Raw genomic sequence first — 57,277 nt, forward strand, 5'->3', positions numbered from 1 at the left:
AGTTGGTGTTCCCTGCAACAAATGGTTTGTTGTTCGGGAACCACATAGTGGACGCAAGCAGTCTTGTTATCTTTTTACCAACCCTGGTGTGGAACCGCTTTTGAACCGGTTTCACGGGTGTGGTGTGTGGTGTAAGTTATCGGCCTATTAGTACCGGTCAGCTTCACGAGTCGTTAGTCCTCGCTTCCACATCCGGCCTATCAACCCAGTGGTCTGGCTGGGGGCCTCTCACACACGAGGTGTATGGAAATCTCATCTTGAAGCGAGCTTCCCGCTTAGATGCTTTCAGCGGTTATCCCATCCGAACGTAGCTAATCAGCGGTGCACTTGGCAGTACAACTGACACACCAGAGGTTCGTCCGTCCCGGTCCTCTCGTACTAAGGACAGCCCTTCTCAAATTTCCTGCGCGCGCAGCGGATAGGGACCGAACTGTCTCACGACGTTCTAAACCCAGCTCGCGTACCGCTTTAATGGGCGAACAGCCCAACCCTTGGGACCTACTCCAGCCCCAGGATGCGACGAGCCGACATCGAGGTGCCAAACCATGCCGTCGATATGGACTCTTGGGCAAGATCAGCCTGTTATCCCCGAGGTACCTTTTATCCGTTGAGCGACGGCCATTCCACAATGTACCGCCGGATCACTAGTCCCGACTTTCGTCCCTGCTCGAGATGTCTCTCTCACAGTCAAGCTCCCTTGTGCACTTACACTCGACACCTGATTGCCAACCAGGCTGAGGGAACCTTTGGGCGCCTCCGTTACTTTTTAGGAGGCAACCGCCCCAGTTAAACTACCCATCAGGCACTGTCCCTGACCCGGATTACGGGCCGAAGTTAGATGTCCAAAGTGACCAGAGTGGTATTTCAACGATGACTCCACCCGAACTGGCGTCCGGGCTTCAACGTCTCCCACCTATCCTACACAAGCCACTCCGAACACCAATACCAAACTATAGTAAAGGTCTCGGGGTCTTTCCGTCCTGCTGCGCGTAACGAGCATCTTTACTCGTACTGCAATTTCGCCGAGTTTATGGTTGAGACAGCGGGGAAGTCGTTACTCCATTCGTGCAGGTCGGAACTTACCCGACAAGGAATTTCGCTACCTTAGGATGGTTATAGTTACCACCGCCGTTTACTGGGGCTTAAATTCTCAGCTTCGCCTTGCGGCTAACCGGTCCTCTTAACCTTCCAGCACCGGGCAGGAGTCAGTCCGTATACATCGTCTTGCGACTTCGCACGGACCTGTGTTTTTAGTAAACAGTCGCTTCCCCCTGGTCTCTGCGGCCCCGATCCCCTCCCACCAGCAAGTGGTGTTCAAGGTTGGGGCCCCCCTTCTCCCGAAGTTACGGGGGCATTTTGCCGAGTTCCTTAACCATAATTCTCTCGATCGCCTTAGTATTCTCTACCTGATCACCTGTGTCGGTTTGGGGTACGGGCGGCTAAAACCTCGCGTCGATGCTTTTCTCGGCAGCATAGGATCACCGAATCCCCCCAAACGGGGGTCCCATCAGATCTCAGGCATCATGAACAGCGGATTTGCCTACCGTTCGCCCTACATCCTTAGACCGGGACAACCATCGCCCGGCTCGGCTACCTTCCTGCGTCACACCTGTTAATACGCTTGCCTCCCAGGATCAGGTCCTGCGCTCCACCAAAACCCTTCACCCACAAGGGGTGTCAGGCAGGTCTCGGGCAGTTAGTATCCCCTGTTCAGCATGGGCGGTTTTTCGCCGGTACGGGAATATCAACCCGTTGTCCATCGACTACGCCTGTCGGCCTCGCCTTAGGTCCCGACTTACCCAGGGCAGATTAGCTTGACCCTGGAACCCTTGATCATTCGGCGGACGGGTTTCTCACCCGTCTTTCGCTACTCATGCCTGCATTCTCACTCGTGTAGGCTCCACCGCTGGTTTACACCGCGACTTCACCGCCCACACGACGCTCCCCTACCCATCCAAACGCCTGAACCACAAGGGCTTAGCTAATATTTGAATGCCACAACTTCGGCGGTGTACTTGAGCCCCGCTACATTGTCGGCGCGGAATCACTTGACCAGTGAGCTATTACGCACTCTTTTAAGGATGGCTGCTTCTAAGCCAACCTCCTGGTTGTCTTCGCAACTCCACATCCTTTCCCACTTAGCACACGCTTAGGGGCCTTAGTTGGTGGTCTGGGCTGTTTCCCTCTCGACTATGAAGCTTATCCCCCACAGTCTCACTGCTGCGCTCTCACTTACCGGCATTCGGAGTTTGGCTGACGTCAGTAACCTTGTAGGGCCCATTAGCCATCCAGTAGCTCTACCTCCAGCAAGAAACACGCAACGCTGCACCTAAATGCATTTCGGGGAGAACCAGCTATCACGAAGTTTGATTGGCCTTTCACCCCTACCCACAGCTCATCCCCTCCATTTTCAACTGAAGTGGGTTCGGTCCTCCACGACGTCTTACCGTCGCTTCAACCTGGCCATGGGTAGATCACTTCGCTTCGGGTCTAGATCACGCCACTGCAACGCCCTATTCAGACTCGCTTTCGCTACGGCTGCCCCACACGGGTTAACCTCGCGACGTAACACTAACTCGCAGGCTCATTCTTCAAAAGGCACGCCGTCACCAGAATCAGACTGGCTCCGACGGATTGTAAGCACACGGTTTCAGGTACTGTTTCACTCCCCTCCCGGGGTACTTTTCACCTTTCCCTCACGGTACTGGTCCGCTATCGGTCATTAGGGAGTATTTAGGCTTATCAGGTGGTCCTGACAGATTCGCACGGGATTTCTCGGGCCCCGTACTACTTGGGATACTCTCACAGGCGGTACACAACATTACGGTTACGGGGCTAACACCCTCTCTGGCCGGCCTTTCAAGACCGTTCACCTATGCCTGCACATCACACCCCACCAGCCCGGCAGAACTGGTATGGAAAGTCCCACAACCCCGACCATGCAACGCCCGCCGGCTATCACACATGGAACGGTTTAGCCTGATCCGCGTTCGCTCGCCACTACTAACGGAATCACTATTGTTTTCTCTTCCTGCGGGTACTGAGATGTTTCACTTCCCCGCGTTCCCTCCACGCACCCTATGTGTTCAGATGCGGGTCACCGAGTCACTCGCGCGCTCGGCGGGGTTTCCCCATTCGGACACCCTGGGATCACAGTCCGGTTATCGACTCCCCCAGGCTTATCGCAGATTCCTACGTCCTTCTTCGGCTCCTAATGCCAAGGCATCCACCGTGTGCTCTTAAAAACTTGACCACAAAAGATCAAAAACGCTAATTTTCGAGAGAACCACGAAAACCACTGCACCATCCCGAAAGACAGCACAACAGATCCAGGTTCATATTCTTGGAAATTGCTTCTTATAAAAGATGCTCGCGTCCACTATGTAGTTCTCAAACAACAACCCCAAACCACACACCCCACACACACAACATGCATGATCGGTGCAGCCAGGAAACCAGAAACAAACAAACCCGCAACCCCGCCCCACACGGGACGGAACCACGGCCCTGTTGCCTCAGGACCCAACAGTGTGCCAAACACGAAACCACCCGCACCCACCAGCACCCTTCCAGGAACCCCCGCAAAGAGGAACCGTACTAAGCACCGGAAAGAACCGGCAGCCGCTATTCGTTGATATTCCACCCTTGAGCACCCGCCGCAGAACTTGCGTCTGCGCAACGGGCTGTACTCCTGACAAACCCCCGCACCGCATACACGGCACGAACAATCTGTAGGTGCTCCTTAGAAAGGAGGTGATCCAGCCGCACCTTCCGGTACGGCTACCTTGTTACGACTTAGTCCCAATCGCCAGTCCCACCTTCGACAGCTCCCTCCCACAAGGGGTTAGGCCACCGGCTTCGGGTGTTACCAACTTTCGTGACTTGACGGGCGGTGTGTACAAGGCCCGGGAACGTATTCACCGCAGCGTTGCTGATCTGCGATTACTAGCGACTCCGACTTCATGGGGTCGAGTTGCAGACCCCAATCCGAACTGAGACCGGCTTTTTGGGATTAGCTCCACCTCACAGTATCGCAACCCTTTGTACCGGCCATTGTAGCATGCGTGAAGCCCAAGACATAAGGGGCATGATGATTTGACGTCGTCCCCACCTTCCTCCGAGTTGACCCCGGCAGTCTCCTATGAGTCCCCACCATCACGTGCTGGCAACATAGAACGAGGGTTGCGCTCGTTGCGGGACTTAACCCAACATCTCACGACACGAGCTGACGACAACCATGCACCACCTGTAAACCGACCGCAAGCGGGGCACCTGTCTCCAGGTATTACCGGTTCATGTCAAGCCTTGGTAAGGTTCTTCGCGTTGCATCGAATTAATCCGCATGCTCCGCCGCTTGTGCGGGCCCCCGTCAATTCCTTTGAGTTTTAGCCTTGCGGCCGTACTCCCCAGGCGGGGCACTTAATGCGTTAGCTACGGCGCGGAAAACGTGGAATGTCCCCCACACCTAGTGCCCAACGTTTACGGCATGGACTACCAGGGTATCTAATCCTGTTCGCTCCCCATGCTTTCGCTCCTCAGCGTCAGTTAATGCCCAGAGACCTGCCTTCGCCATCGGTGTTCCTCCTGATATCTGCGCATTTCACCGCTACACCAGGAATTCCAGTCTCCCCTACATCACTCTAGTCTGCCCGTACCCACCGCAGATCCGGAGTTGAGCCCCGGACTTTCACGGCAGACGCGACAAACCGCCTACGAGCTCTTTACGCCCAATAATTCCGGATAACGCTTGCGCCCTACGTATTACCGCGGCTGCTGGCACGTAGTTAGCCGGCGCTTCTTCTGCAGGTACCGTCACTTTCGCTTCTTCCCTACTGAAAGAGGTTTACAACCCGAAGGCCGTCATCCCTCACGCGGCGTCGCTGCATCAGGCTTGCGCCCATTGTGCAATATTCCCCACTGCTGCCTCCCGTAGGAGTCTGGGCCGTGTCTCAGTCCCAGTGTGGCCGGTCACCCTCTCAGGCCGGCTACCCGTCGTCGCCTTGGTAAGCCATTACCTCACCAACAAGCTGATAGGCCGCGAGTCCATCCAAAACCACAAAAAGCTTTCCACCCCCCACCATGCGATGAGGAGTCATATCCGGTATTAGACCCAGTTTCCCAGGCTTATCCCAGAGTTAAGGGCAGGTTACTCACGTGTTACTCACCCGTTCGCCACTAATCCCCCCACAAGTGAGGTTCATCGTTCGACTTGCATGTGTTAAGCACGCCGCCAGCGTTCATCCTGAGCCAGGATCAAACTCTCCGTTGAAGTAAAACAGACACAACCCCCAGCCCCGGGAAAACGGGACAAAAAGGCTGCACAAAATTTGAAACCAGCTGTAAAAACCAGACCACCCACAGGGGCGGACAGCCCGGTCAATTCAACCAATCACTAAAACAATTGGTATCAACAAACTTGGCACACTATTGAGTTCTCAAACAACAGACACACCCGGCACCACCACCAGCAAAAAACCACCGTGGATCGCTCCGGAGCAACTTTTCAAACTTACCCGCTGGCTTCTCACTTGTCAAACCGGCGTCCGCGACTCTCTTCAGCCAAAAGCTTGAGTGTCGGTTTTTCCGTCTGACTCCGTGGAGCAGCGCGGAAATAAACTCTACCACCACTTTTTCCAGATCGCCAACCGGGCCGCAGAGGGCCTTCCGCGCCCCGTACTGGAGACAGGAAAAGGCCCGGAACCACGCGGATTCCGGGCCTTCCCCGCTCATCGGGGACCGGCTGCTAGCCGGCCGCCGGAGCTCCCGGCTTGAAGTAGGCGGCCCCCAGCGGCGGGAGGGTGACGCTCAGCGTTGCCGGCTGGCCGTCCTGTCCCTGGTCCGTTGCCTTCAGCGCACCGGAATTGAGGACACCGGATCCGCCGTAAGTGGTGGCGTCCGTGTTCAGCACTTCGGTCCATGCACCGGCCTCCGGAACCCCCAGGGTGTAGCCGACGTGCGGCGATCCGGAGAAGTTGATGGCGCAAACCAGCGGGTTGTTCTCCTTGTCCCAACGGATGAAGGACAGGACGTTCCGGTCCGCGTCTCCCCCGTTGATCCACTGGAAGCCCCCGGGCTCGTTGTCCCTGGTGTACAGCGCCGGCGTGGAACTGTAGAGCTCGTTGAGGTCCTTGGTGAGCAGTTGCACGCCGTTGTGTGCTGGGATGTCGGCAAGCCACCAGTCGAGCCCATGCTGTTCGGACCATTCCGCTTCCTGGCCAAACTCGGTGCCCATGAAGATCAGCTGCTTGCCGGGGTGCGCCCACTGGTAGGCGAGGAAAGCGCGCAGGTTTGCGAGCTGCTGCCAGCGGTCGCCAGGCATTTTGCGGAGCATGGAGCCCTTGCCGTGGACTACCTCATCGTGGCTGATGGGAAGCAGGAAGTTTTCCGTAAAGGCGTAGACCATGGAAAACGTGACGGTGCCGTGGTGCCATTTGCGGTTGATCGGCTCCTCGGAAATGTACTTGAGCGAATCGTGCATCCATCCCATGTTCCACTTCAGGCCGAAGCCGAGGCCGCCATGGCTGGTGGGAGCGGTGACGCCCGGAAACGCGGTGGACTCTTCGGCGATCATCACAGCGCCCGGGTGCGTCTTGTAGACCGTGGCGTTGACTTCCTGGAGGAAGGAAATCGCTTCCAGGTTTTCCCTGCCGCCGAACCTGTTGGGCTGCCACTGCCCGTCCTGCCGCGAGTAGTCGAGGTAGAGCATGGAAGCCACGGCGTCCACGCGCAGGCCGTCAATGTGGAATTCGTCCAGCCAGTACAGGGCGTTGGCCACCAGGAAGTTCCGGACTTCGGTTCGGCCGAAGTCAAAGATCAGGGTGCCCCAGTCAGGGTGCTCGCCCAGGTTCGGGTCTGCGTGCTCGTACAGGGGCTCGCCGTCGAACTGCGCAAGCGCCCAGGCGTCCTTGGGGAAGTGGGCCGGGACCCAGTCCAGCAGCACGCCGATCCCCGCCTGGTGGAGGGTGTCCACCAGGTAGCGGAACTCATCCGGGTGGCCGAAACGGGAGGTGGGGGCGAAGTAGGAGGTGACCTGGTAGCCCCAGGACCCGCCGAAGGGGTGCTCTGCCACGGGCATGAACTCCACATGCGTGAATCCGAGCCACTTGACGTAGTCAACCAGTTCCTTGGCGAGCTCCCGGTAGCTGAGGCCCAGGCGCCAGGAACCGAGGTGTACCTCGTAGACGCTCATCGCCGAGTTGTGGGGATCCCGCTGGGCGCGCGCCTCCATCCATTCGTCGTCCTTGAAGGCGTACGAAGGCTCAACCACCCGGGAAGCGGTCAGCGGGGGCACTTCGGTACCGAAAGCCAGGGGGTCTGCCTTCTCCACCCAGTGGCCGGCCTTGGTCCTGATTTCGAATTTGTAGCACGCCCCTGCCAAAACGCCCGGCACAAAGAGTTCCCATACCCCCGAGGAGCCCAGCGAACGGAGGGAGTTCTCGCGGCCGTCCCAGGCGTTGAAGTCACCCTTGACGCGGACCGCCTGCGCGTTGGGTGCCCAGACGGCAAACGAAACACCGTCTACGTCCCCCATGGCGGACTTGTAGTGCTGGACGTGGGCGCCGAGCACCTCCCAGAGCTTTTCGTGCCGGCCCTCACCGATAAGGTGCAGGTCCACTTCGCCCACGGTGGGCAGGTAGCGGTAGGGCTCGTCCATGGTGACCGGTTCGGCACCCGGGTAGGTGACCGACAGCCTGTAGTCGGGGACGTGCCCGTGCTGCAGCGGTTCAAGGACTGCCACCCAAACGCCATGGGCTTCATGTTCCATCGGCACTTCGCCCGTCGGCGTAATCACGGTCACTGCTTCCGCGAGGTGCTTCACCGTACGGATAGTCACGTGGCCGTAATCGTCAAGGTGCGCGCCTAGGACAGAGTGGGGTGCGTGGTGTTCACCGTTCGCAATCTTGCCCAGGGTGCCCTCGTCCACATGGAGCGGCGCTCCCGGCCGGTCAGTTCGTGCTGAGCCTGTCATTTCGTTACCTTCCGATGCTGCGCCGGCGTGATCGCCGGCGCCGTTACCGCCCAGGAGCCGCCGGGAGGCGTTCACGGGGATCGCCAACCAGTCGGGCCTGTTACGCAATTCATAAACTACTTCGTACAGTGCCTTGTCCAGCCACAATGCCACAAAGAGGGGCGACTCCCTGTCCACGGTCCCGGGCGTCACCGCCGCGTACCCTGCCAGGAAGGCCTCCGCGCAGTCGTCAACCCAGTTGGCCGGGACCTGCGCCCCTTCCTGTTCGCGCTGGGCTGCTCCGGCCGCGTAATCGAAAGACCGCAGCATTCCGACGACGTCCCTCAGGGGAACGTCCGGGACGTTGCGTTCTGCGACGGGCCGCAGCGGTTCGCCTTCAAAATCGAGGATGGCCCACCGCGCAGGGCTTCCCGCGTGCCCCGGGACCTGGAGGATCTGGCCCAGGTGGAGGTCCCCGTGGATGCGCTGCAGCGGGCCGGCCGGTGCGTGGTCCAGCTGGTCGAGCAGTGCGGTCAGGGCGTCGTCGTAAGGGCCGACGGCGCTTCCGGCTTCCGCCCATGCCTGGCGGACGCGCTGGGCTACTGCGGGAGCGATGACCTGGCCCGGCTGGCGCTCCGCTGACTGGCCCAGCGCTTCGGCCAGCCGCTGGTGGACGGTGGCGGTGGCCGCACCGAGCGCGCGGGCTTCTGCCGTGAAGTCAGTGCCGGACCGGGCGGCGTCAACGGCCAGCAGCCATGCGTCCCGGCCGCCCGCCAGGAACTCGTGCGCCACAGCCAGTTCGCCCTGGACATACCGCGGGCCCGCGCCGTTGGCTGCCGCTCCGTTTGCCGCCTGGGCCAGCCATTCGCCGCGCACCCAGCCAAGGGTGGCGGGAACTTCCAACGTGCCGGCAGCCGTCAGGGCAGCACCCACTTCAACTTCCGGATTGGTGCCGTCGGACAGCACCCGGAACACCTTCAGGATGGCGGCAGACTCGCCGTCGTCCACAATGACTGAACTGTTGGATTGCTCACCTGACAGCACCTTCACAACGCCGCGGCTGGTGGGCAGCCGCCGCTCCCCCTCGACACGAAAGCCGGCCGCGGCTCCGTTTGGCGCCTTTTCCCTGTTCCGGATGAGCTCCAGCAAGCTGCCCACGAAGTCGGGATCGTGGACGGCGTCATAGACCCAGGTCCGGGATGGATCCATGCCGGCGGCCTGCCCCACAAGGGCACGTTCCATTCCGGCAGCCGGCGCCTGCCGGAAGCTCAAGGGAACCTGGACAACGGCCGTCCGCCTGCCGCCGTCGGGCGTCTTCGTGGTGACGCTCAGGAGGAAGACGGCCAGCCCGGCGTGGCCCGAGGGATCCTCAAGCCCCAGGCTGCCGGCCTGGGACATCTCGAAGTCGGGTGTCTTGACCGGGAACCAGCGCTGCCGTGGCAGCCATTCCTGGAGGAGGGCAGTGAGGGCGGGGGTGAGGATTGGCTGGTTCATATCTCAGTTCTCAATCGAGAGGATCGGAATTGCCTGCGTGTACGGAGACGACGGGTTGGATGCAGCGGACCGGATCCGCAACCAGAAGAAGTCGTGGCTGCCAAGGGTCAGGGTCAGGTTTCCGTCCTCGTTGATGCCGGGGAACGGCTGGCCGCCGAAGACATCGCGCAACCCCCGTCCGGCGAACTGCGGGATCTTCAACTGGGCCGCGACCGGATGCTGCGAGAGGTTGAAGGTGCACAGGATGGTCTCCGCGACGGCGCCCGCCGAGTTGCCGTCCGGAAGTTCGCGGAGGTAGGCCAGTACGGCGTCGTGGTCGGCCTCGACGTGCTTGAACCCGCCGAGGCCGAAAGCGGGGTGGTTCTTGCGTACGCTGAGGATCTGACGGGTCCAGCGCAGCAGCGAACCGGAATGGGCCGCCTCAGCCTCCACATTGGCCATGCTGTAGTTGTACACCAGGGACTGAATGGGCGGCAGGTAGAGCTTGCCCGGATCCGCGTTGGAGAAGCCGGCATTCCGGTCCGGGTTCCACTGCATGGGGGTACGCACGGCATCGCGGTCTTCAAGCCAGATGTTGTCGCCCATGCCGATCTCGTCCCCGTAGTACAGGAACGGGCTTCCGGGCAGCGAAAGCAGCAGGGCGTTGATCAGCTCGATCTCAGCGCGGGAGTTGTCCAGGAGGGGCGCGAGCCTGCGTCGGATGCCGATATTGGCACGCATGCGGGGGTCCGGCGCGTACCAGCCCAGCATGGCCGCCCGCTCATCCGCGGTGACCATTTCCAGGGTCAGTTCGTCATGGTTCCGCAGGAAGGTGCCCCACTGTGCCCCGTCCGGTATTTCGGGGGTGTCATGCATGGTCTCGATGATCGGGGCGGCCTTCTGGTCCCGGAGCGCGTAGTACAGCCGCGGCATGATCGGGAAGTGGAAGGCCATGTGGCATTCGGGCTCTTCTTCCGTCCCGAAGTATTCCACCACTTCATTCGGCGGCTGGTTGGCCTCGGCGATGATGACCCGCCCGGGATAGCTTTCGTCCACCATGGTGCGGAGCTTGCGGAGGAACTCGTGGGTGGCCGGAAGGTTCTCGCAGTTGGTCCCCTCCTCTTCGTACAGGTAGGGGATGGCATCGGCCCGGAAACCGTCGATTCCCTGGTCCAGCCAGAACCGGACCACATCGAACAATGCCTCGATGACCTTCGGGTTTTCGAAGTTCAGGTCGGGCTGGTGGCTGAAGAACCGATGCCAGAAGAACTGGCGGCGGATGGGATCGAAGGTCCAGTTGGATTCCTCCGTATCAACGAAGATGATGCGCGCGTCCTGGTACTTCTCGTCAGTGTCGCTCCAGACGTAGAAGTCCCCGTAGGGGCCATCCGGGTCCTTGCGTGACTCCTGGAACCACGGGTGCTGGTCCGACGTGTGGTTCAGGGGCAGGTCGATGATGACCCGGACACCCCGGGCGTGGGCCTCGGCAACCAGCCGCTTGAAGTCACTGATTGTTCCAAACTCGTCCAGGACCGAGTTGTAGTCGGAGATGTCATAGCCGCCGTCGCGCAGCGGTGACTGGAAGAACGGTGGCAGCCAGAGGCAGTCCACGCCCAGCCACTGCAGGTAGTCAAGCCTGTCAATGAGGCCGGAGAAGTCGCCGGAACCGTCACCGTTGGCATCCGCAAAGGCCCTGACCAGTACTTCGTAGAACACGGCCTTCCGGTACCACAGCGGATCATGCTGAAGGCCCGGGGCATTTAGCTCGAACGTGCTCTTGGGAGTGAAATGCTGGCCGGAACTTTGCGGATTGAAATTCACTGATGCATTCTCCTCACGCGCAGGATGTGCGCGGGCTCCACGTGCGGGTCGAGGCGGACGTAGTTGTACTCGCCCCACTCCCAGCTTTCACCGGAGATGAGGTCATCCACGTGGAAGCCGCCGTTATGCGTCAGGTCCCGGGCGTCGAGTTCAAGGGCCGCCAGGTCCAGCGAGACCGTGGATTCCCTGGTCCCGTGCGGATCTACATTGACCACCACGATCAGGGTGTCCTTGGACCCGTCAGGAAGGGTCTTGTGCTTGGAGTAGACCACCGTGGCGTCGTCCGTGCTGTGGTGGACGGTCAGGTTCTGCAGGTCCTGCAGCGCGGGGTGGGCATGCCTGATCTCGTTGAGCCTGGTGATGTACGGGGCGAGGGTCCGTCCGGATTGCGCCGCGGCGTCCCAGTCGCGTTCCTTGTACTCGAACTTTTCGTTGTCGATGTACTCCTCCGCGCCGGGCCTGGCCACATGCTCGAACAGCTCGTAGCCCGCGTAGACGCCCCACAACGGACTGGCCGTCGCTGCCAGGGCGGCCCTGATCCTGAACGCCGCCGGCCCGCCGAACTGCAGGTATTCAGTGAGGATGTCCGGGGTGTTGACGAAGAAGTTGGGGCGGAAGAAGGCCGCTGACTCGTGGCTCACCTCGGTGAAGTAAGACTCGATCTCCTTCTTGGTGTTCCGCCAGGTGAAGTACGTGTAGGACTGCTGGAACCCCGCGCGGCCAAGCGCATGCATCATGGCTGGGCGCGTGAACGCCTCGGCCAGGAACACCACGCCGGAAACCTCTTTGTTTACCTGCGCAATAAGCCATTCCCAGAACCACACCGGCTTGGTGTGCGGGTTATCCACGCGGAAAATCTTTACGCCGTGGCTCACCCACAGCAGCACAATCCGCAGAATTTCGTTTGAAAGCCCCTCGGGATCATTATCGAAATTGAGCGGATAAATGTCCTGGTACTTCTTCGGCGGATTCTCGGCATAGGCAATGCTGCCGTCCACGCGGGTGGTGAACCACTCCGGATGCGACTGTACCCAGGGATGGTCCGGAGCCGCCTGGAGCGCGAGGTCCAGGGCAACTTCCAGGCCCAGTTCGTTTGCCCGCGCCACGAAGGCGTCGAAGTCCTCGAAGGTGCCGAGGTCCGGATGGATGGCATCGTGGCCGCCTTCGGCCGCGCCGATTGCCCAGGGCGAGCCGGGATCGTTCGGGCCGGCGATCAAGGTGTTGTTGGGGCCCTTGCGGTGCTGCACGCCGATGGGGTGGATGGGCGGCATGTAGATAACATCGAAGCCCATGGCGGCGACGGCATCAAGCCGCCTGGCGGCGGTGCGGAAGTTTCCGGAGGTCCAGGTGCCTGTGGTGTGATCCTTGACGGCCCCTTCGGAGCGGGGAAAGAACTCGTACCAGGCGCCCCGTCCGGCACGGTCGCGTTCAACGTTCAGCGGGAACTTTTCGGAGACGGTCACCAGTTCGCGGATGGGCTGGTGCGCCACAACGCCGGCCACGTCGTGGCCGAAGCCGGCCCCGAGGCGCTCCTCCGTGCTCAGCGACGTGTCGGCGAGCCTGTCGGCTGCCGCACGGAGAACGCCCCTGTCCCAGTCGCTGCGGGAGTCGTCTTCGGATGCTTCACCGAGCAGCGCGGATCCTTCGGCCAGCATCAGCTCCACGTCGATTTCGGCGGCCACCTTCACCTCGGCGTTGTGGTGCCACGTGCCGTAGCGGTCGTGCCAGGCCTCGATGGCAAAGGACCAGTTCCCCTCTTCCGACGGCGTGAGCACGCCTTCCCAGCGGTCCGTTCCCATGCCGCGTTCCCCGCGCGGCGGCGCGAGCCTGACCCTCTGGCGCTCATTGCCTTCGGGGTCGAAGAGCACGGCACTGACGCCGAGTTGGTCATGCCCTTCGCGGAAAGCGGTGGCGCCCACCACGATTCCCTCGCCGGGCAAGGCCTTGGCCGGAAATTTTCCATCCTCCACAACGGGCTGCACGGCGGTGATCGGGAATCGTCCGAACCGCAGCCCATCAGTGATGGAGCCGGTCGACATTTTCATTGATACGGCGCTGGTTCCTGAGTTAGTCGTCACAGGCTCGACGTTAGCGAGAAAAGAGCAAGATTGCTAAGCCTGCGCACCAGTTTCTGCGCGTCCCCCGTCATTTACCCAAAAGAAACCCGGCGCTGGTTCCGGCCGCCCATGTTGTCGGTTAGTGTGACGCAGGTGAAGGCAATCCGCAGATTTACCGTCCGTACCGTCCTCCCCGAACCCATCCGGCCGCTGGCCCGCCTGGCGAGCAACCTGCGCTGGTCCTGGCACCGCCCTACGCGGGAACTTTTCGCGGGGCTGAATCCCCGCCTTTGGGAGGAAAGCGGCCAGGACCCGGTGGGTTTCCTGGGGATGGTTAGCCGCGAAGAATTCCAGCAGCTTGCCGCGAACCGCGCGGTGGTGGAACGCGTGCGGGCCGCTGAGGAGGACCTTGACCGGTACCTCGAGGAGCCGCGCTGGTACCAGGGCCTCGGCCCGGATGCCCCTGCATCGATTGCCTATTTCTCGCCCGAATTCGGCATCACCGAGGTGCTCCCCCAGTATTCAGGCGGCCTGGGAATCCTGGCCGGCGACCACCTGAAGGCGGCCTCGGACCTTGGAGTGCCGCTGATCGGTGTCGGCCTGCTGTACCAGGCCGGCTACTTCAAGCAGTCGCTGTCCAGGGATGCCTGGCAACAGGAGACGTACCCGGTCCTGGACCCGGACGGGCTGCCGCTCACGCTGCTTCGCGAGCCTTCGCCGGACGGCATCGGACGCCCCCTGCAGATCTCGCTCCCCCTGCCCAACGGCCGGCGCCTGCTGGCACACATCTGGCGGGCCGACGTCGGACGCGTCCCCCTCCTCCTCCTGGACTCCAACGTCCCCGGCAATGACGACGCCGCCCGCAGCATCACCGACCGCCTCTACGGCGGCGGCGGAGACCACCGCCTGCAGCAGGAACTGCTGCTGGGCATGGGCGGGGTCAAGGCCCTGCGCGCCTTCCAGCAGCTCACCGGCACTACGGCCCCGGAGGTGTTCCACACCAATGAGGGCCACGCCGGTTTCCTTGGCATCGAACGCATCCAGGAACTCATGGCCGGAGAGCAGGCGCTGACGTTTGACGAGGCCCTTGCAGCCGGCAGGGCGTCCACTGTTTTCACGACGCACACCCCCGTCCCGGCAGGCATCGACAGGTTCGAGATCGCCCAGATCCACCACTTCTTCCAGGCCGGCCTGGCACCCGCCGTTCCCACGGACAGGATCCTGGAACTCGGCCGCGAGAACTACGCTGACGGGAACCCGTCCGTGTTCAACATGGCCATCATGGGCCTGCGCCTCGCGCAGCGCGCCAACGGCGTCGCAAAGCTGCACGGGGAAGTTTCCCGCGGGATGTTCTCCGCCCTGTGGCCGGGCTTCGACCACTCCGAGGTGCCCATCACGTCCGTGACGAACGGCGTGCACGTGCCCACGTGGGTGGACAGCCGCATTTCGCAGCTTGCCCGTGACCAGTTCGGCAGCGAAGCCGAAGCCAACGGCCGGTGGGACCTCGCCTACAACGTCAGCGACGCAGATGTGTGGGCGCTGCGGCGCGAGATGCGGGCGGCCCTGGTGGAGGACGTCCGCCGCCGCCTGCGGGCTTCCTGGAAGAAGCGCGGGGCCGCTGATGCGGAGCTGGGCTGGACGGACAATGTCCTGGACCCGGACATCCTGACCATCGGTTTTGCCCGCCGCGTTCCCACCTACAAGCGGCTCACCCTGATGCTGCGCGAGCCTGAGCGCCTGAAGGCACTGCTCCTGCACAAGGAGCATCCCATCCAGCTGGTCATTGCCGGCAAGTCGCACCCCGCTGACGACGCCGGCAAGAAGATGATCCAGGACCTGGTCAGGTTCACCGACGACCCCGAAGTGCGCCACCGCATCGCCTTCCTGCCCAACTACGACATCGCGATGGCCCGGACGCTGTTCCCCGGCTGCGACGTCTGGCTCAACAACCCGCTCCGGCCGCTGGAGGCCTGCGGAACATCGGGCATGAAAGCCGCGCTCAACGGGTCGCTGAACCTCTCCGTGCTGGACGGCTGGTGGGATGAAATGTACGACGGCGAAAACGGCTGGGCGATTCCCACCGCCAACAACGGCGCATCACCGGAGGAACGCGACGACATAGAGGCAGCAGCTTTGTACGAGCTGCTGGAAACCCAGGTGGCCCCGCGCTTCTACGGCAGCACGGTATCAGCCGGCGCCGGCGCCGCAGGCCCTTCAACGTCGGGGGCCGAGAAGGTGCCCACGCACTGGGTCTCCATGATCAAGCACACGCTCTCGCACCTGGGTCCGGCCGTCTCCGCCGAACGCATGCTCCGCGACTACGTGAACATCCTCTACCGCCCCGCCGCGGAGGCGGGGCGGAACGCCTCTGCCAACTCCTACTCTCAGGCCCGCACCCTGGCGGCCTGGACCGCAAAGGTACGTTCGGCATGGCCGCTGGTGCACGTGGAGCACGTGGACTCCGTGGGCGTCTCCGAGGATCCCCAGATCGGCGACACGCTCCAGGTCAACGCCTACGTGGCGCTGCACAGCCTCACCCCGGAGGACGTATCCGTGGAAGTAGCCTATGGAAGGGCCGAGGAAAGCGACACCCTCACCGACATCACCGTGATGGAGCTGAAGGTACAGGAGGACCTCGGCAGCGGACGCCACCTGTTCAGCGGCTCGCTGGTGATCGACCGGTCGGGACCGTTCGGGTACACCGTCCGGGTCCTGCCGCGGCATGACGCCCTCGCTTCGAAGGCCGAGCTGGGACTGATCGTCAACGCCTGAGGCACCTGCTCCCGAACCCTCCGAGAGGAACCCATGGCCGAACGCACTGTATCCGACGTGATCGTGGAACGCCTCAGTGTTTGGGGGGTGGACCGCGTCTTCGGCTACAGCGGCGACGGGATCAACGGTTTCATGGGCGCACTGCGCCGCGCCGAAGGCCGGGTCGAGTTCGTCCAGGCCCGTCATGAGGAGACGGCTGCCTTCATGGCGGTGGGCCACGCCAAGTACACCGGCGGGGTGGGGGTGGTCACCTCCACCCAGGGCCCCGGCGCCGTCCACCTGCTGAACGGGCTCTACGACGCCAAGCTCGACGGCGTTCCGGTAGTGGCGATCGTAGGGCAACAAAGCCGCACGGTGCTGGGGTCCGCCTATATGCAGGAGATCGAGCTTACGGTCCTGTTCAAGGACGTGGCCGCCCAGTTCGTGCAGCAGGTCAGCGCACCGGAGCAGGTCCCCATGGTCCTGGACCGGGCCTTCCGCACCGCCAGGGCCACCTCCTCGCCCTGCGTGGTCATCGTCCCGCATGACATCCAGTCGGCACCGGCGCCCGAGCTGGAACAGGAACACGGCATTGTGGTCACCGCGCCCTCGTGGAGCACAGCGACCAGGACGCCCCGGGATCAGGATCTGGAGGCTGCGGCAGCGCTCCTGAACTCCTCGGAACGGGTCGCGCTGCTCGTGGGCCAGGGGGCGCGGCACGCCGCCGGAGAGGTGCTGGCGGTGGCCGAAAAGCTTGGCGCCGGAATCGCCACAAGCCTGCTTGGCAAGCCCTACATGGATGAGACCCTGCCGTTTGCGGCGGGCACCATGGGACACCTGGGAACCACCGCCAGCGCGCACCTGCTGGGCAACTGCGATGCGCTGCTGATTGTGGGCTCCAATGATCCCTGGACGGAGTTCTATCCTCCGCCCGGCGCGGCCCGGGCTGTCCAGATCGACATCGACGAAAGGAAAATCGGCAACCGCTACCCGGTTGAGGTGGGTTTGGCGGGCGACGCCGCTGTGGCGCTGCAGGCACTGGGGGAAAGGCTGCAACCGCGCGCCCCCGGGCAATGGCGGACCGACGTGGAGCGGGAAGTCTCCCGGTGGCGGGCATTGGCCGTGGAAAGGGCTGCCGTCCCGGCGAGCCCCGTGAATCCCGAGCGGGTGGTCCGGGAACTGAACGGCCGGCTGCCCGGGAACGCTTTGGTGAGCATCGACGTCGGCAGTTGCGTTTACTGGTATGCCCGGCAACTGGTCCTTCCGCCGGGCGTCCCGGCGCACCTTTCCGGAACCTTGGCCAGCATGGGGTGTTCCCTCCCCTACGGCATTGCCGCGAAACTGGCGCAGCCGGACCGGCCGGTTGTGGCCCTGGCCGGTGACGGCGCCATGCAGATGATCGGCATCGCCGAACTGGTGACTGTCGCCCACCGTTGGCGCCAGTGGGCCGATCCGCGGTTCGTGGTCTGCGTGTTCAACAACAGGGAACTCACCGAGGTGACGTGGGAGCAGCGGGAGTCCGAGGGCGAGCCGCGGTTCGCCGCAAGCCAGGAACTGCCGGACTTTCCGTTCGCGGGCTACGCGGACCTATTGGGTTTGAAAGGCATCCGGGTGGAGGACCCAGAGCTTCTTGGCGATGCCTGGGAGCAGGCGTTCGCGGCAGACCGGCCAGTGGTGATCGAGGTGCTGACAGATCCTGAAATCCCCCTCCTGCCGCCGTTCCCGGCCGGCAGGGAGAAGGCGGACAGCATGCGCAAGGGACTGGCTGCAGAGGACGACGGCGGCAGGGCCCTGGATCTCCTTGCGACCTACACGGGCCACGAAGAACGCACCTAAAGCAGGACGGCGGTGACCGCCAGGTCCTTGCCCGCATAGCGCTCGGCGTCCTGGAGGATCTCGCAGATGATCCCGAATGCCCTGTCACTGCGAAAGGGGGCAGCCACCTGCCACAGGACCGTGACCGGAGCGTTGCCGTTATCCGTGATGCTGTCCGCGAAGTCATGCAGTGAATCGTTGAGCGCGTCGAGGTTGACGCCGTAGTGCTCGGGAAAGTTAAGGACCTCGCCGAAGGTTTCCAGGACAGCCTTCTTGCTGTCGGCTGCGGGAACCACCAGGCTGCGGCGTCCGGCGTCGGCCACCTGCTCCTGCAGCTCCTCAAGGGTCCAGGTGTCGCCGGAGTAGATCTTCATGGCTTTGCTCAGCTGCCTTCCGCTATGTATCTGAATGACTCGTAGTGATCGTCCGTGTAGTACTTCTCGCCGTCGGCGCCGGCCACGATGCGGCGCGCTCCCCTGTCCGATTCCCCGGGCGTTGGCACTGTGTACTCGCGGTAATAGCCCCTGTCCCGCCGTGGCAGGAGGCGCTCGAAGTTACCGAAGGCCTGGCCGTCCTGGCTGTAGCGGTACGGTCCGCCCGCGCGGATGAGTTCGAGAACCCTGCGGCCCTCCACCGGGAGCGCGGACTCACGAACCTCCGGCAGCCCCGAAGGGTTGTCCTGTCCAGGGGCGCTGGTCCCGGGCCCGGCGCCGGGCGCAGGCATGGCACTGGAGGTGCCCTCCGGCGTCGTAGTTTCCGTCAGCTGGCCGAGGAAGCCCGTGCCGCCGAAGGCCAGGAATGCAAGCACCATCAGGCCCGCCAGCAACAGGGGCAGGACGGAACGGTTGCGCATTCTGGAAATCCCGGGTGCCTAGCTGCGGTAGATGCTGATGGAATAGGCCTCCACGAGGTCCTTCTCCCCCGAGGCAACCTGCCCGCCCTGGCGTGCCTCATGCAATGGCGAGGTAGTCAGCCGGAGCTCGAACATCCGCGGGGCCGTGGTCCCGGCCGGAACGCGCGGCAGCGTGACCTGCAGGTCCGAAGCGCTGCCGTTCACCACCATCAACCCCGCAAAGCCGCCGTTGTCCGAGCCCAGGAGGAGTTGCAGGACGCGGTTGTGAGGATCGTTCCAGCGCTCCATGGACATCGGGTGGCCGTTCTGGTCGAACCAGTACAGGTAGGACTGCTCGTCCCGGACAGGGAAGTCGTGGGGCTGGGCCGCGAGGAACTCCTTGCGCAGGCGGATGAAGCGCTTGGTGCTGCGGAGCATTTCGTGGGACTCGGGAGTAAGGGTCCAGTCCAGCCATGCGAGCGGGTTGTCCTGGCAGTAGGCATTGTTGTTTCCCTGCTGGGTCCGCGCCAGTTCGTCGCCGGCGGTGATCATGGGAACGCCCAGGGAAACCAGCATGGACGCCATCAAGTTGCGGCGGGCCTGGGCACGCTTGGCGAGGATCGCGCCGTCCTCGGTGGGACCTTCCACGCCGTGGTTGTAGCTCCGGTTATCCCCGTGCCCGTCCCTGTTCTCCTCGCCATTTGCCTCGTTGTGCTTGCGGTCAAAGGAGACCAGGTCATTGAGGGTGAAGCCGTCGTGGGAGGTGATGAAGTTGACTGACGCCAGGCGGGAACGTCCGGAAGGCTGGAAGAGGGCGGCGGAACCGGACAGCGAGTCCGCGAGTTTGGCCATGGGCCCGCCGTGCCCGCCAGCATCCAGGGCGGCGCGGTCAGTGAGCCAGAAGGAACGGACCGCGTCCCGGAAATGGTCGTTCCAGTCGACCCAGCCGACAGGAAAACGCCCGGTCTGCCAGCCGCCGTGGCCCACGTCCCAGGGTTCGGCAATCAGCTTCACGTCGGACAGGACGGGATCGGCGGCGACGGCAACCAGGAACGGGTGCCGCGGGTCAAACTCGTTGGCCGCGTTCCGGCAGAGGGTGACGGCGAGGTCAAAGCGGAAGCCGTCAATGTGGAACTCATCCACCCAGTACCGGAGGGAGTCCAGGACCATCTGGACCACGCGGGACTCACCGAAGTTCAGGCTGTTTCCGCAGCCCGTGGTGTCCACGTATCTCCCGTGCCCGTCAGTGCGGTAGTACGCCTGCTCGCCCAGTCCGCGGAAGCTCAGGGTCTGGCCGTCGGGGCCGCCCTCGGCCGTGTGGTTGTAGACGACGTCCAAAATGACTTCCAGCCCGGCGGCATGGAAGCGTTTAACCATTGACTTGAACTCGTCTTGGACAGCCTGCGGCCCGGCCTTCTGGGCGGCACGCGTTGCGTAGCCGGGGTGCAGGGCGAAGAAAGCCGCTGTGTTGTAACCCCAGTAATTAGTCATCCCCAGGTCCTGCAGGTGCGGCTCGTCCAGGTGGAAGTGCACGGGCAGCAGCTGCACCGAGGTGACGCCCAGGCTTGTGAGGTGCTCGATGATGGCAGGGTGGGCCATGCCGGCGTAGGTTCCGCGGAGTTCTTCGGGGACGTCGGGGTGGAGCATGCTTTGTCCCCGGACGTGGGCTTCATAGATGATCGTGTTGCGCCACGGCAGCCGCAGCCGCTCGTCGGTTCCCCAGTCGTAGTCGCCTGCCATCCGCACGCTGGCCAGGAAGCCGGCCTGCTGGTCCACGGCGCGCCCGTAGGGATCGAGCAGCAGCGGCTGGCCGGCGTCGTCCTCAATTTCGCTGGTGGGCGCGGCAAAGGGCAGGGACTGCTCGCCGGACGCAGGCCGGAAACCATAACGGGATCCGTACGGCAGGTCCTCGACGATGCCGTGGTGGACGCCGTGGGTGACGTTGGGCAGTGCCTGGGTCCGCCACTCCCCGCCCGGGGCGGCGTAGACGATCTCCAGGCTGGATACGCCCGGCGCATAGCACGCCACGTTGGCCCGCCCTGCGTGGTGGCTGCCTGTCCCGTCCACGTCGGCGCGCGGAACACTGACACCGAGCGGAACCGCCGTGGAGGCGTCCATGGTGGAAGCAGTGTCGAAAAGCGGCATGACCATGACCCGGCGCCTACTTTGCGGCGCGCTGCCGGGAGACCTCATACAGGGAGATGCCCACGGCCATGGAGGCGTTGAGTGACTCCATTGCGGAATCGATGGGGATGGAGACGATCTGGTCGCAGTTCTCGCGGACCAGGCGGCTGAGCCCCTTTCCTTCCGAACCCACCACAATGCACACCGGTTCGGTTGCGAGGGTGAGGTCCGGCAAGGAGACGTCGCCGTCGCCGTCCAGGCCCAGGACGAAGATTCCCATGGACTTGAACTGCTTCAGGGCGTTGTTGAGGTTTGAGGCCCGCGCCACGGGCACGCGGACAGCGGCTCCGGCGCTGGTCTTCCAGGCCGAGGCGGTAACGCCCACCGAGCGGCGTTCCGGGACAATGACGCCGTGGCCGCTGAAAGCGGAGACCGAGCGGATGATGGCGCCAAGGTTGCGGGGATCGGTAATGCCGTCCAAGGCAACGAAGAGCGGGGCGTTGGGGACGTGGCCCTTCTTCCATTTCCCAACCGTCTCCTCTGCCAGTTCGTACGCGTCCTGGTAGTCGTACGGCGGGATCTGCAGCACCAGCCCCTGGTGGACGGCGTCGTCGGTCATCCGGTCCAGTTCAGGCTTTCCGGTTTCGAGCAGCGGAATGCCCCGCTCGGCGGCAAGCTTCAGGGACTCCTTGACGCGGTCGTCCATTTCGATGCGGATGGCCACATGCAGTGCCTTGGCAGGAATGCCGGCGCGGAGCGCCTCGACCACCGAGTTGCGCCCGGTAACGACTTCTTCGGTGGCACGGCCCTTGGGGCCGGATTTGGCCGCTCCGGCGCTGCGGGCACCCGGATTGCGCTTGGCCGCGGACCGCTCGGAGAGCTGCTTGGCCTTGTGCGCCTTGTGGTACGGGCGGTCCTCCGCCTTGGGCGTGGGGCCCTTGCCTTCCAGGGCCTTGCGGCCATGGCCACCGGTCCCGATGGTTGGGCCCTTCTTCGCTTTAACCGATCGGCGACCATTGTTGGCCATTGTGTTCCACCCTTGATTGTGTTGACTGAGTCTGCCTACCAGTCTACTGATCGAAGAAAAATCGGCTGCTAAGGGGGACGGCCGCTTCGGGAAACGCGCCGGTCAGTCGCGCTTCAGGCTCCAGGTTGCCCCGTCCGGGCCGTCCTCCACCAGGATGCCGGCAGCGGAGAGGGTGTCACGGATGGCATCCGAGGCCGCCCAGTTCTTCTCCGCCCTTGCCGCGGCACGGGCTTCCAGCTGGGCCTGCACCAGGACGTCCAGGGCGGCCTTGTCCTTGGTGTTGCCGGCATCGGCACCTGCCACGGCATTCAGCCCGAGGACGTCGGTCATGACTGCCACCGTGTTCAACGCGAGACGGGCCGCGGGGTCATCGCCTTCGGCAAGGGCAGTGTTGCCGGTCCGGACCGTCTCATGCAGGGCGGCCAGCGCACGCGGGACGTTCAGGTCGTCGTCCATGGCTTCGGTGAAGGTGCGCAAGGTTTCCGCGGAGGAGCTCTGGTGGCCGGCAGCTGTGCCGGAGCCGGTACCGAACCGGGCGGTCGCCTTGGCAATGAAACCATCAATGCGTTCGACGGCGGCGGCGGCCTCCTGGAGGGACGTGGGACGGTAGTCCAGCACGGAGCGGTAGTGGGCCTGGCCAAGGTAGTAGCGGACCACCCGGGGGGACGCCAGTTCCAGCATCTCGGCAGGACTGATGGTGTTGCCAATGGACTTGGACATTTTTTCGCCCTCGTAGGTGACCATGCCGTTGTGCATCCAGAAGTTGGCGAACGCGTGGCCGGCCGCCTGCGACTGGGCGAGCTCGTTTTCGTGGTGCGGGAACCGGAGGTCCAGGCCGCCGCCGTGGATATCGAATTCGGAGCCGAGGTACTTGGTGACCATGGCGGAGCATTCCAGGTGCCAGCCCGGGCGGCCCGCACCCCACGGGGAAGCCCAGCTCGCCGTCGTCGGCTCTCCTTCTTTGGACCCCTTCCACAGGGCGAAGTCGCGCGGGTCCTTCTTCCTGTTGCTGAACTGGGGTTCGACGTCCGGGGCTGCCTGCATGTCATCGATGTTCTGCCGGGTCAGTGCGCCGTACTTGCTCCAGGAACGCACGTCAAAGTAGACGTCACCGGAGTCGTCGGGGGCAGGATAGGCGTGCCCGCGGTCGATCAGCTGCTGGATAAGGGCGTGCATTTCGGGGATGTGGCCGGTGGCGCGGGGCTCGTACGTTGGCCGGGAAACGCCAAGCGTGTCGTAGGCCTTGAGGAATTCCTGCTCGTAGCGGTAAGCAAGCGCCCACCACTCTTCCTCGGGCACTTCCCCGGGTTCCGGGGTGAACCCCGGCGCGAAGGAGGCCTCGGACTTGGCCAGGATCTTGTCGTCGATGTCCGTGACGTTCCTTACCACCGTGACCCGGAACCCGCGGTAGGCCAGCCAACGGGTGAGCTGGTCAAACGCAATGGCCGAGCGGATGTGGCCAACGTGGGGCATGCCCTGCACGGTGGCCCCGCAGTAGTAGAGGCTGGCTTTGCCCTCGACGATGGGCACGAAGTTCCGGACTTCGGCGGAGGCAGTGTCATAGAAGCGCAGGGTCACCGCTCCAGATTAGCTGATGGGAAGGTGCGGCCTCGGGTAGACCAGTGCGGTGGCCACGGCGGAGATGCCTTCACCACGGCCGGTGAACCCGAGGTGGTCGCTGGTGGTGGCGGTGACGCTGACGGGCGCGTCCGCGGCATCACTGAGGACCTGTTGGGATTCCTCCCGCCGCGGGCCGAACTTGGGCCGGTTGGCGACGAACTGGACAGCAACGTTGCCAATCTCAAACCCGGCAGCCCGGACAATCCGCGCAGCCTCGGCCAGCAGCGCGACGCCGGAGGCGCCGGCAAATTCCGGCCGGTCCGTACCGAAGTGCGTGCCCAAATCTCCTATCCCGGCGGCGGAAAACAGCGCATCGGCGGCGGCATGAGCCACCGGATCGCCGTCGGAGTGCCCGGCCAGGCCACGTTCACCCGGCCAGAGGAGTCCACCCAGCCACAGCGGGCGGGGCTGGTCCTCCGTGGCGTAGGCGTGGACGTCCAGCCCGATTCCGGTTCGGGGGATGACCATGTCCGCAGATCCCATTCCTAGCCTTCCACCCAGCGTGCGCCCAGGGGACCCTCAAGGAGCCCCTCGGCGAGGATCAGGTCCAAGGGCGTGGTGATTTTTAGGGACTGGGTGGACCCCCGGACCACGTGGACGGGGATGCCGAGCATTTCGACGAGCATTGCGTCATCGGTGACGGCGTCGGACTCTTTCGGGCCAAGGGCCCGCGCGGCTTCGTGGGCCTTCAGCAGGGTGTTGAGTTGGAAGCCCTGCGGCGTCTGCACCGCGCGGAGTTCCTCGCGGGGCGCGGTCCCGGTGACAACCTCCGGGGCCAGTTCGCTGTCCAGGCCAGTAGTGGCCGCTACCGTCTTGACAGTGTCCACTACCGCTACGGCAGGTATGACTGCCGCGGCCCCCGCGGCCAAGGCGTCCGTCACGCGGTGGAAGACGGACTCGGGGGTGAGGGCGCGCGCGGCGTCGTGCACCAGCACCGCTTCTATGCCGTCCATCAGGGCTGCCATGCCGGCCCGGACGGAATCCGCACGGGTGCTGCCGCCGTCGACAATGGAAAGAAGGGGGCCGCCGTCGGCCAGTTCCTGCCGGAAGTCCTCGCACAGGCGGCGGAGGGCGTCGTCTCCCGGGGGCAGCGCAACGCACACCTGGCTGCCCGCTCCGGATGCGACAATGCCGCGCAGGGCATGCATTAGGATCGGCTCGCCGCCCAGGGGTACCGCCGCCTTGGGCATGCCGTAACCCAGCCTTTGCCCCGAACCTGCTGCCACCAGGATCACCGCGGTGACCAGGCGGGTGCGTGTTTCGCTCATGCGGACTAGCCTACGTCCCTGCAGGGCGCCGGCGCCTGAACACCTCGGGAGGAATCCCTGCGGCCTGTTTTTGGGCAAAAAGAAGCCCCGGCGGCACTTGGGTGCCCCCGGGGTTCAATTCTTAGGAAGCCAGGACCTCGTCGAGAACGCTTGCAGCCTTCTCTTCGTCGGTCTTTTCAGCCAGCGCCAGTTCTGAAATCAGAATCTGCCGGGCCTTGGCCAGCATTCGCTTCTCGCCTGCGGAAAGGCCCCGGTCGTGATCCCGGCGCCACAGGTCGCGGACGACCTCTGCAACCTTGATGACGTCACCGGAAGCAAGCTTCTCCAGATTTGCCTTGTACCTGCGTGACCAGTTGGTGGGTTCTTCGGTGAACTCGGCGCGAAGCACATCAAACACGTGCTCCAGGCCTTCCTTGCCCACTACGTCCCGAACCCCAACAAGGTCAACGTTCTCTGCTGGAACTTCAATGGTCAGATCACCCTGAGCCACCTTGAGCTTGAGATACATCTTCTCTTCGCCCTTGATGGTGCGCATCTTGATTTCTTCAATCTTCGCAGCACCGTGGTGAGGGTAAACTACTGTCTCGCCGACCTCAAATACCATGTGGACATTTCCCCTTTCCCGCTGACCAGTTTATCACGATTCAGGCATATGACCGGCCCGGAAGAGGGCGCCGAACCGCAGAAATACGCGGAAAACGGGCCAAATCGGCCCCCTTCACCCCCTTGACGAACGCGGATAATAGTGCATGTGCGGGGTCCTGGGGAAGGCCGATGTGACAGCTCCGAATCCTCGTTTGGCGTGCTTTGCGGATAGGCTATGCGTGATTAATGTTTCAAGACTCTTTGAGGAGTACGCGACGTGCGTTTCACTGCGATGACCCGGGCCCAGCGCGGCAAACTGGCACTGACGGCAGGCGCCCTTGGCGTGGGCCTGCTGACCGCCGGCTGCGGTTACATCACGCCCCAGCAGACCAGCGAACGGTACGCTGCATCGGACGGCATCGTCACCGACCTCGGCCCGATCCAGCTGCGCAATATCCTGATCATTTCCTCCGGCGAGGACCAGCCGGGCCGCCTGATCGGCGCCGTCTACAACTCCTCTTCGCAGGACGTGACGCTCACGGTCAACGGCGCAAAGGGCTCACAGACCGAGGTGCCGGTCAAGGCGAACTCCTACACGCTGCTGAACGACAGCTCGGACGAAGCCATCCTCAGCACCACCGGAGGAATCCCGGGCTCCCTCGTGGACGTCAAGATCACCGAGGACGGAACCAACGTGAGCAACACGGTGAAGGTCCCCGTCCTGGATGCAACGCTGCCTGAGTACAAGGAGTACCTGCCGGCCGGCAGCACGCCCTCGCCGAGCACATCGGCCACGCCGTCGCCGTCCGCTTCGGAAAGCGCAGGCGGGACCGGCCACTAAGGCTGCGGGCTGAGCCCACTGCAGGACAGGCATGCAAAAGGAGGGGCCGCAGGGCCCCTCCTTTTGCATGCCTGTCGCCGGGCGACCCTTTCTAGGGCTCGAACTTATAGCCAAGCCCCCGCACGGTGACCAGGTACCGCGGCGCTGACGGGTCCGGCTCGATCTTTCCGCGAAGCCGCTTCACGTGGACGTCGAGGGTCTTGGTGTCACCGACATAGTCAGAGCCCCAGACCCGATCGATGAGTTGGCCGCGGGTCAGCACCCGGCCTGAATTGCGCAGGAGCATTTCGAGGAGCTCGAACTCCTTCAGGGGCAGCAGCACCTGCTCGCCGCCAACGCTGACCACATGCCGTTCAATATCCATCCGGACAGGCCCGGCCTGCACGGTGGAAGAAATGAGTTCCTCCGGCTCGCCCTGGCGCCGCAGCACCGCCCTGACCCTGGCCACCAGTTCGCGGGAGGAGTAGGGCTTGGTGACGTAGTCGTCCGCGCCAAGTTCCAGTCCCACTACCTTGTCGATCTCCGCGTCCTTGGCCGTCAACATGATTACCGGGACGCTGGACCGCTGGCGGAGCTGGCGGCACACTTCCGTGCCGGAGAGCCCGGGCAGCTGCAAATCCAGCAGCACCAGGTCCGCCCCGTTCCGGTCGAACTCGGTGATGGCGTCCAGGCCGTTGTCCACGACCTCCACCTCGAAACCTTCCTTGCCCAGCAAGTAGGACAACGGATCGCTGAACGACTCCTCATCCTCGACAATCAAGATCCTGCTCAAGCGTTTGCTCCTCGTTCGGTGGCGCCTGCGGCGCCGGGTACTTGGGTAACAGTTGGCTTTTCGGACCCTGCGGTCCCCGCCCGGGCGGGGGCAGCGGCCGGAGGTGTTTCTTCCCCGCCCTCCTGGCCCTCCATCTCGGGAAGCCGGAGGGTGAACGTGGAGCCCTGCCCGGGCTGGGACCAGAGGGTCACTTCGCCGCCGTGGTTGGACGCGACGTGCTTGACGATGCTCAGGCCAAGGCCTGTCCCGCCGGTATGGCGGGACCGGGCCGAATCCACACGGTAGAAGCGTTCAAAGACGCGCTCCTGGTCCTCGGGGCTGAGTCCCTCGCCCTGGTCCGTAACGGAAATGGAAACCAGCCCTTCCCTGCTGCGCACACCGATCCCTACCCGGGTGTTCTCCGGGGAGTACCTGATGGCGTTATCGATCAGGTTGCGCAGGGCGGTCACCAGCAGGTCCTGGTCCCCGAAGACCTTCGCGTCGGTCCGGCCACCCACCACAATGCGGATATTCTTGCTCTCCGCGGGGAGCTGGGACCGGTCCACGGCCTCGGCTATGACCGCATTGACGTCAACCGGGCGGCCCTGCTGGGTGACGCTTGCGCCCTGCAGCCGGGAAAGCTCGATGATGTCCTGCACCAATGCGGCGAGCCGGCCGGATTCCTTGTGCATTCGCTTGGCGAAGCGCCGGACGGCCAGTTCGTCGTCTGCCGAGGACTCCAGGGCTTCGGCCAGCAGCGAGATGGCGCCCACCGGCGTCTTCAGCTCGTGGGAAACGTTGGCTACGAAATCGTTCCGGATCTCTTCTGTCCTGGTGATCTCGGTGCGGTCGTCCGCAAGCAGCAGGATGTATTCCTCCCCGAGCATTGCCGCCCGGACCTGGACGATGATGGTTCCCTGGCCGAGCGGGCCGCGGGGAAGTTCCAGCTGCCTTTCCAGGATGACGCCATCGCGGCGGACCCCGGCCGTCATGTCCAGCAGTTCCTTGTGGACCACCGTGTGGCCGCGGACCAGGCCGTAGGCATAGGCGGCCGGGTTGGCACGGACCACACCGTCCACCGCGTCCACCACCACAAAGGCGCGTCCGACGACGGCAAGCACCTCCGCGGCGCCCGCCGGCAGGGCGAGCTCCCCGGCGTCCACGTCCAGCAATTGCCGCTGTTTCTCGCTGACCCGGAAAGCGAGCACGCCGAACGTACCGAGCGCCAGGCCGATAAGGCCGGCCACCAGGCCGATAAGCATAGGATCCACAGCTCCACCTTATGCTGTAGGTGAAGGCATATCGGCGCGTCCCGGCCCCTTGGCCGGACGGTTCAACTAACGTTCACCTGCAAGGGCTTAACCGTTTACCGAACTTTGGCATTCTAGGTAGTTGGAGTGCCGAACGGCGACGCGATTCCTGCTGCCCGGACCGGGACCGGCGGGAGTTACAAGGAAAGGACGCCTAAGTGCGTAAGGTTTTTCAGGAAGAGCTCACCCAGGTCGGTGACCAGCTGGTGGAGATCTCCCGGCTGGTCAGCGAGGCCATGGACAAAGCCACCACCTCCTTCGAGGTGGCGGACGTAGACCTTGCGCAGGACGTCATCGCTGCGGATGCCCGCATCGACTTCCTGCAGAACAGCCTGGATGAACGGGCCATCGACATCCTGGCCCTGCAGGGGCCCGTGGCAAGCGATCTCCGGATGATCGTCGGATCGCTGCGAATGAGCGCTTCCCTCGAGCGCATGGGAGACCTTGCACGGCACATCGCCCAGCTGGCACGCCTGCGGTTCCCGTCCACCGTCATCCCCGAATCCATGACCGGCACGTTCAAGCGCATGGCCGAGCTGGACAAAGAAATTGCGAACAAGTTGACGGTCCTGCTGGAAACCCGGGACCTTGAGGTTGCCCGGGACATCCTGAAGGCGAACACCGCCATCAACGATCTCCACCTCAGCGTGTTCAAGGCCATCGCAGCACCTGAGTGGGCCGAGTCGCCGGCAACCACGGTGGACGTCGCACTCGCGAGCCGGTACTTTGAACGCTTCGCGGACCACGGTGTCTCCGTCGCCCAGAAGGTCACCTATTTGGTGACCGGCGCGTGGCAGCCTACCGGGACCGAACACAGCTGACGTCAACGCTGCGGAATAACGACGGCGGGGGGGGGGGGGGAAGAAAATAGCCCCCCCCCCGCGGCTAAGAGTATATAAATAAGAGGCCGGGTGCCAATACCCGGCGGGGGGGCGGCTTGTTTCGCCCCCCCCCCCCGCCGTCGTACGTACTGCTTACTTCTTGCCCTGGTTGGCGACTGCCAGGATGGCCTGTTCCGCCGCTTCCGGGTCAAGGTAGGTTCCGCCGGGCTTGATCGGCTGGAAGTTTTCGTCGAGGTCGTACACCAGCGGGATGCCGGTGGGAATGTTCAGGCCGGCGATGGCTTCGTCGCTGATGCCGTCCAGGTGCTTGACCAGTGCGCGCAGGGAGTTTCCGTGGGCCGTGACCAGGACGGTCTTGCCGGCTTTGAGGTCTTCCTTGATGTCCGATTCCCAGTACGGCAGGAGCCGGACCAGGACATCCTTCAAGCACTCGGTGCGGGGAAGGGCGTCTCCAAGGTCTGCATAGCGGGGATCGTGCGCCTGCGAGAACTCCGAGTTGTCATCCAGGGGCGGCGGCGGGGTGTCATAGGAGCGGCGCCATTCCATGAACTGCTCCTCGCCGTACTCGGCAAGGGTCTGCGCCTTGTCCTTGCCCTGCAGCGCGCCGTAGTGGCGTTCGTTCAGCCGCCAGTCGCGCTTCACCGGGATCCAGCCGCGGTCGGCCTTGTCCAGGGCGATGTTCGCGGTGTTGATGGCACGCTTCAGCAGCGACGTGTACAGGATGTCCGGGAGAACGTTATTCTCAACCAGCAGCTCCCCGCCGCGTGCTGCCTCCTCGCGGCCCTGGTCGTTAAGGTCAACGTCCACCCAGCCGGTGAACAGGTTCTTGGCGTTCCATTCGCTGTGGCCGTGGCGCAGCAGGATCAGCTTGTAAGTCATGATTTTCATCCTAGCCGAGCAGTGTTGCCGCCCGCCCAGCGTTACATGCGTCGCCCGGTTAGGTGTCACCAATTGCTTCAGGGATATGGTTGGGCGGTGGTGCAAAAGGCTGAACGGGTGACCGCCCCCCAGATTTTGGGCAGGAATACCGGCAGGCCCGGCAGGCCGGTTGGCAACATCACCCGCGGCACCACCAACCCCAACCGGATGCGCCGGGTGGACCGCTGGCTGACGGGACCGCAGGCCTGGCGGCTCCGCAATGCAGCGGATCCCCTGGTGGTGGACCTGGGCTACGGCGCTGCGCCGGCCACCGCCGTCGAGCTTTATGAACGGCTTTCTGCCGTCCGCCGGAACGTCCAGGTCTTTGGAATCGAAATCGAACCGGAACGGGTCCGCGCGGCGATCCCCCTGGAGCGGCCCGGGCTCAGCTTCCGTGTGGGCGGCTTCGAACTGCCCGTGCCCGGCAAACCGGCCCTGGTGCGTGCGTTCAACGTCCTGCGGCAGTACGAGGAAGCGGACGTGGCCGGAATCTGGCGGCTGGTGCAGGACCGGCTGGCCCCCGGCGGCCTGTTCATCGACGGCACCTGCGACGAGATCGGGCGGCGGGTCACGTGGGTGGCACTGGATGCGGAGCGGCCGCTATCCCTGAGCATCTCCGTCAGGTTCGGCAGCTTCCTCCTTCCCTCCGACGTTGCCGAAAGGCTGCCCAAGGCGCTGATTCACCGCAACGTTCCGGGCGAACCGGTGCACGCCCTCATGCAGGCCATGGACCGGGCCTGGCTCGAGTGCGCGCCGCTGGCGACCTTCGGGAACAGGCAGCGCTGGCAAGGCATGTGCAGGAACCTGCGGGACACTGGCTGGCCAGTCCATGACGGGCCTTCGCGGTGGCGGCTCGGGGAGCTCACCGTTGACTGGGATGCCGTGGCACCCTTGGCCGGCGGGGGCGCCGGCTAATTCACACCGGCTAATTCACCCCGGCTAATTCACCAGGGGCCGTAGGGCCCCGTGTTGCGGCTGCCGCCCCTGCCCGCATCCTTCACGGCCGGCCGTACGTCAGCCAGGTAAACCGACGCAGCAACGACGGCGGCGAGCCCGAACAGCCCGAAGGTTCCGAAGAATGCGCCGCCACCACCGCTGTACAACGAAAGGGCGCCGATCAGGGCCGCGCCGCCGGTCAGTGCCAGCCAGAAGGTCTTGGTCCGCTTGCCCGTGGCCTCGAACGCGTTTGCACGGTGCCGGGCGCAGTCCGCCACGGCCCAGAGCTCCAGCCCCAGCGAAACCAGGGCAAGGATAAAGAACAGGGCCTTCTCAACGGGCTGGATGATAACGAGTTCAACGTCCACAAGCCCAAGCCTAGCCGTCCAGCGAGTCCAGCGCCTGCTTCACATCGGCCCAGAGATCCTCAACGTTCTCGATTCCCACACTGAGCCGCACCAGGTTCTCCGGGACGCTGGCCGGCTCAGCGGTGTGCCGCCGTCGGCGTTCGATGAGTGACTCCACACCTCCCAGCGATGTGGCAGGCAGCCACAGCCGGACTGCGCCAACCAGTTTGTCGGCGGCGTCAGCGCCGCTCATTCCCGCGGCCGGGCGTACCTGGATACAGATGATGGACCCGAAGCCCTTCATCTGCGCCTTGGCGCGTTCGTGGCCGGGATCCGCGGACAGGCCGGGGAACCGGACGGTCTCGACCGCGGGGTGGTCGCCAAGCCGCTCCGCCAGGACCATTGCAGAAGCCTGGGACCGTTCTATCCGCAGCGCCAGCGTCCGCAGGCCGCGCAGCGCCAGCCACGCTTCGAAGGGCCCCGCAATGGCGCCGTGGATAATCCGGTGATGGAGCAGCGCGGACCGGATGTCCGGGTTGGAGGTGACCAGGGCGCCAAGGACGACGTCGGAATGGCCCGCGAGGTACTTGGTCACCGAGTGCAGGACGACGTCGGATCCGAGCAGCAGGGGCTGCTGCACCAGGGGTGTGGAGAAAGTATTGTCCGTAACGACGATGGCCCCGACGGCGTGGGCGGCGTCGGCCAGGACGGAGACATCCGCAATGCCGAGCATGGGGTTGGTGGGGCTTTCGAGCCACAGCATCGCCGCCGGCCGGGCGTGCGGCCCCGCAGCGGGGCCGCGGGGAGCAAGGGCCTCCTTCACGGCGGCAGTATCCGCAATGTCCACTGTCCGGAGCTCGATGAAGCCCTTCTGGGCGAGCTCAGCGGCCATGACCAGCGACCCGGAGTAGCTGTGCGTGGGCATTACCAGCACTCCCCCGGCAGGGACCAGGGAGAGCGCCGAGCTGACGGCCGCGAGTCCTGACGCATAGAGGAGTCCCGGCAGTTCTGAGCCCTCCAGCTGGCCGAGCGCCTCTTCGAAGGGGTCCCAGGTGGGATTGGAATACCTGCCGTAGCCGCGGTCGCCGTCGCCGAGTGCCCCGGTGCCGAAGTATGTGGAGGAAAGGACGATCGGCTGATTGACCGGCTGGTCCCGTTCCCGTGGGGGACGCCCGGCCGCAACCACAACCGTCTCGGCTGACAGGGCCGCCGCCTGCTGTTCGGAAAGACTCATGGTGACAGCGTACTGTCCGCCGGGGACGGCCCGGAAAGCCGTTACCCGGTTCGTGGCCCCCGCGGGAATCCACAGCTGAATCGGGAATTGCCAGCGGGGGTCGGTAGGCTTGGGTGGTGAGCAAACAGAGGGCCGGTCTTTTCATCGCGTTCGAAGGCGGCGACGGCGCGGGCAAGTCCACGCAGGCTGCGCGCCTTGCCGAAGCCCTCGAATCCCGTGGCCTGACCGTCCTGCTGACCCGCGAGCCGGGCGGAACCCCCGTCGGCGAGAAACTGCGCTCCCTTGTGCTGGACCACGGACACGGTGAGATTGATGCGCACACAGAAGCCCTGATTTTCGCCGCTTCCCGGGCAGCCCACGCAAGCCAAGTCATTCGGCCTGCGCTTGAACGCGGCGACATAGTCCTGACGGACCGGTACATCGATTCGTCGGTGGCATACCAGGGGGCAGGACGTGCCTTGGGCGAAGACGCCGTACGGTCCCTCAACGAGTGGGCCACGTCCGGCCTGCAGCCCCATCTCACCGTCCTGCTGGACGTTGATCCAGCGGTGGGCCGCCGCCGCCGCACGGCCGGCGAGACGGCGGAGGACCGTCTGGAGTCCGAAGCTGACGAGTTCCACCTCCGGATCCGTGAGGCCTTCCTGGAGCTGGCGCAGCGCCGTCCGGAGTCCTACCTCGTGCTGCCCGCCCATGACTCCGTCAGCAGGCTTTCCGCCCGGATCCTCGAGCGGGTGGATACCCTGCTGGCCGAACAGGACGAAACACCGGCGGGCGCACCCCAGGCCCGGGCCACGGCGGTCGGGGGCGCCCCGTGACGGTGTGGGACGACCTTCAGGGCCAGCCCGCCGTCGTCGAACAGCTGCGGCAGGCCTCCAGCGGCGAGGGACTGACGCATGCGTGGCTTTTCACCGGCCCGCCGGGTTCCGGGCGTTCCAATGCGGCCAAGGCGTTTGCCGCAGCACTGAACTGCGACCAGGAGGACGTCAGCCTGCGGGGCTGCGGGCGCTGCGCGGCGTGCCTGACCATCCTGGGCGAGACCCATTCGGACGTCACTTTCGTCCGCACCGAGAAGGTCACGATCACCATTGACGAAGCCCGTGAACTGGTGGCCACCGCCGGGAACCGGCCCTCGGCCGGCCGGTGGCGGATCATCGTGGTGGAGGATGCGGACCGGATGGCCGAGCGCACCACGAACGTCCTGCTCAAGGCCATCGAGGAACCAACTCCCCGGACTGTGTGGATGCTGTGCGCACCGTCCCCGGCCGACGTCCTGGTGACTATCCGGTCGCGCTGCCGCAGCGTGGCGTTGCGGTTGCCGCCGGCTGCGGACGTCGCCGCCCTGCTGGTCCACCGCGACGGCGTGGATCCGGCCCTCGCGGAGCGCGCCGCGCGGGCAGCTCAAAGCCACGTGGGCATCGCCCGCCGCCTCGCCCGTGATCCTGCGGCCAGGGAACGCCGGCTGGAAACAGTGCGGTTTCCGCTTGGCCTGCGGGGGGTTACGGCTGCCGTGATGATGGCGGACAAACTCGTCAAGATCGCCACAGCGGAGGCCAACAGTTCCAACGAAGAACGGGACGCTGCGGAGAAGGCCGCCTTGCTGGCAACACTGGGCGCACCCGAGTCCGGGACGCTCCCGCCTGCCATGCGCAGCCAGGTCAAGCAGCTGGAGGAAGACCAGAAGCGCCGGGCCAAGCGGTCCATCACGGATTCCCTTGACCGGACGCTGACCGATCTCCTCTCCTTTTACCGGGATGTGCTGATCATCCAGTTCGGGAATGCTGTGGAACTGGTAAACGTTGAGTTGAGGAGCGAATTGGAGGATTTCGCCAGCCGCTCCACGCCGGAATCCACTCTTGCCCGGATGGATGCCATCAACAAAGCCCGCGAACGCATCACCACCACGAACGTTGCACCGCTGTTGACCATTGAGTCCATGGCAGCCAGCCTGATCTAGTCCTTCAAGGAGACCGATGACTGCCCGCCCCCTGCCCGCACGGCCGCGACCCGTGGCGCTTGGCTTCCGCGCACTTGGGGCCATGGTTCTTGCCATGGTTCTGGCGTCCTGCAGCCTCCTCAGTGGCGGCGACCGCAGCCAGGAGGCTGCCACCGCCAAGGCCGACCCCTCGATCGTTGCGTCTGCTCCCGCCGGGCTGGAGAAGTTCTATTCCCAGGAAGTCGTCTGGGAGCCGTGCGAGGGCGAGTTCCAGTGCACCAAGGTGACAGTGCCCATGGACTACGGCAATCCCGACGGCGGGACGATCCAGCTCGCAGCGCTGAGGGCTTCGAGCACGGGGGAAAAGGCCGGGAGCCTCCTGGTCAATCCGGGCGGTCCCGGCGCCTCCGGCTACGACTTCGTCAAGGATGCCGCTGGAACCCATTTCTCCCAGGCTGTTCGTGATTCGTTCGACGTCGTGGGCTTCGACCCCCGGGGCGTGAAGCGGTCCGCCCCCGTGACCTGCATGACGGACGCTGAACGGGACGCAGCCAGGGCGAAGGTCTACGACCTCGAAACGGATGCCGGACTTGCTGCCGCCCTGGCGGACAACAAAGCGATTGCCACCCAGTGCGGGGAGCAAACCGGCCCGGTCCTGGCGCACATCGACACCGTCAGCTCCGCGAAGGACCTGGACATCCTCCGGGCCGTGGTCAATGATGCAAAGCTCAACTACCTCGGGTACTCCTACGGCACGTTCCTGGGGTCCACGTACGCTTCGCTCTTCCCTGACAACGTGGGCCGGATGGTCCTCGACGGTGCCCTGGATCCGTCCATCAGCAATGAGGAGCTGACCAGCGGCCAGGCCCGCGCCTTCGAAAAGGCCATTCGGGCCTATGTAGCCAGTTGCCAGGGCCAGGACGGATGTCCGCTGAGCGGAGACGTGGAGGCGGGCGTCCAGCAGATCCGGGACCTGATCGCCGCCGTCCAGCAGACTCCGCGCACGGCAAAGGACGGCCGTGTAGTCAATGCCACCACGTTCGTGAGCGGCCTCATCACGCCCCTGTACAACGACCAGAGCTGGCCCGCCCTGACCCAGGCTTTGGACGCGGCAATGACCGGGGATGTAAGCCTTATGCTGCGGCTCGCGGACCTCGGCGCAGACCGCTCACCCAACGGGACCTACACGTCCAACTCGACCTTTGCGTTCAACGCCATCAACTGCCTTGACTACCCCATGGTGTCCGACACCGCCGGAATGCGTGCCGAACAGCAGCGCCTGATGCAGGACTCCCCCACCTTCGGGTATTTCTTTGCCTATGGCGGCACCAACTGCGTCGATTGGCCGTACCCGAACGTGCGCACGCCCGCCCCGGTGGAATACGACGGCGGGTCCACCATCGTGGTGATCGGCACCACCGGGGACCCTGCCACGCCGGTGGAATGGGCGTCATCGCTGCGCAAGCAGTTGGGCAATGCGGCACTTATGACCTGGAAAGGCGAAGGCCACACCGCCTACGGCCGGTCCAACGCCTGCATCGAGGATGCGGTTGACGCCTACCTTGTCAGCGGAAAGGTTCCCACCGACAACACGGTGTGCTGAAGGCCTCAGCAGCTCCCCGGCCGTCCATTTTGACCCGGGCGCGGGGACTCTATTACAGTTGACTCTTGCATGAGGCGCCCGGTTACGCCGGAGGATCATGCGGTGCTTCCTTAGCTCAGTCGGTAGAGCGTTTCACTCGTAATGAAAAGGTCATCAGTTCGATTCTGATAGGAAGCTCGGGATAAACCCCGGACAGCCCCTGTTTTCGGGGGTTTCCGGGGTTTTTCGCTGGTTAACCGGGTGCTGCTGCCCGAGGGCAGGGCACACTTATGGCACACTTTGCTGCCGGGCAGCCATCTGGGTTCCGGCACCAGTACGTAGCCCGCCGACCTCAGCTGCGTATTCGTGGCGCTTCCGCTTCTACCAAACAGTGACCCCGTCATCATCGCGATCAGGCAATGAAACGCGCTGAGCCGGCAGACGAGCGGGGCAGCCCTGAAGTACCTGCCCCGCGCTCCGGGCGCTCAGGCTCGCTGGGCCCCTGGTCGTCCATTGCTGACCACGAAGGACGCGTCCACGACAGCCGGAGACGTAGTGTCTGCGGCTGAGGCCACGGTGAGGTAATCGCTGCGGAACTCGTCCGGGGTGACGGTGCAGCGGGTCCAGCCCCGCTTATCCGGGTTGATGTAACGGGTGTGCGGGTTGTTGGGCAGGGCGTTCTTGATGGACTGGGCCCATCCGCAACCGGAGCTGATGGAGGTCCCGACGAACTCGGTAGTGACGACTTTCGAGGCCGGATCAGCGAAATCGAGGAGGACGTCGTTGACGAAGGCAGCGTGCCAGTCACCACTCAGGATCACGGGGTTGGCAGGGTTCTGCTGGTTGATGAAGTTGGTGAGCCTGTTGCGTGAGACGACGTAGCCGTCCCACTGGTCGTGGTTCACGGACAACACCTCGGACGGGTCGTAGTCGTACTGGGCCATCATCGTCTGCTGGGCGATGACATTCCAGCGTGCCGGGGAGGACACGAGCCCCTGGAAGAGCCACTGCTCCTGCGCGTCACCCATCAGGGTGCGTGAGGGGTCATAGACGTCGGGGTGCTGCGGGCCGCCGGGGAAGTTCTCGGTCAGCTGGTCGGAGCGGTATTGGCGGGTGTCCAGGACGTGGAACCTTGCCAGGTTGCCGTAGTCCAGGCCGCGGTACAGGACCATGTCCGGGCCGGTGGGCCGCTGCGGGCGGCGCAACGGAAGATGCTCGTAATAGGCCTGGAAAGCGTTGGCGCGCAGCTGGAGGAACCGCTGGGGTTCGTTGGAGGCCTCGTTGTCCGGTTGGGACACGCCCGCGGCCCAGTTGTTCTCAACTTCGTGGTCGTCAAAGGTGACGACGAAGGGGAACCTGGCGTGCGCGGCCTGCAGGTCAGGGGAGCTCTTGTACTTGGCATGGTTGTTTCGAAAGTCGGCCAGGCTTTCGTGGGTTTTGCCCTCGTAGGTGTAGTCCCCCACGTGCACGACCAGGTCAAGGTCCTCCTGAGCCATTGTGCGGTAGGCGGCGTAGCGGCCTCCGGCCCAGGACTGGCAGGAGGCCAGGCCGAAGGTGATCTTGCCCGGATCCGACCCGGCCGCCGGCGCCGTGCGGGTGTGCCCGACCGGGCTTTCCTCGTTGCCGACACGGAAGCGGAACCAGTAGTCAGACGATGGGTTCAGTCCCACGACCTCGGCGTGAACGGAGTGGGCAAGCTCCGGCGTGGCCGACTCACTTCCTGCTTTGACCACAGTGCGGAACTCCGGGTCGGTTGCGACCTGCCAGATCACTTCGAGCTGATACGGCGGCATTCCGCCGAGCCCGTCAGCTGCCTGCGGTTCCGGTGCCAGCCGCGTCCACAGGACGATGCCGTCCGGGGTGGGGTCGCCCGAGGCGACTCCCAGGGTGAACGGATTCTGCGGGAAGCGCGGCTCCGCCCATGCCGGGGCGGTGGAGAACCCGTAAATGGCTGCTGTCGCAGCCGCTCCCCCGCTCAAGGTAAGGAAGCGACGGCGGGAAGTTGCACGAGAAAGGGACACAATGTCTCCTGAGGGTCTGGGCGATGTCCGGTCCATTCAGTCAAGGGGAATCAAGGGGGCGATGAACCGGGAGTTAACATGCTTCAAACGTTGCCGGAGCCGCAGGGCAGCGATCGTGAGGGCGGGGACTCGCCATCTCCTCCGAGCGGGCCCAAAACACAATCTCCCAAAGAAGCCGTAAATCTTCAGGTTGCCATGCGGCTATTCCGGGTTGCCCCGTGTCGTCGGCCGTCTGTTGCGTCGGGGCGATCCATACCCGCATCCCCAGTTAACCTCCCAGCCACATCCGGTTAATTACCGATCAGTAACTTGAAAGCTCCTGTTGAGACCCCAACCTTAAGAGGCCCCACAATGAGCTCCTCAACCACCCGCCGCGTCCTCACGACGGGCCGCCACCGCCGTGCGGCCGTCACCGCGCTGGCCGTGTCCCTTCCCCTTGCCTTCCTTGCCCCGGCCGGCGCTTCCACCGCGGCGCCCCTGGCTCCGACGCAGGATCAGCAGAGTTCTGCACCATCGCAGCCCGGTCACCTTGACCTCGGCGCGCCGGACCTTCCCGAGACCCGGAACGTGACCACACTGGCCCCGGGCCTGACCCGCACCTCCATCACCCGGGGCACCCCGAACCCGGACTTCTTCTGGACCGCCGAAGTGGCTGTCCCGTCCACCTCACCGGACCCTGACGCGCCCTCCTCGGCGCTGTCCTCCCAGGCGCAGGCCCAGATGGTCGCTGACAGGCTCACCGCGGCCGGCGTCACAGCCCGGGTCGAGCACGTCCAGTCACCCCAGCTGGCCGACGCCGGCGGTGACCTCGGCTACCGGGTCCGCGCCGGACAGTTCGCGGCCAAGGCTGACGGGGCCGCCACCGTCGACCAGATCAAGGCGGCAGGCTACAAGTCCTCGGTCATCTACACCGGCTGGGACGGCGACGCCGGCTCCAGCGAGGACGACCGCGGGCCCTGGAAGCTGGAGGTGCTCACCATTGACCCGAAGGAATTCCGCGGCGACCTGACCTCTTCGTTCGGTCCGAACCTCCAGGACCGCGAAACCACCAGCTCACTCGCTGCCGGCGCCGGCGCACTTGCGGCAATCAACGGCGGCTACTTCGTTATGGACCCGGCGGCAGGCGCCCCCGGTGATCCCGCAGGCGCAGCAGTCCACGACGGCAAGGTCCTCAGCGAACCCGTCGGAGACCGTCCCTCCCTGGTCCTCGACGAGAACAGCAGCTCCGTCCAGCGGCTGCACTGGCACGGCACGGTCACGGGCGCCGCCAACACGGGATCCCTGCCCCTGGACGGAATCAACCGCGTGCCGGGTCTCATCCGCAACTGCGGCGGCACCGACGACACCCCCACCAACCTGCCGCTGCACGACTTCACCTGCACGGACGCGGACGAAATCGTAGCGATCACCCCCGAGTTCGGCCCCACCCCGTCAGGGCCGGGACTCGAAGTCATCCTCGACGCCCACGGCACCGTCACGGCCGTCAACCACGCCCGCGGCACCACCCTCCCGGCCGGCGGGCAGGCTCTGCAGGCCATCGGGGCGGACGCGGACAAGCTCGCCGCCCTGGCAGTGCCCGGCGCCAAGCTGAAAATCGACACGGACCTGCTCGACGAGAGCGGCAAGACCCTGAAGACCGGGGCCACCACGGACGTGGTCAACGGCGGCCCGACCCTCGTCGAAAACGGCCAGCTCAACGTCACCGCCAAGCGTGACGGCATGGTCCGCACCAACGACAGCAACAGCTTCTTCTACGGCTGGGTCCACAAGCGCAACCCCCGCACCATCGCCGGCACTGACGCCCAGGGCCGCACCCTGCTGGTAACCGCCGACGGACGCCAGACCACCAGCCTGGGCCTGAGCATCAAGGAATCCGCCGACGTCGCCCGCTCCCTGGGCATGGTCAACGCCATCAACCTCGACGGCGGCGGATCAACCACCATGGTCCAGAACGGCCAGGTCGTGAACTCCCCCTCGGACGCCGCCGGCGAACGCCCGGTCGGCGACGCACTCCTGCTGCTGCCGGGCCGAAAAGGCTAACGGCGCACAGGCAAGCATGACTTCTTTGGCTTGCCAACCAGATCATCAGCATGCTTAGTATGGGTGCAGCCGAATGCGAACGGCTGCCAACCAGAGGAGGAAACACCATGGGACTAGGCGACAAGATTGAGAACGCTGCCGAGAAAGCCGGCGGCAAGGGCAAGGAAGCTGCGGGCAACGCCACCGGCGATGACAGCCTGCGGGCTGAAGGCCAGGCAGACCAGGCCAAAGGCGATGTGAAGCAGGCCGGCGAAAAGGTCAAGGACGCCTTCAAAGACTAACCGCTTTTACGAGAAGGGTGCGCTCAGCGAACGGGGCGCACCTTTTTCGTGCCCAGGTGTTGCTGAGTTGCGCCAGAGTATCCGGTCATGCCGTCCTAGACTTCGCCATGCACCCGTTAGCGGCGATCGCCCTGGTTTTCCTCACCGGGCTTACCTGGATGGTCACGATCCTGACTTTGTTGATCGCCCTGGCCAAAGCCCGGCGCCCGCCTCGGGCTGAAGTCAGACACGCAGCCCACGCCGAAGCCCAAACAGCTGACGGCGAGGCAGCGGCGAGCCTTACGCTCAGTGGCTGAAACGCCCCTGATCAGCAGGACAGCTCAGTCCCGGACGTTTTCCCCAGGGAAGCGTGCAGCCCATTCCTGAAGCCGGTCAGTGCTCCCGGGCGTAGGCCCATTCCGTGGTGAGGGTGCGGTTGAAGCGTTCTACTTTGCCATTGGTCTGTGGCCGGTAGGGGCGAGTCTTGCGGTGTTTACACCTAGAAACCAAAGTTTCTGGGTGTTTTTCGCTCGTTTAATCGTCAGGCGGGTTTGCTGGGCAGTTCCCCGGCTTCCCTCCCTTGCTTTTATGGCTTTCGTCCTGCCTGGATCCGCGCAGATGCTTTACAGCCGGCAGGCATTCGCCGCATTCTGGTGTGAAGGCTCCGGCAGAGGGGCCTCGGACAGGAGACCGGCATGGCTATTCCCGCAGGCTTTCCCGGACGCGCATTCCACCGAAACACAGCCACGGCCCCTTCCCTGGCCGACTTGCTGCCAGCACCGGGCCCGGATCTGCGGATGCGGTTTGAACCCCGTTTTGCCGAGCTTGTGGGTGGTGTTGTGGCCACGCTCCGGGTCGCCGGAAGGACGCCAGTACCGGTCAGCGATCCGCATGGGCGCCAATGGGCACCCGCCTACATTCTGGGCAGCCTGGAACAGGACCACCCCTTAAAGGCCGCTGCTTCCAACACGGCGGTGGCGGAGGTGGTGGTGGACGGCTCCGGCCGCATGGTCCGCAACCACCCGGTTCAGGTCATCCGCGGCGCACACAGGCTACTGCCCGTCAGCTGCCCGAGCCTGGCCGACCGCTACGAACAGTTCATCCTCGCCGTAAGGATGGGCGAGGAACCCCGTGGCGATGCAATGGTCCTGACGCGGCACGGGGAGCTGATGATTGCAGGCCCCGGCCAGGAACCTGTTGCCTTGGCCGACTACCTGAACGACCTTTGCCGTTCCGCTGTTGGGCGCGCTGCAGCTTTTTAGAACTCGAGGTCGAAGTCAAGATCCAGGTCTTCCATTGCCGCCAGTTCCCGCCAGCTTGATCCAATGGCGGCTGCTCCGAGCGTCGCTGCGATCGGCATTCGATCAACGGCGGCCAACTGCTCCAAATCCAGCCCCGTCAATTCGGCGATGTCACGGATCGGTGCCTGGAAGCTACGGAACGGACCCAGGGGCGGGGTGCCGTCGAGTGCGCCGGGACGCGGCACGTCCGGCAATTCCGCCAGTTGCGGAGTCTGGTCCACAACGTAACCGGTGGCCGCCAGTTCACCTTCATGGATAAGGGCTGCAACCTTGAAAAATCGCAACGGGATGTCCACTCCGCGGTAAACCGGGTCGACGTCGCTGAAGATCGGACCCGTGAAGACCACGATCCTCCTCCGGTGCCCGGCTGCATGATCCAGCAGGTAGGACTCCATCCCGAGCCACAGTTCCAGGCCCTGGTTGAACTTTGCCGCCTGGGGAGCGGCGTTGGTGTAGTGGAAAGTGTCCTCGTTGGCCTGTGCGGCCTCTGCCAGGGTGTCACCCCACACGGCGGAGGCCCGGCGGACCAGGTGCCCTCGGTCGATGTTGTTCCTGGCATAGACCCGCTCCCCCGTTTGCTGGTCTTCCCGCAGGCGCGGGTCCAGCCGCCAGTTGATGCCGTGCCGGTCCAGGTCCATGAGCTTCCGCCCGTCGATTCCAAGCCCGGTCACGGCAGCGAGGCGCTTGTCCAATCGCATCCGCACCGAGAAGTGGGTGTAGGGCAACAGGCAGCTGAAATCCCCGGGGCATCCCCCGCGCTGGCCGCCGGCTTCATCCCCCCGACACCTGCCGTTGTCTGCCGCGCCATCCCGGGCGCCTACGTTTGATCGCGCCCGGCCCCACCGGGCACCCCCAACACGCACCTGGAGCAGACATGAAGATGAAGCGAGTCCTGGCCATTGCGGCCGTCGCCGCGGCCACCCTGGCAGCCGGAACCTCCGCTGTTGCCACCAACGGGCAGGCCCCCAAGGGCCTCACGGCAGAAGCCGAGGCCTTCACCAAGGTGGACCGCAACACCCAGTGGGAACAGGTCCAGAAGCTCAAGCTGGACTTCCCGACCTTCCACCCGCAGGGCATGTCGCTGGTGGGCGACAAAATCTTCCTCAGCAGCGTCGAGATCCTCGAACCGACAGTGCGCTACCCTTCGCCCGTTGACGGCTACGACCGCACAACCGGCAAGGGCCGTGGCCACGTCTTCGTCCTCGACCGGCAGGGAAAGCTGCTCAAAGACATCGTCCTGGGCGAGGACACGATCTACCACCCGGGCGGCACCGACTTCGACGGCGAGAACGTCTGGGTTCCCGTCGCCGAATACCGGCCGAACAGCAGCTCAATCGTCTACACTATCGACCCTGACACCTACCAGGTCACGGAGCAGTTCCGCGAAGCGGACCACGTTGGAGGGGTCGTCGCCGACCGCAAGACCAACCGAATCAGTGGCGTCAGCTGGGGTTCACGGAAGCTGTTCACCTGGAACAGCCAAGGCGCGCTCCTGGGGACGCAGGCAAACCCCAGCCACTTCATTGACTACCAGGACTGCGAGTACGCCGGTGCCGGCCACCAGCTCTGCTCGGGCGTTACCGGCCTGAAGACTGCTGACGGGAAACCGTTCGAGCTCGGCGGCCTCGCCCTGACCGACCTTGCAGACGGAACCATCATCCACGAGGTTCCCTTCCAGAAGTTCTCCACCGCCGGACACTCCATGACCCGCAACCCCGTTGCCTTGGAATCTGATGGCGGTGTTCTGCGCCTGTTCGCCGCCCCCGATGACGGCGAGGAAGCCGCCGGCACTGAACTCTTCGTGTTCGAGGCCCGCCCCTGAGCCAGCAGGAATCATGGCTGCGGGAGGGGACCGGGATTCGGTCCCCTCCCGCAGCACACCCTAAGGAGTGGTTCCCGGCGGGGATGGCCGGGCAGGGCTAGACTGGCCGGGCAAGGACGGATTGGGGATCCAGGGCGGCGCTGCCGCCGTTCCGCTGGTCGGTCGCAGCCAACGGACCCGAGGACTCTCACCGTGACCTTCTTCCAGGACTTTCCCATCCCGGCGTCCGGTCCCAGGCCCTCCGCCCCCAGGTTCGAGCCGCCTCCGTGGGCCGCTCCCCCGTCCTATGAACTGCCGGCCGTGGTCCACGTCGGCAAGTTTCTTCACCACAGTCCCGCGATGGTCATGGCGCTCAGAAGTGCGGAGGTGTTCTCCACCGGCTGTTCCTTCAACCTGTCCTGGATCATTCGCCGCGGCGAGGAAGACGAGGATGACTGGGCCGACAAGCATGCACTGTTCTTCCAGCCGGGCATGCGCCTCCGCCGCGGCACAGTGCCCTTCTCCGGGCTGATGTTCGGCGTTCAGTTCGCCGACGGATCCAAGGCAAGCACGGGAGCCCGCGGCCCCCACGGGTTTATGGGCAGCACCGGGGAGCCGGAACCCCCTACCCTTGTCCTGAACAACGGTGGCGGCAGCGGAGCCCCCGATGAGCTGGCCGGCAGCGGCACCCTCTGGCTCTGGCCGCTTCCGCCCGCCGGCGACCTGCGCCTGGTGGCCCAGTGGATCGACTTCGGCATGGAGGAAAGTTCCATAACGCTCGACGGCGGACAGCTGCGGCAGGCCGCGGCAGGCGTGCAGCGGTTCTGGCCGGAGAAGTAGCAGACGGGGTAGCTGCTACGACACCCGAACCGCGCCCGGTGTGCCGTCTTCGACCTCGAACACCGCATGCGTGTACTGCCCGGCGGCCCGGCTGCCCACCCCGGTTGCCATGCGAAGCTCGGTGCGCCAGCGCTCCGGAGTGACCTGGCACCGGACGTAGCCCCGCCGGTCGCCGTCGAAGAACTTGATGTGCGGGTTGAACCCGATCATGGGCTCGTAGTAGGGCCCGTAGACTGGCACGTCGCCGTTGGTGCTGATGGAGGTGCCGACGAACTCGGTGGCCACCACCGGGGAGTCCGGCCGGTCAAAGTCCAAGTGAACATCGTTGACAAAAGTGGAGTGCCAGTCGCCGGTGACGAACACGGCATTGCGCACCGCGGGCCCGGCGATCACGTCCAGCAGCCTCTTGCGGGCCGCCGGGAAGCCGTCCCAGGCGTCATGCCACAGCAACTCACCCGCGGCGCCATCGTGGTCGAGGCGGGAGACCATGACGTTGTTTCCCAGGATGTTCCACCGCACGTCTGAGTCGCGCAGCCCGGCATAGAGCCACTGTTCCTGCTCCGGGCCGAGCATGCTGATGGCGGGGTCGTAGGCCGCTTCGCATGCCTGGGCTTCGCCCCAGCCGCAGGGCGGAGCGTCGCGGTACTGCCGTCCATCCAGGACGTCCAACTGAGCCAGGCGGCCATAGCGCAGCCGCCGGTAAAGCTGCATGTCCGTGCCTTGGGGCAGCGACCGCGCCCGCAAGGGCTGGTGCTCGTAGTACGCCATGTAGGCCGCGGCCCGCACTGCGGTAAAGGCCTGGGTCTGCCCTTCCCAGCCTCCGGCGTAGTCATTCTGGACCTCGTGGTCATCCCAGGTCACGATGAACGGGAACCGGGCCTGTGCAGCCTGCAGGTCGGGATCCGACTTGTAGAGGGCGTAGCGTGCCCGCCACTGCTCAAGCGTCTGCGGGGCCGGCTGCGCGGCGGCGGGAACTGGCGTGCGGCGCAGGCCGCCGTCGGCCCCGATCTCGTACTCGTAGACGTAATCGCCCAGGTGCACCACGAAGTCCAGGTCCTCTGCTGCCATGTGGCTGTAGGACGGAAAGAAGCCGTCATCCCACTTCTGGCAGGAGGCGAAGGCGAAATCCAGCTGCCTGACATCGGCCCCGGGGGCCGGCAGGGTCTTGGTTCGGCCCACAGGGGACCAGTGGTTACGGAACTTGAACTCGTAGAAATACTCGCTGTCCGGTTCCAGGCCCTCCACCTCCACGTGAACCGAGTGCCCCAACTGCGCCGGGGCGTGTGCGCTGCCGTCCCGGACAACATTGCGCATCCCGGCGTCGGTGGCCAGACGCCACTCCACGACGGGGTGGCCGGGAGGCATGCCGCCGTTCGGCTCGAACGGTTTCGGCGCGAGACGGGTCCACAGCACCACGCCGGAAGGCGTGGGATCGCCGGATGCGATTCCCAGCGTGAAGGGATCATCCTTGCTCCGCGCCGGCGTCGTGCCCGCGTCGGCCTTGGTGGCCGGGGTGGCAGCCAGCGCGGCGGCGGCGGAGACACCGGCCACGCCGGAGAGGAAGAGGCGGCGGTCTATCAGACGGGAGTTTCCAGGCAGGATCAAGGGCATGCTGCTAACGTCCCTTGGAACCTTGAACAGGACGCCTCCCGCCGGGAACTCCGGGGGAACCCGCCGGTAAACATGCGGTGAAACAGTACAGCAGCTGCCAGTGGAAACGAGCCGCGAACAGTCCGCCACAACCTGCTGAACACCGGCGTTTGGCTTCTTCCTCCGGTTAAGCGCCTGACCAGGGTCGCAGCATGGAATCCCCACACAAACTCCCGGTCAAGGCTGCAATTACCGCCCTAATCCCCGGGCTTCCCGGAGCCTTCCTTGCCACCGCCGGCCCCTCCGCAGCCACCCCGCCCCTCCCCGTCCGGGGACGCCCAGCCCTTCCCGCCGTCGAACTTAACTTCGACGCCCGCGACCTGCCCGAAACGCGCGACGTGACGGAACCGGCCCCCCGCCTGACCTGTACGTCGCTTACCCGCGGAACCCCCAACCCTTCCCTTTTTGGACGGCTGAAGTGGCCATCCCGGCGAATTCACCCGACGTTCGGCCCCGACCTGGTCAACCGGGAAGCCACCAGCCAGCTGGCGGCTGCCGATGGTGCGCTCGCCGGCATCAACCGCGGCTACTTCGTCCTGGACCCAAAGACCGCCCCCCGGAGAGCAACTACGGCGGCAAGGCCGCCAAGGGTGCACGGCTGGCCCTGGACGGCGTTAACCTCCCGGGGCTCATCCGGAACTGCGGCGGAACGGGCGATGCTCCCTCCGTCCTCCGGCACGACTACACCTGCACGGACCCCGATGAGGTCATTGCTTTCACCGAGGACTTCGGCTCCGCCACACCGTCCGGGCGGGGGCTGGAAGTGGTGCTGGACAGCCAGGGCACCGTCACCGCCGTCAGCGCTCCCGGGGCACGGCTGTGACCGCCGAGGGACGCCAGACGGCATCCCTTGGGCTGAGCATCAAAGAAGCGGCAGACGTGGCCACGTCGCTGGGCATGGTGGAGGCAATCAACCTCGACGGCGGCGGATCCACCACTATGGCCGTGGGAGGGCAGGTCGTCAACAATTCCTCCGACGCATCGGGCGAACGTCCCGTAGGCGACGCAATCCTCGTCCTCCCCCGCCGCAAGGACTGAACGCCGGCAGCGGGCGCGGTCGGCTGCGGGGCGTGCGCCAGCGGCAGTCGCGGCACCTAAGATGGCGTGCATGGAAGACGTGGCCCTGGCTGGGATCGCGAGCGGGCTTTATGCCAAGCCGCTGGAAGACTTCGTGGCGGCGCGCGCCGTCGCGGCCAAGGAGGCTGCCGGGTCGGACAAGGAACTTGGGGCAGCCGTGCGCGCCCTGCCGAAGCCGTCAGCTGCCGCCTGGACCGTCAACATGCTGGCGCTGCACCAGCCTGGTGTCCTTGCGGAGCTGGCGGCCCTGGGTGGCAGGATGCGCGAGGCGCAGTCGTCGCTGGACGCCGGGGCGCTGCGGGAGCTGGGGCGTGAGCGCCGCACCCTGCTTGCTGCCGCCGTCGAGGCCGCCCGTGCCGTTGCCAGGGAGCAGGGCCGGGGCATCAGCGATGCCGTAGCGGGGGACGTGGAGGAGACCCTTCGGGCCCTGACGGCCGATGAAGGGGCAGCGGCCGCCGTGCGGAGCGGGCGCCTCCTGAAGGCGTTGTCCGCCGACGGAATGAACACCGCCGATGTGGAGGGGGCCGTGGCGGTGCCCTCCGCGCTGCCGCCGGCCGCCCCGGTTCCGCGCCCTGGGCCAGCAGCCACAGTAAGCAGGAAGACGCGCACGACGACGGCGGGCACCGCCCGTGCCACGCCGGACAGGCCGCGGCTTGAGGCGGTCCGCCAGGCGCCGCGTCCAGCGTCACCGCCTGCATTGGAGAAAGCCAAAGCCGCCCTGGCGGAGGCGCAGGCGGCAGAGGCTGAGGCTGCCCGGGCGGCCCGGGCGCTGCAGGACCAGGCGGACCAGGCACGGACCGGGATCACGGAACTCGTCCAGGAGGCAGCCGAGCTCCGTGCCAGGCTCAAGGGTGTTGAAGAGCGGCTGGAGCGCTCCCGGAAAGCGCTGGCTGCCACCACTGCGGAGGCCAAGCAGGCAGCGCGTGCCGCGGACAGAGCCGAGCGGACGGCGATGCTCGCGCAGGAGCGGGTCCTTCGGCTGCGCAACTGAGACACGTGTAACTCTGTAAAAGTCTTCCGTTATTCCTGGAATACTGCCGGACAATTGGCCAAGGTGACACCGCAATCAGTACGGGCAGCTCTCTTGCCTACAATCGCCACTCGTCCTGCCCCGGAGCCATCGTCAACGCCGCCATCGTGGCAGTCGCCGGTCGATTCGGGGTTGGCGGGAATGTGGCCAGTGCAGATATCCGGCCTTTCTCCACTACAGGGCTAGGACAGGGACGAGGCGCCCCCGGCCGTATAGAAAGAATCAGGGAACCCGTCAGTCCGATATGTAGATGTACATTCGAATCGCTCTCTTGGCGCCTACTTAGGCAGCAATGGTCAACACGGACCCGAGCGGGCTCAGCGAAGATGACTGGCGGCAAACGTCTATCGACAGCCTCCTTGATCCCATCGCTCAGAATATGCGGACGACAGCTGCCCTTAGCACCAAGGAGGGGGTCAATGTTCTGGCCTCGGGTGGTTGCGACCTCACACGGGCACAGAGGGCAACGGCCGGGGTGACGATATGATTGCCGTCTCGCCGACAGGCCATGCGGAAGTGACAGCTGTCAACGGCGCGCTGAATGCGTCACTAGCCCGACTACAGCAAAGTGGTGACGAGTTGACAGAGGTTTACGACGAGGCGGCCCTGAAGGAGCGGCTTTCACACCTCGATAAGAGAGCCAAGACGGCCTTCGCTGCGGCATGCGCGGATAGCCTGGTTCCCCTGCAGGAGCGCTACTGGAGCAGGGCTGAAGAAAGCGCCAATGAATCGCGGGCACGAGACATCCTCGACTCCGTCTGGGGCGCTGTTTCCAAAGACAATGCCGTCGTCAGCTCGTTGGCTTCCGAAGCCGCCGCATTCGGACCTACGGATGACGAGCCATGGTTGTTTGATATGGGGTACGCGCAAAACGCCGCTGCTGCACTGGCGTACGCGATCAGGACATGGCTGTCAGATGACGTTCAGGAAGCCGCGTGGGCCGCACGGCAGGTTTGCGAAGCGGCCGAATACTCGTGCAGCCAGCCCGACATGGGCTCGGACGAGTTGCTCGTCCGCAAGATCAGCGACATTTCGGCCCAGAATGCGGGCCTCGATTCATCGGCGGGCATGCAATCTGCCTTGGCCTTTCTTGATCAAGCGCTCAGAATTTGCGAGGCCACGCCATCTTCCTGGGACCAGTTGCAGCGACTGGCGCGGTCCGCGGGCCAGTCGTGGGCCTCCTCGTTCAGATAGGAGCTGATGGTCCAGATCAACGACGGGTAGGAGCCAGCATGGACGCCGAATTCAACCTCTTCACCGATTACCACCAGTTCACGGTCTCGGACTCGACCGCGGACTTCTCGGATCTTTGGGCGAAATGGACGGACGAAACCATCGAATCCATGTTCGTCCAGGGCGACCGCTATATCGCCGTGGGCACAGCGCGCGATTTCAACGCACCCGTTCTGCTCCGCCTCGACTCGGAGCGGTCATTCATCGGCAGCGTGGACAGGGTCATGACGGGAATCCTGGAGGTCCCCAGCGGAGTGGTGGAGGTATCGGGACCCACGGACAACGGCATGAGCGGCGGAAAGGTGGAGGTGCCACCGGGCACCTACCGGGTGGAGGTGCAGTACTTCAACCTGGAATCGATCGATAACGACGGCATCGAAGGGGACGACCGCTACATGGTCACCCTGACGAGGGCGGACGGACAAACCGAGTAACCCAAGTCGAAGTCACTACAGGCACGCGGGTTGAGCGGCCGGCGGGCTGTCCCCTTCATGCACAAATTAACACTTGCTAAGGTCCTGTTCAGCCGGACCGGACGACCGCGAAAATTCGTACGGCACATAGCCAGTGTGGGAGATGATTGCGACCAGGCCAGCGAAGGAGACTCCGCTGCGCGTATCTTCCTTAGCTTCGTGAGCCGGATTCCCACCACGTTTGATGTTCTGGCAGCTCGGACGCCCTTGGCGGGGCTACCCTGGCTCTACTTGCCAGACCGAAACTTCCAAATAGGGACCGGTTCTTCTACTTAGGTCTACGGTCACAGCAACACGCGGGGATGATTCCGAAGAATGTCAGACCCCGGTTGCAGACTGGATTCATGGATAACCAACTGGTACAGGAATTTCACGTCACGTACTTCGACGCCGACTGCGGCCGTGCCCGGGCCGAGGTCTTTGACACGCTGGCCGAGGCGGAGCGTTTCGCCAGCCGGCAGTGCCGCGAAGAGGATGGCTGGGCCGTCGTTGACGCAGTGTCAGTCGAGCACATCCGCACTGCCGCCTGACATGCTCCGGCTACTTGCCGCACCCGTTTAACGGGGGCCGCCCCGGCCTGTTGGACAGGCCGGGGCGGTTTGCGGGGCTGGCACCATGGCGCGGGTGCCGGCCGCCGGCTAAGCGAAGTCGGAAACTGCGGGGTCCGCGCCGATGCGGCCTTCGCCGTTGGCGGAGCGGTCCAGCGCGTTGATGGCCTCGACGTCGCCGGAATCCAGGCTGACCCCGAGCGCTGCGAAGTTTTCCCGGATCCGGGACTCGGTGACGGACTTGGGGATCACCACGTTGCCGATTGCGAGGTGCCAGGCAATGACAACCTGCGCAGGCGTGGCGCCGTGCTTGGCTGCGATCGAGGCGACCGTTCCGTCGTCCAGCAACTCGCCGCCCTGGCCCAGCGGTGACCAGGCCTGCGTCAAAATCCCGTTGGCCGCGCCGAACTCACGCAGTTCCCGCTGGCTGAAGTACGGGTGGAGCTCGATCTGGTGGATGGCCGGAACCACGCCGGTCTCGTCGATGAGCCGCTGCAGGCCCTCGACAGTGAAGTTCGAAACACCAATGGACTTGACCCGGCCGCGCTTCTGCAGCTCGATCAGGGCCTTCCAGGTGTCCACGTACTTGTCCTGCTTGGGCTGCATCCAGTGGATCAGGTAAAGGTCCAGGGTCTCCAGCCCGAGCCTGTCCATGGATTCCTCGAAGGCGGCCAGCGTGGACTCATATCCCTGGTCTGCGTTCCAGAGCTTGGTGGTGATGAAGAGCTGCTCCGGGGACAGCCCGGAACTGGCGATCGCCCGGCCCACACCCGCCTCGTTGCCGTAGATCTTGGCGGTATCGATGTGGCGGTAGCCCGCTTCAAACGCTTGGCGGACCACCTTTTCAGCCACGCCATCCTCAACCTGCCACACGCCGTAGCCGAGCTGGGGGATGGTGTTTCCGTCATTAAAGGTCAAGGTAGGTGAAAGAGTCATTCGTCCATCCTGCCAAACTATCGGCTCCGCCCGGCGGGTATCGGCCCGAAGTAAGCCAGGCGCTTAACCGGGAATACCCAACTGCTGCGGTCCTGAACCCTCTTCGCTGAGGTGCCGTTCGGCGTCGGCCACCTGCTGGAATACGGACTCGGCCCGGCGGCGGACCGAGGCTGCACCTACCGGGACGGGGCCCACGGCGAGCCGGAGCATGGCGGCCGCTTCCGCCGTCGTCGCCAGGGAGTTGCCGGCTTTGGACAGGGCGCGGTGAACCCCGGAAAGGGCCGCAGGGATGTTGAGGCTGTCGTTGGGCGAACGCCGCTGCGCTTCCATGCATACCAGCCGTACCCGTTCGAGGAGGCTGGCCAGTTCATTGGCGATCTCCAGCAATTCGGCGTACAGCTGGTCGTCCTCCACGCCCTCAAGAACCTGGTGGAAGCGGTCCAGTCCCCGCTGGAAACGGTCATGGGCCCGGCGCCATAGCCCCTGGCCCAGCTCCGCGTCGTCCTTGCGCCCCTGCCTGGCGGCACTGAAAAAGCCCAAGCGGAGCCTACAGGTATTGTCCGGGACCGTGGTCCGGGTCGTCCCGCTGGCCAGGCCGAGCAGGGCTTCCGGAGCGCGCGCCGGCGCCGGCGCGCTGCGGTTCCCCGTTCTCGCCGATGACCACTCCCGGGGCGATCATGGTGCCGGGCGGCAGCTGCCGGAGCTGCATCTGCGCGGCCGCATTCTCCCGGGCCGCATGCTGGGCAGCGATGGCAGTCTGGATGCCGTGGAACAATCCCTCCAACCACCCGACAAGCTGGGCCTGGGCTATCCGGAGTTCAGCGTCGGAAGGCGTGCCCTCGTCGGGGAAGGGCAGGCTGATCCTGTCCAGTTCCTCCACCAGTTCAGGAGCCAGCCCGTCCTCCAGCTCCTTGATGGAGCGCGCGTGGATCTCAGCAAGCCTGCCCCGCGCAGCCTCATCCAGCGGTGCAGACTTCACTTCTTCCAGGAGCTGCCGGATCATGGTTCCGATCCGCATGACTTTGGCCGGTTCATCCACCAGGTCCTGGATGTTGCTGCCCTTGGGCTTCCTGCGATCGGCAGGTGCGGACGGCGGGGGCACCGGCGGCTGCCACTCATCGATGGGAGTGCCTTCTACCGGGAGATCCTCGGCTGATTGAGTGTCTCGTGGATCGCTCATGCGTTCATACTCTCATGAGCGATCCACCCGGAACCCCTGGATGATCCCTCCCGGCGGCTTGTACGCTGCAAGCTCAATCAGCAGCACCGGCCTTGGGGGTTGCTGTCCTGGCGGTCGGTCCGGTCGCGCCAGAACTCGCGCTCCGTGAGGGGCGCCTCCCCGTGCCCGGCCGCCCTGTGGTGCTCGAGGTACTTGGCGTAGGCGTCCGCGCCCAGGACTCCGCTGAAGTACTGGGCGAAGCCGCGGAACCGCCGCTTGAGCACAACGAGGCCGGCCGTCATGAGTGGTGGCCCGCCCTTTCGAACCTCAGTTCCGCGGGGACTTTCTCCCATTCAGCCATCAACTCGCGCTCGGCAGGAGTGGGAATGAGTCCGGCAGGGGCGAAGACACGCGACGGGCGGGCGGGGTCCTCGTTGCCGCGCGTGGCGGCGGCGTCCCCGCGGTTGCGGAACGCTTTGGCAGTGGCGAGCAGCGCCGTCGCGATCACGATGATGCTCAGCACCACGAAGATCACAGACAGCCAGCCCTGGATCGCCGTGTTCCTGACCACGGCCTCCATGGCCGGGACCGTCTTGGCGGTGCCGAACGAGGTCTTGCCCTCGGCCAGTGCCTTGCTGAAGGCCGCGTTGTTGGCGAAGTAGCCGACAGCCGGGGTGGACGAGAAGATCTTCTGGTAGCTCGCCGTGATGGTGACCACGGCGGCGAACGTTAGCGGCAGCGCGACGATCCACAGGTAGTTGAAAGTTCCTCGCTTCGCCACGATGGCCAGGCACACGGACAGTGCAATCGCGGCAAGCAACTGGTTGGCTATGCCGAACAACGGGAACAGCGTGTTGATACCGCCCAGCGGATCGGTGACGCCCATGAGCAGCACAGCGCCCCAGGCACCGACCATGATGGCGGTGCAGAGCCAGGCTCCGGGACGCCAGGAGTGCTCCTTGAACTTGGGGATGAAGTTGCCGATCGAATCCTGCAGCATGAACCGGGCAACCCGGGTGCCGGCGTCCACAGCGGTGAGGATGAAAAGGGCCTCGAACATGATGGCGAAGTGGTACCAGAAGGCCATCATGGCCGTGCCGCCGATGAACTGCTGCATGATGTGGGCGAGCCCCACGGCCAGCGTGGGAGCGCCACCGGTACGCGAAACGATGCTTTCTTCACCCACGTTGGCGGCGGTTTCACTCAGGAGGTCAGGCGTGATGTTCACCCCGGCCAGGCCCAGGCTGTTGACCCAGGTGGCTGCTGTCTCCACCGTGCCGCCGGTCAGCGCCGCGGGGGAATTCATGGCGAAATATAGGCCGCGGTCGATCGAGATTGCCGCCACCAGGGCCATGATGGCCACGAAGGACTCCATCAGCATTCCGCCGTAGCCGATGAAACGGGTCTGCCGCTCCTTTTCAACCAGCTTGGGTGTGGTACCGGACGAAATCAGTGCATGGAAGCCGGACAAGGCACCGCACGCAATGGTGACGAACAGGAACGGGAACAGGGCGCCCGGGAACACCGGACCGTTTTCCCTGCTGGCGAACTCGCTGAACGCGGGAACGGTGATCTCCGGCCGGACCACGATAATGGCAAGCGCCAGCATCACGATCACGCCGATCTTCATGAACGTTGAGAGGTAGTCACGCGGTGCCAGGAGCAGCCACACGGGCAGGATGGCGGCGATGAAGCCGTAGATGATCAGGCCCCAGGCGATGGTCACCTTGTCGAGGCTGAAGATGTCCGCCCCCCACGGGGTTTCCGCCACGATGCCGCCGCCGATAATGGCAGCCATCAGCAGGACGAAGCCGATCAGCGAAACCTCCATCACCTTGCCGGGCCGCAGGTAGCGGAGGTAGATGCCCATGAACAGGGCAATCGGAATGGTCATGCCGACGGAGAAGACGCCCCATGGGCTCTCGCCCAGGGCGTTGACGACGACGAGGGCAAGGATGGCCACAATGATCACCATGATGAGCAGGGTGGCGATGAGGGCGGCAGTGCCGCCGATAACGCCCAGTTCCTCGCGTGCCATCTGGCCCAGGGAACGGCCACCGCGCCGCATGGAGAAGAACATCACAAGGTAGTCCTGGACGGCGCCGGCAAGGACGACGCCGATGATGATCCAGATAGTGCCCGGCAGGTAGCCCATCTGGGCCGCGATGACCGGGCCCACCAGCGGCCCGGCGCCGGCGATGGCGGCAAAATGGTGGCCGAACAGGACATTGCGGTCCGTCCGGACATAATCCTTGCCGTCGGCCTTGTACTCCGCCGGAGTGGCGCGGCGGTCATCGGGCCTGGTGATGTAGCGCTCGATGACCTTGGAGTAGAAGCGGTAGCCGATCAGGTAGGTGCACACGGAGGCGAACACGAACCAGATGGCGTTCACGGTTTCGCCGCGGACGATGGCCAGCATGAACCATGCCACGCCGCCGAGGAGGGCAATCGCAGCCCAGAGTGCGATCTTTCCCGGTGTCCATTTCCGCTCTTCGGCCTCCCGGACCGCTTCATCCACCGCTGTCGGCGGCAGCGCCGGGTCGGTGGCGGCCACGCCTCTGCCTCCGGATGCACTACCCCGCTGATCAGGCGTTTCGGCCATGTCTCCTCCTTGAGATTGTTATGCGTCTTCTGTCACGCACCCTACCAAGCCGCAGTCACAATCCGGAGGCATTCTGCCGGCTGCCGCAGAAACGTGCGGCGAGCGGAGTGGACACGGCGACGAACGACCGGACCCGGGCTGCCAGTTGTGCCTGCGTCAACGCAGGCAAGGCCCCCGTCCGGAAGGTCCGGGCGGAGGCCTTGGCTCGTGGGAACTGCGTAAAGCTGCCCCTTACGCGTGTGAGTAGGTGAGGCAGTCAGCGTTGTCGGCGCCGGGGCCGACGTGGACCTCGGTGGCCTTGCACATCAGGTGGTCATTGTGGACGCACTCGGCGCGCTGGCACGCCCCGACGTCGGCAAGGACCTTGGGCAGTCCGCCGTGGATCCCGGTCTCGATGAACGTGGCGCAGCGGGCGTGGTTTTCGGCGCCGCCCACCGTGATGGCGGCGGCGTTGCAGTTGGTGTGGTCATTAAAGGAACAGTTCGTTACGCTGCAGTCGGCGACGTGCGTTGTCATGAGCTTCCTCCGTTTGTTCCACCGCCCGGCCGGACGGTTCCTGGGACTTACGGTATGCCTGTCCGGGGCATTCAAAAAGACCCAATTGTGTGACCTATTTCCCCTGTCCCTGCTGGATCATCCTGGCCTCGCACAAGTCCAGCCACCGGACTTCCGCCTCCGCCTGGAAGATGAGTGAGTCCAGGACCAGCAGCGACGCGGTGTCACCGGCGCGCTGGTTCAGCGCCATGTCCCGGCGGGCCTTCGAATAGTCCTGCAGCGACTTCATGGAGGACACCCGCTGGCTCTGGATGACGGCCTTGACGTCGACGCCGGGCAGGGTGACGGCCAGCGCCAGCTTGATGGCCAGTTCGTTGCGGGGCGGGTTGTTCCGCCCCACCGGTGCCGCGAACCAGTTCCGGATTTCGGTCCTGCCGGCTGCGGTGATGCTGTACACCACGTGGCCGTTCCCGTCGTCGCCGTCCCTGGCCACCAGCGCATCGCGTTCCAGCCGGTCCAGCGTGGTGTACACCTGCCCAATGTTCAAAGGCCAGGTGGCACCGGTGCGGTTCTCGAATTCAACCCGCAGCTGGTAGCCGTAGCGGGGCTGGTCCTCCAACAGGGCGAGGAGGCTGTGGCGGATGGACATGCTGTTCCTTGTACTTGGCGGGCGTCGGGGTGCCGGACCTACATGACCAACAGGACCTTGCCCACGTGGTCGCCGGTGTCGAAATACCGGTGGGCGGCGCGCACCTGGTCCAGCGGGAACGTCTTTGCCACCAGCGGCCTGACCGATCCGTTGCTGACCAGCGGCCACACGGCGTCGCGGACGGCGTTCATGATGGCGCCTTTTTCCGCTACCGGCCGCGGCCGCAGGGCGGTGGCCACGACGGCGGCGCGCTTCTTCAGCAGCTGCCCCAGGTCGAGCTCCCCCTTCCTTCCGCCCTGAAGTCCAATCACCACCAGGCGTCCGTAGTCAGCGAGCGCGTCCACGTTCTGGGCCAGGTACTTGGCGCCCACGACGTCGAGGATCACGTCTGCGCCCTTGCCCCCGTTCTGGCGGCGAAGGCTTTCCGGAAAGTCCTCCTCGGCGTAGTTGATGGCGATGTCGGCCCCCAGGAAGGCTTTCGCCGTGCTCACTTTTTCGTCGGATCCTGCAGTTGCGGCAACCTTGGCGCCGAGCGCCTTGGCGAGCTGGATGGCCATGGTGCCGATCCCGCCCGTTGCCCCGTGGATCAGGACGGTCTCGCCTGCCTGCAGCTGGGCCGTCATCACCAGGTTGGAGTAGACAGTGGCCGCAACCTCGGGAAGGGCGGCCGCGGTCACCAGGTCAACGCCGTCGGGCACCCGAAGGACCTGCTCGGCCGGGACCGCCACCTGCTGCGCATACCCGCCGCCGGCCAGCAGCGCCACCACCTTGTCACCGAGGGAGAATGCCTTTGTGACGCCGGGACCGAACCCGGCGATCCGGCCGGATACTTCAAGGCCCGGAATTTCCGATGCGCCGGGAGGCGGCGGGTACAAACCCCTCCGCTGCTGCACGTCCGCCCGGTTCAGGCCGGCCGCCACGACGTCGATGAGCACCTCTCCGGGACCCGGTACCGGGGCCTCCACCTCGCGGACCTCCAGAACTTCCGGGCCGCCAGGCTCCGAAATGTAGACGGCTTTCATGGAACACTCCCGTTTCTGACTGAATACTGCGTGCAACCAGTGTGCACCGGACGCGTTCCGGGTTCTGTTTTGTTGCAGGCAAGTGCCTATGAAACACTACTGGGTGAGGAAGGTTGTCCGAGCGG

47 protein-coding genes, 2 tRNA genes, 2 rRNA genes and 1 pseudogene (1 of these 52 cut by a window edge) are annotated in these 57,277 nt (G+C 64.7%); 22 read left to right on the forward strand and 30 right to left on the reverse strand.

From position 1 onward, the window contains the following. Positions 1 to 126: 126 nt before the first annotated feature. The 5 genes from ACQ3DC_RS17645 to ACQ3DC_RS17665 all read right to left on the reverse strand — a co-directional run bounded on the left by ACQ3DC_RS17645 (position 127) and on the right by ACQ3DC_RS17665 (position 13,281). Positions 127 to 3,253: ribosomal RNA gene (locus ACQ3DC_RS17645) — 23S ribosomal RNA — on the reverse strand. Between the two features lie 493 nt (positions 3,254 to 3,746). Next, positions 3,747 to 5,269: ribosomal RNA gene (locus tag ACQ3DC_RS17650) — 16S ribosomal RNA — on the reverse strand. Together the 16S and 23S rRNA genes form the textbook arrangement of a ribosomal RNA operon. Before the next feature lie 474 nt (positions 5,270 to 5,743). Beyond that, complete coding sequence (locus tag ACQ3DC_RS17655) at positions 5,744 to 9,442, reverse strand: 1,4-alpha-glucan branching enzyme (RefSeq protein WP_321215377.1); 3,699 nt, start codon at positions 9,440 to 9,442, stop codon at positions 5,744 to 5,746. A gap of 3 nt (positions 9,443 to 9,445) precedes the next feature. Continuing rightward, the gene (gene treS / locus ACQ3DC_RS17660) at positions 9,446 to 11,242 is read right to left on the reverse strand and encodes a maltose alpha-D-glucosyltransferase (RefSeq protein WP_421093676.1); all 1,797 of its coding nucleotides are present in this window, start codon (positions 11,240 to 11,242) and stop codon (positions 9,446 to 9,448) included. Then, complete coding sequence (locus tag ACQ3DC_RS17665) at positions 11,239 to 13,281, reverse strand: alpha-1,4-glucan--maltose-1-phosphate maltosyltransferase (RefSeq protein ID WP_321216216.1); 2,043 nt, start codon at positions 13,279 to 13,281, stop codon at positions 11,239 to 11,241. Before ACQ3DC_RS17665 ends, treS begins: the two co-directional genes overlap by 4 nt. Before the next feature lie 171 nt (positions 13,282 to 13,452). Between ACQ3DC_RS17665 and glgP the strand changes: the two genes are divergently transcribed. Together glgP and ACQ3DC_RS17675 are read left to right on the forward strand one after the other, a co-directional pair. Next, a complete protein-coding gene (glgP, locus tag ACQ3DC_RS17670) occupies positions 13,453 to 16,071 on the forward strand; it encodes an alpha-glucan family phosphorylase (RefSeq protein WP_321215375.1) in 2,619 nt (872 codons plus the stop codon). A 33-nt stretch (positions 16,072 to 16,104) separates the two neighbouring features. Further along, positions 16,105 to 17,886, forward strand: coding sequence for a thiamine pyrophosphate-requiring protein (locus ACQ3DC_RS17675; protein WP_430752839.1), 1,782 nt, complete (start codon positions 16,105 to 16,107; stop codon positions 17,884 to 17,886). Here the strand turns inward: ACQ3DC_RS17675 and ACQ3DC_RS17680 are convergent. From ACQ3DC_RS17680 to ACQ3DC_RS17715, 8 genes are all read right to left on the reverse strand, one after another. Beyond that, a complete protein-coding gene (locus ACQ3DC_RS17680) occupies positions 17,883 to 18,239 on the reverse strand; it encodes a barstar family protein (protein WP_104996833.1) in 357 nt (118 codons plus the stop codon). The genes ACQ3DC_RS17675 and ACQ3DC_RS17680 overlap by 4 nt on opposite strands. 8 nt (positions 18,240 to 18,247) lie before the next feature. Then, positions 18,248 to 18,718, reverse strand: a complete 471-nt coding sequence (locus ACQ3DC_RS17685; RefSeq protein WP_321215373.1) for a ribonuclease domain-containing protein — start codon at positions 18,716 to 18,718, stop codon at positions 18,248 to 18,250. An 18-nt stretch (positions 18,719 to 18,736) separates the two neighbouring features. After that, a complete protein-coding gene (glgX, locus tag ACQ3DC_RS17690; RefSeq protein ID WP_157239106.1) occupies positions 18,737 to 20,848 on the reverse strand; it encodes a glycogen debranching protein GlgX in 2,112 nt (703 codons plus the stop codon). 10 nt (positions 20,849 to 20,858) lie between these two features. Then, a complete protein-coding gene (gene rlmB, locus ACQ3DC_RS17695) occupies positions 20,859 to 21,848 on the reverse strand; it encodes a 23S rRNA (guanosine(2251)-2'-O)-methyltransferase RlmB (RefSeq protein WP_157239108.1) in 990 nt (329 codons plus the stop codon). A gap of 102 nt (positions 21,849 to 21,950) precedes the next feature. Further along, on the reverse strand, positions 21,951 to 23,426 hold the full coding sequence (cysS, locus tag ACQ3DC_RS17700; protein WP_323058104.1) for a cysteine--tRNA ligase: 1,476 nt from the start codon (positions 23,424 to 23,426) through the stop codon (positions 21,951 to 21,953). A gap of 9 nt (positions 23,427 to 23,435) precedes the next feature. After that, positions 23,436 to 23,936, reverse strand: coding sequence for a 2-C-methyl-D-erythritol 2,4-cyclodiphosphate synthase (ispF, locus tag ACQ3DC_RS17705; protein WP_197432551.1), 501 nt, complete (start codon positions 23,934 to 23,936; stop codon positions 23,436 to 23,438). Between the two features lie 17 nt (positions 23,937 to 23,953). Further along, entirely contained in the window at positions 23,954 to 24,736 is a 783-nt protein-coding gene (gene ispD, locus ACQ3DC_RS17710; protein ID WP_430752840.1) for a 2-C-methyl-D-erythritol 4-phosphate cytidylyltransferase, read from the reverse strand. A 121-nt stretch (positions 24,737 to 24,857) separates the two neighbouring features. Next, positions 24,858 to 25,340: a CarD family transcriptional regulator gene (locus ACQ3DC_RS17715; RefSeq protein WP_011690592.1), complete on the reverse strand. Its 483-nt coding sequence runs from the start codon at positions 25,338 to 25,340 to the stop codon at positions 24,858 to 24,860. A gap of 273 nt (positions 25,341 to 25,613) precedes the next feature. On the opposite strand from ACQ3DC_RS17715, the gene ACQ3DC_RS17720 reads away from it, so the two are divergent. Beyond that, the gene (locus tag ACQ3DC_RS17720; protein WP_157242697.1) at positions 25,614 to 26,162 is read left to right on the forward strand and encodes a hypothetical protein; all 549 of its coding nucleotides are present in this window, start codon (positions 25,614 to 25,616) and stop codon (positions 26,160 to 26,162) included. Positions 26,163 to 26,253: 91 nt separating this feature from the next. Here ACQ3DC_RS17720 and ACQ3DC_RS17725 read toward each other — a convergent pair whose 3' ends face one another. Both ACQ3DC_RS17725 and ACQ3DC_RS17730 read right to left on the reverse strand, forming a co-directional pair. After that, entirely contained in the window at positions 26,254 to 26,934 is a 681-nt protein-coding gene (locus tag ACQ3DC_RS17725) for a response regulator transcription factor (protein WP_050056313.1), read from the reverse strand. Then, positions 26,931 to 28,175 carry a sensor histidine kinase gene (locus ACQ3DC_RS17730; RefSeq protein ID WP_157242698.1) on the reverse strand — a complete coding sequence of 415 codons (1,245 nt, stop codon included), beginning with the start codon at positions 28,173 to 28,175 and terminating at the stop codon, positions 26,931 to 26,933. The genes ACQ3DC_RS17725 and ACQ3DC_RS17730 overlap by 4 nt, the downstream gene beginning before the upstream one ends. A gap of 206 nt (positions 28,176 to 28,381) precedes the next feature. Between ACQ3DC_RS17730 and phoU the strand changes: the two genes are divergently transcribed. Continuing rightward, positions 28,382 to 29,044, forward strand: a complete 663-nt coding sequence (phoU, locus tag ACQ3DC_RS17735) for a phosphate signaling complex protein PhoU (protein WP_321215370.1) — start codon at positions 28,382 to 28,384, stop codon at positions 29,042 to 29,044. A gap of 153 nt (positions 29,045 to 29,197) precedes the next feature. Here the strand turns inward: phoU and ACQ3DC_RS17740 are convergent, their stop codons facing one another. Continuing rightward, positions 29,198 to 29,944 carry a phosphoglyceromutase gene (locus ACQ3DC_RS17740; RefSeq protein ID WP_104996822.1) on the reverse strand — a complete coding sequence of 249 codons (747 nt, stop codon included), beginning with the start codon at positions 29,942 to 29,944 and terminating at the stop codon, positions 29,198 to 29,200. Positions 29,945 to 30,040: 96 nt separating this feature from the next. Between ACQ3DC_RS17740 and ACQ3DC_RS17745 the strand changes: the two genes are divergently transcribed. Beyond that, complete coding sequence (locus ACQ3DC_RS17745) at positions 30,041 to 30,898, forward strand: class I SAM-dependent methyltransferase (RefSeq protein ID WP_409339705.1); 858 nt, start codon at positions 30,041 to 30,043, stop codon at positions 30,896 to 30,898. 29 nt (positions 30,899 to 30,927) lie between these two features. Here ACQ3DC_RS17745 and ACQ3DC_RS17750 read toward each other — a convergent pair whose 3' ends face one another. After that, entirely contained in the window at positions 30,928 to 31,287 is a 360-nt protein-coding gene (locus tag ACQ3DC_RS17750) for a DUF2516 family protein (protein WP_321215368.1), read from the reverse strand. Between the two features lie 10 nt (positions 31,288 to 31,297). Then, on the reverse strand, positions 31,298 to 32,500 hold the full coding sequence (locus ACQ3DC_RS17755; RefSeq protein WP_321215367.1) for a trans-sulfuration enzyme family protein: 1,203 nt from the start codon (positions 32,498 to 32,500) through the stop codon (positions 31,298 to 31,300). A gap of 116 nt (positions 32,501 to 32,616) precedes the next feature. Here ACQ3DC_RS17755 and tmk point away from each other — a divergent pair, with 116 nt between their 5' ends. The 4 genes from tmk (at position 32,617) to ACQ3DC_RS17775 (ending at position 36,213) form a co-directional block, all read left to right on the forward strand. Next, on the forward strand, positions 32,617 to 33,315 hold the full coding sequence (gene tmk / locus ACQ3DC_RS17760; protein ID WP_321215366.1) for a dTMP kinase: 699 nt from the start codon (positions 32,617 to 32,619) through the stop codon (positions 33,313 to 33,315). Beyond that, positions 33,312 to 34,454, forward strand: a complete 1,143-nt coding sequence (locus ACQ3DC_RS17765) for a DNA polymerase III subunit delta' (protein WP_321215365.1) — start codon at positions 33,312 to 33,314, stop codon at positions 34,452 to 34,454. The genes tmk and ACQ3DC_RS17765 overlap by 4 nt, the downstream gene beginning before the upstream one ends. A gap of 16 nt (positions 34,455 to 34,470) precedes the next feature. Further along, entirely contained in the window at positions 34,471 to 36,036 is a 1,566-nt protein-coding gene (locus ACQ3DC_RS17770) for an alpha/beta hydrolase (protein WP_157239115.1), read from the forward strand. Positions 36,037 to 36,140: 104 nt separating this feature from the next. Beyond that, positions 36,141 to 36,213, forward strand: a tRNA-Thr gene (locus tag ACQ3DC_RS17775). 287 nt (positions 36,214 to 36,500) lie between these two features. Here the strand turns inward: ACQ3DC_RS17775 and ACQ3DC_RS17780 are convergent. Next, a complete protein-coding gene (locus ACQ3DC_RS17780; protein WP_321215364.1) occupies positions 36,501 to 38,036 on the reverse strand; it encodes an alkaline phosphatase D family protein in 1,536 nt (511 codons plus the stop codon). A 351-nt stretch (positions 38,037 to 38,387) separates the two neighbouring features. Here ACQ3DC_RS17780 and ACQ3DC_RS17785 point away from each other — a divergent pair, with 351 nt between their 5' ends. From ACQ3DC_RS17785 to ACQ3DC_RS17795, 3 genes are all read left to right on the forward strand, one after another. Beyond that, positions 38,388 to 40,076 (forward strand): phosphodiester glycosidase family protein, encoded by a 1,689-nt coding sequence (locus tag ACQ3DC_RS17785; protein WP_321215363.1) that lies wholly within the window; start codon positions 38,388 to 38,390, stop codon positions 40,074 to 40,076. 107 nt (positions 40,077 to 40,183) lie between these two features. Next, complete coding sequence (locus ACQ3DC_RS17790; protein ID WP_321215362.1) at positions 40,184 to 40,357, forward strand: CsbD family protein; 174 nt, start codon at positions 40,184 to 40,186, stop codon at positions 40,355 to 40,357. A 107-nt stretch (positions 40,358 to 40,464) separates the two neighbouring features. Then, positions 40,465 to 40,653: a hypothetical protein gene (locus ACQ3DC_RS17795; protein WP_430752841.1), complete on the forward strand. Its 189-nt coding sequence runs from the start codon at positions 40,465 to 40,467 to the stop codon at positions 40,651 to 40,653. A 79-nt stretch (positions 40,654 to 40,732) separates the two neighbouring features. On the opposite strand, the pseudogene ACQ3DC_RS17800 reads toward ACQ3DC_RS17795, so the two are convergent. Beyond that, positions 40,733 to 40,831 (reverse strand): annotated as a pseudogene (locus ACQ3DC_RS17800) (integrase core domain-containing protein); the annotation flags it as partial. Positions 40,832 to 41,133: 302 nt separating this feature from the next. On the opposite strand from ACQ3DC_RS17800, the gene ACQ3DC_RS17805 reads away from it, so the two are divergent. Continuing rightward, positions 41,134 to 41,598 carry a hypothetical protein gene (locus ACQ3DC_RS17805; RefSeq protein ID WP_321215361.1) on the forward strand — a complete coding sequence of 155 codons (465 nt, stop codon included), beginning with the start codon at positions 41,134 to 41,136 and terminating at the stop codon, positions 41,596 to 41,598. Here the strand turns inward: ACQ3DC_RS17805 and ACQ3DC_RS17810 are convergent. Beyond that, positions 41,595 to 42,500, reverse strand: a complete 906-nt coding sequence (locus tag ACQ3DC_RS17810) for a DNA/RNA non-specific endonuclease (RefSeq protein ID WP_430752842.1) — start codon at positions 42,498 to 42,500, stop codon at positions 41,595 to 41,597. The two genes, ACQ3DC_RS17805 and ACQ3DC_RS17810, sit on opposite strands and share 4 nt — an antisense overlap. Positions 42,501 to 42,511: 11 nt before the next feature. Here ACQ3DC_RS17810 and ACQ3DC_RS17815 point away from each other — a divergent pair, with 11 nt between their 5' ends. Both ACQ3DC_RS17815 and ACQ3DC_RS17820 read left to right on the forward strand, forming a co-directional pair. After that, positions 42,512 to 43,459 carry a DUF6454 family protein gene (locus ACQ3DC_RS17815; protein ID WP_321215359.1) on the forward strand — a complete coding sequence of 316 codons (948 nt, stop codon included), beginning with the start codon at positions 42,512 to 42,514 and terminating at the stop codon, positions 43,457 to 43,459. A gap of 192 nt (positions 43,460 to 43,651) precedes the next feature. Beyond that, positions 43,652 to 44,278 (forward strand): hypothetical protein, encoded by a 627-nt coding sequence (locus tag ACQ3DC_RS17820; protein ID WP_321215358.1) that lies wholly within the window; start codon positions 43,652 to 43,654, stop codon positions 44,276 to 44,278. Positions 44,279 to 44,293: 15 nt separating this feature from the next. Here the strand turns inward: ACQ3DC_RS17820 and ACQ3DC_RS17825 are convergent, their stop codons facing one another. Further along, positions 44,294 to 45,889, reverse strand: coding sequence for an alkaline phosphatase D family protein (locus ACQ3DC_RS17825; RefSeq protein WP_430752843.1), 1,596 nt, complete (start codon positions 45,887 to 45,889; stop codon positions 44,294 to 44,296). 457 nt (positions 45,890 to 46,346) lie between these two features. Here ACQ3DC_RS17825 and ACQ3DC_RS17830 point away from each other — a divergent pair, with 457 nt between their 5' ends. From ACQ3DC_RS17830 to ACQ3DC_RS17855, 6 genes are all read left to right on the forward strand, one after another. Further along, positions 46,347 to 46,751, forward strand: coding sequence for a hypothetical protein (locus ACQ3DC_RS17830; RefSeq protein WP_430752844.1), 405 nt, complete (start codon positions 46,347 to 46,349; stop codon positions 46,749 to 46,751). Then, entirely contained in the window at positions 46,748 to 46,966 is a 219-nt protein-coding gene (locus ACQ3DC_RS17835; protein ID WP_421093690.1) for a phosphodiester glycosidase family protein, read from the forward strand. Before ACQ3DC_RS17830 ends, ACQ3DC_RS17835 begins: the two co-directional genes overlap by 4 nt. 70 nt (positions 46,967 to 47,036) lie before the next feature. Then, complete coding sequence (locus tag ACQ3DC_RS17840) at positions 47,037 to 47,996, forward strand: hypothetical protein (protein ID WP_430752845.1); 960 nt, start codon at positions 47,037 to 47,039, stop codon at positions 47,994 to 47,996. A gap of 522 nt (positions 47,997 to 48,518) precedes the next feature. After that, positions 48,519 to 49,229: a DUF416 family protein gene (locus tag ACQ3DC_RS17845; RefSeq protein ID WP_430752846.1), complete on the forward strand. Its 711-nt coding sequence runs from the start codon at positions 48,519 to 48,521 to the stop codon at positions 49,227 to 49,229. Between the two features lie 38 nt (positions 49,230 to 49,267). Next, positions 49,268 to 49,702, forward strand: a complete 435-nt coding sequence (gene comJ / locus ACQ3DC_RS17850; RefSeq protein ID WP_430752847.1) for a competence protein ComJ — start codon at positions 49,268 to 49,270, stop codon at positions 49,700 to 49,702. A gap of 383 nt (positions 49,703 to 50,085) precedes the next feature. Further along, complete coding sequence (locus ACQ3DC_RS17855) at positions 50,086 to 50,271, forward strand: hypothetical protein (protein ID WP_430752848.1); 186 nt, start codon at positions 50,086 to 50,088, stop codon at positions 50,269 to 50,271. Between the two features lie 108 nt (positions 50,272 to 50,379). On the opposite strand, the gene ACQ3DC_RS17860 is transcribed toward ACQ3DC_RS17855, so the two are convergent. The 8 genes from ACQ3DC_RS17860 to ACQ3DC_RS17895 form a co-directional block, all read right to left on the reverse strand. After that, positions 50,380 to 51,225 carry an aldo/keto reductase gene (locus tag ACQ3DC_RS17860; RefSeq protein ID WP_157239138.1) on the reverse strand — a complete coding sequence of 282 codons (846 nt, stop codon included), beginning with the start codon at positions 51,223 to 51,225 and terminating at the stop codon, positions 50,380 to 50,382. A gap of 63 nt (positions 51,226 to 51,288) precedes the next feature. After that, positions 51,289 to 51,765: a hypothetical protein gene (locus ACQ3DC_RS17865; RefSeq protein WP_157239140.1), complete on the reverse strand. Its 477-nt coding sequence runs from the start codon at positions 51,763 to 51,765 to the stop codon at positions 51,289 to 51,291. Between the two features lie 7 nt (positions 51,766 to 51,772). Further along, positions 51,773 to 52,405 carry a bacterial proteasome activator family protein gene (locus ACQ3DC_RS17870; protein ID WP_157239142.1) on the reverse strand — a complete coding sequence of 211 codons (633 nt, stop codon included), beginning with the start codon at positions 52,403 to 52,405 and terminating at the stop codon, positions 51,773 to 51,775. 77 nt (positions 52,406 to 52,482) lie between these two features. Further along, positions 52,483 to 52,686: a YbdD/YjiX family protein gene (locus ACQ3DC_RS17875; protein WP_157239143.1), complete on the reverse strand. Its 204-nt coding sequence runs from the start codon at positions 52,684 to 52,686 to the stop codon at positions 52,483 to 52,485. Beyond that, on the reverse strand, positions 52,683 to 54,986 hold the full coding sequence (locus tag ACQ3DC_RS17880) for a carbon starvation CstA family protein (protein WP_157239145.1): 2,304 nt from the start codon (positions 54,984 to 54,986) through the stop codon (positions 52,683 to 52,685). Before ACQ3DC_RS17880 ends, ACQ3DC_RS17875 begins: the two co-directional genes overlap by 4 nt. 231 nt (positions 54,987 to 55,217) lie before the next feature. Further along, positions 55,218 to 55,502, reverse strand: coding sequence for a DUF1540 domain-containing protein (locus tag ACQ3DC_RS17885; RefSeq protein ID WP_157239147.1), 285 nt, complete (start codon positions 55,500 to 55,502; stop codon positions 55,218 to 55,220). A gap of 94 nt (positions 55,503 to 55,596) precedes the next feature. Continuing rightward, entirely contained in the window at positions 55,597 to 56,130 is a 534-nt protein-coding gene (locus ACQ3DC_RS17890) for a PadR family transcriptional regulator (RefSeq protein WP_430752849.1), read from the reverse strand. A 38-nt stretch (positions 56,131 to 56,168) separates the two neighbouring features. Continuing rightward, positions 56,169 to 57,152: an NAD(P)H-quinone oxidoreductase gene (locus ACQ3DC_RS17895; protein WP_157239150.1), complete on the reverse strand. Its 984-nt coding sequence runs from the start codon at positions 57,150 to 57,152 to the stop codon at positions 56,169 to 56,171. A gap of 107 nt (positions 57,153 to 57,259) precedes the next feature. On the opposite strand from ACQ3DC_RS17895, the gene ACQ3DC_RS17900 reads away from it, so the two are divergent. Continuing rightward, positions 57,260 to 57,277 (forward strand) — tRNA-Ser (locus ACQ3DC_RS17900) (it continues 70 nt past the right edge of the window).

It is taken from the genome of Paenarthrobacter sp. NEAU-H11 (assembly GCF_050573415.1).
GTDB lineage: Bacteria > Actinomycetota > Actinomycetes > Actinomycetales > Micrococcaceae > Arthrobacter.

Excerpts from the sequence above, each read along its gene's own strand:
- ACQ3DC_RS17890 (WP_430752849.1), bottom strand. The coding sequence starts at position 56,130 with ATGTCCATCCGCCACAGCCTCCTCGCCCTGTTGGAGGACCAGCCCCGC.
- ACQ3DC_RS17845 (WP_430752846.1), top strand. The coding sequence starts at position 48,519 with ATGATTGCCGTCTCGCCGACAGGCCATGCGGAAGTGACAGCTGTCAAC.
- ACQ3DC_RS17680 (WP_104996833.1), bottom strand. The coding sequence starts at position 18,239 with ATGAAGATCTACTCCGGCGACACCTGGACCCTTGAGGAGCTGCAGGAG.
- ACQ3DC_RS17785 (WP_321215363.1), top strand. The coding sequence starts at position 38,388 with ATGAGCTCCTCAACCACCCGCCGCGTCCTCACGACGGGCCGCCACCGC.
- ispD (WP_430752840.1), bottom strand. The coding sequence starts at position 24,736 with ATGAGCGAAACACGCACCCGCCTGGTCACCGCGGTGATCCTGGTGGCA.
- ACQ3DC_RS17665 (WP_321216216.1), bottom strand. The coding sequence starts at position 13,281 with ATGTCGACCGGCTCCATCACTGATGGGCTGCGGTTCGGACGATTCCCG.
- ACQ3DC_RS17840 (WP_430752845.1), top strand. The coding sequence starts at position 47,037 with ATGGAAGACGTGGCCCTGGCTGGGATCGCGAGCGGGCTTTATGCCAAG.
- ACQ3DC_RS17805 (WP_321215361.1), top strand. The coding sequence starts at position 41,134 with ATGCGGTTTGAACCCCGTTTTGCCGAGCTTGTGGGTGGTGTTGTGGCC.
- ACQ3DC_RS17870 (WP_157239142.1), bottom strand. The coding sequence starts at position 52,405 with ATGAGCGATCCACGAGACACTCAATCAGCCGAGGATCTCCCGGTAGAA.
- ACQ3DC_RS17815 (WP_321215359.1), top strand. The coding sequence starts at position 42,512 with ATGAAGATGAAGCGAGTCCTGGCCATTGCGGCCGTCGCCGCGGCCACC.
- ACQ3DC_RS17770 (WP_157239115.1), top strand. The coding sequence starts at position 34,471 with ATGACTGCCCGCCCCCTGCCCGCACGGCCGCGACCCGTGGCGCTTGGC.
- rlmB (WP_157239108.1), bottom strand. The coding sequence starts at position 21,848 with ATGGCCAACAATGGTCGCCGATCGGTTAAAGCGAAGAAGGGCCCAACC.
- ACQ3DC_RS17655 (WP_321215377.1), bottom strand. The coding sequence starts at position 9,442 with ATGAACCAGCCAATCCTCACCCCCGCCCTCACTGCCCTCCTCCAGGAA.
- ACQ3DC_RS17880 (WP_157239145.1), bottom strand. The coding sequence starts at position 54,986 with ATGGCCGAAACGCCTGATCAGCGGGGTAGTGCATCCGGAGGCAGAGGC.
- ACQ3DC_RS17720 (WP_157242697.1), top strand. The coding sequence starts at position 25,614 with ATGACCCGGGCCCAGCGCGGCAAACTGGCACTGACGGCAGGCGCCCTT.
- ACQ3DC_RS17885 (WP_157239147.1), bottom strand. The coding sequence starts at position 55,502 with ATGACAACGCACGTCGCCGACTGCAGCGTAACGAACTGTTCCTTTAAT.
- ACQ3DC_RS17715 (WP_011690592.1), bottom strand. The coding sequence starts at position 25,340 with ATGGTATTTGAGGTCGGCGAGACAGTAGTTTACCCTCACCACGGTGCT.
- ACQ3DC_RS17795 (WP_430752841.1), top strand. The coding sequence starts at position 40,465 with ATGCACCCGTTAGCGGCGATCGCCCTGGTTTTCCTCACCGGGCTTACC.
- ACQ3DC_RS17875 (WP_157239143.1), bottom strand. The coding sequence starts at position 52,686 with ATGACGGCCGGCCTCGTTGTGCTCAAGCGGCGGTTCCGCGGCTTCGCC.
- ACQ3DC_RS17860 (WP_157239138.1), bottom strand. The coding sequence starts at position 51,225 with ATGACTCTTTCACCTACCTTGACCTTTAATGACGGAAACACCATCCCC.
- ispF (WP_197432551.1), bottom strand. The coding sequence starts at position 23,936 with ATGGTCATCCCCCGAACCGGAATCGGGCTGGACGTCCACGCCTACGCC.
- ACQ3DC_RS17825 (WP_430752843.1), bottom strand. The coding sequence starts at position 45,889 with ATGCCCTTGATCCTGCCTGGAAACTCCCGTCTGATAGACCGCCGCCTC.
- ACQ3DC_RS17855 (WP_430752848.1), top strand. The coding sequence starts at position 50,086 with ATGGATAACCAACTGGTACAGGAATTTCACGTCACGTACTTCGACGCC.
- ACQ3DC_RS17755 (WP_321215367.1), bottom strand. The coding sequence starts at position 32,500 with ATGAGTCTTTCCGAACAGCAGGCGGCGGCCCTGTCAGCCGAGACGGTT.
- ACQ3DC_RS17790 (WP_321215362.1), top strand. The coding sequence starts at position 40,184 with ATGGGACTAGGCGACAAGATTGAGAACGCTGCCGAGAAAGCCGGCGGC.
- ACQ3DC_RS17685 (WP_321215373.1), bottom strand. The coding sequence starts at position 18,718 with ATGCGCAACCGTTCCGTCCTGCCCCTGTTGCTGGCGGGCCTGATGGTG.
- ACQ3DC_RS17730 (WP_157242698.1), bottom strand. The coding sequence starts at position 28,175 with ATGCTTATCGGCCTGGTGGCCGGCCTTATCGGCCTGGCGCTCGGTACG.
- ACQ3DC_RS17675 (WP_430752839.1), top strand. The coding sequence starts at position 16,105 with ATGGCCGAACGCACTGTATCCGACGTGATCGTGGAACGCCTCAGTGTT.
- comJ (WP_430752847.1), top strand. The coding sequence starts at position 49,268 with ATGGACGCCGAATTCAACCTCTTCACCGATTACCACCAGTTCACGGTC.
- ACQ3DC_RS17895 (WP_157239150.1), bottom strand. The coding sequence starts at position 57,152 with ATGAAAGCCGTCTACATTTCGGAGCCTGGCGGCCCGGAAGTTCTGGAG.
- glgX (WP_157239106.1), bottom strand. The coding sequence starts at position 20,848 with ATGGTCATGCCGCTTTTCGACACTGCTTCCACCATGGACGCCTCCACG.
- ACQ3DC_RS17740 (WP_104996822.1), bottom strand. The coding sequence starts at position 29,944 with ATGACTTACAAGCTGATCCTGCTGCGCCACGGCCACAGCGAATGGAAC.